At 72.1% G+C, this 55,199-nt stretch carries 54 protein-coding genes and 1 tRNA gene (1 of these 55 cut by a window edge); 25 read left to right on the top strand and 30 right to left on the bottom strand.

What is annotated here, in order from left to right; genetic code table 11:
• A protein-coding gene (locus ACIRPX_RS08625) for an LCP family protein (protein ID WP_404190175.1) crosses the window boundary here: on the top strand, positions 1–1,290 show its 3' portion. The gene continues 330 nt to the left of window position 1, outside the view; only the last 1,290 of its 1,620 coding nucleotides appear in the window; the start codon falls outside the window, past its left edge; its stop codon occupies positions 1,288–1,290.
• A gap of 39 nt (positions 1,291–1,329) precedes the next feature.
• On the opposite strand, the gene ACIRPX_RS08620 is transcribed toward ACIRPX_RS08625, so the two are convergent.
• The gene (locus tag ACIRPX_RS08620; RefSeq protein ID WP_404190172.1) at positions 1,330–2,358 is read right to left on the bottom strand and encodes a glycosyltransferase family 2 protein; all 1,029 of its coding nucleotides are present in this window, start codon (positions 2,356–2,358) and stop codon (positions 1,330–1,332) included.
• A gap of 72 nt (positions 2,359–2,430) precedes the next feature.
• On the opposite strand from ACIRPX_RS08620, the gene ACIRPX_RS08615 reads away from it, so the two are divergent.
• Positions 2,431–3,966 carry an LCP family protein gene (locus ACIRPX_RS08615; RefSeq protein ID WP_404190169.1) on the top strand — a complete coding sequence of 512 codons (1,536 nt, stop codon included), beginning with the start codon at positions 2,431–2,433 and terminating at the stop codon, positions 3,964–3,966.
• Between the two features lie 36 nt (positions 3,967–4,002).
• Here ACIRPX_RS08615 and ACIRPX_RS08610 read toward each other — a convergent pair whose 3' ends face one another.
• A complete protein-coding gene (locus tag ACIRPX_RS08610; RefSeq protein WP_404190166.1) occupies positions 4,003–4,560 on the bottom strand; it encodes an acyl-CoA thioesterase in 558 nt (185 codons plus the stop codon).
• Positions 4,561–4,679: 119 nt separating this feature from the next.
• Here ACIRPX_RS08610 and ACIRPX_RS08605 point away from each other — a divergent pair, with 119 nt between their 5' ends.
• Both ACIRPX_RS08605 and ACIRPX_RS08600 read left to right on the top strand, forming a co-directional pair.
• Positions 4,680–5,948 (top strand): LCP family protein, encoded by a 1,269-nt coding sequence (locus ACIRPX_RS08605; protein WP_404190163.1) that lies wholly within the window; start codon positions 4,680–4,682, stop codon positions 5,946–5,948.
• Positions 5,941–6,576 carry an HAD family hydrolase gene (locus ACIRPX_RS08600; protein ID WP_404190160.1) on the top strand — a complete coding sequence of 212 codons (636 nt, stop codon included), beginning with the start codon at positions 5,941–5,943 and terminating at the stop codon, positions 6,574–6,576. The genes ACIRPX_RS08605 and ACIRPX_RS08600 overlap by 8 nt, the downstream gene beginning before the upstream one ends.
• A gap of 33 nt (positions 6,577–6,609) precedes the next feature.
• On the opposite strand, the gene ACIRPX_RS08595 is transcribed toward ACIRPX_RS08600, so the two are convergent.
• Entirely contained in the window at positions 6,610–6,975 is a 366-nt protein-coding gene (locus ACIRPX_RS08595; RefSeq protein WP_404190157.1) for a four-helix bundle copper-binding protein, read from the bottom strand.
• Positions 6,976–7,167: 192 nt separating this feature from the next.
• Positions 7,168–8,325 (bottom strand): acyl-CoA dehydrogenase, encoded by a 1,158-nt coding sequence (locus ACIRPX_RS08590; RefSeq protein ID WP_404190154.1) that lies wholly within the window; start codon positions 8,323–8,325, stop codon positions 7,168–7,170.
• Between the two features lie 201 nt (positions 8,326–8,526).
• On the opposite strand from ACIRPX_RS08590, the gene ACIRPX_RS08585 reads away from it, so the two are divergent.
• Positions 8,527–9,870, top strand: coding sequence for a UDP-glucose dehydrogenase family protein (locus tag ACIRPX_RS08585; protein WP_404190151.1), 1,344 nt, complete (start codon positions 8,527–8,529; stop codon positions 9,868–9,870).
• Between the two features lie 100 nt (positions 9,871–9,970).
• Here the strand turns inward: ACIRPX_RS08585 and ACIRPX_RS08580 are convergent, their stop codons facing one another.
• Positions 9,971–10,471 (bottom strand): CGNR zinc finger domain-containing protein, encoded by a 501-nt coding sequence (locus tag ACIRPX_RS08580; protein ID WP_404190149.1) that lies wholly within the window; start codon positions 10,469–10,471, stop codon positions 9,971–9,973.
• 111 nt (positions 10,472–10,582) lie between these two features.
• Here ACIRPX_RS08580 and ACIRPX_RS08575 point away from each other — a divergent pair, with 111 nt between their 5' ends.
• Together ACIRPX_RS08575 and ACIRPX_RS08570 are read left to right on the top strand one after the other, a co-directional pair.
• A complete protein-coding gene (locus ACIRPX_RS08575) occupies positions 10,583–10,942 on the top strand; it encodes a VOC family protein (protein WP_404190146.1) in 360 nt (119 codons plus the stop codon).
• Positions 10,943–10,955: 13 nt separating this feature from the next.
• The gene (locus ACIRPX_RS08570; protein WP_404190143.1) at positions 10,956–11,345 is read left to right on the top strand and encodes a VOC family protein; all 390 of its coding nucleotides are present in this window, start codon (positions 10,956–10,958) and stop codon (positions 11,343–11,345) included.
• Between the two features lie 20 nt (positions 11,346–11,365).
• On the opposite strand, the gene ACIRPX_RS08565 is transcribed toward ACIRPX_RS08570, so the two are convergent.
• The 4 genes from ACIRPX_RS08565 to ACIRPX_RS08550 all read right to left on the bottom strand — a co-directional run bounded on the left by ACIRPX_RS08565 (position 11,366) and on the right by ACIRPX_RS08550 (position 15,707).
• Positions 11,366–12,475, bottom strand: a complete 1,110-nt coding sequence (locus ACIRPX_RS08565; RefSeq protein ID WP_404190140.1) for a dipeptidase — start codon at positions 12,473–12,475, stop codon at positions 11,366–11,368.
• A gap of 130 nt (positions 12,476–12,605) precedes the next feature.
• Positions 12,606–13,781, bottom strand: a complete 1,176-nt coding sequence (locus ACIRPX_RS08560; protein WP_404190137.1) for a dipeptidase — start codon at positions 13,779–13,781, stop codon at positions 12,606–12,608.
• 95 nt (positions 13,782–13,876) lie between these two features.
• A complete protein-coding gene (purE, locus tag ACIRPX_RS08555) occupies positions 13,877–14,401 on the bottom strand; it encodes a 5-(carboxyamino)imidazole ribonucleotide mutase (protein ID WP_404190135.1) in 525 nt (174 codons plus the stop codon).
• Between the two features lie 166 nt (positions 14,402–14,567).
• On the bottom strand, positions 14,568–15,707 hold the full coding sequence (locus ACIRPX_RS08550; protein WP_404190132.1) for a 5-(carboxyamino)imidazole ribonucleotide synthase: 1,140 nt from the start codon (positions 15,705–15,707) through the stop codon (positions 14,568–14,570).
• A 215-nt stretch (positions 15,708–15,922) separates the two neighbouring features.
• Between ACIRPX_RS08550 and ACIRPX_RS08545 the strand changes: the two genes are divergently transcribed.
• Complete coding sequence (locus ACIRPX_RS08545; RefSeq protein WP_404190130.1) at positions 15,923–16,465, top strand: GtrA family protein; 543 nt, start codon at positions 15,923–15,925, stop codon at positions 16,463–16,465.
• 68 nt (positions 16,466–16,533) lie between these two features.
• Here ACIRPX_RS08545 and ACIRPX_RS08540 read toward each other — a convergent pair whose 3' ends face one another.
• Together ACIRPX_RS08540 and ACIRPX_RS08535 are read right to left on the bottom strand one after the other, a co-directional pair.
• Positions 16,534–17,808, bottom strand: a complete 1,275-nt coding sequence (locus ACIRPX_RS08540) for an ATP-binding protein (RefSeq protein ID WP_404190127.1) — start codon at positions 17,806–17,808, stop codon at positions 16,534–16,536.
• A 35-nt stretch (positions 17,809–17,843) separates the two neighbouring features.
• Positions 17,844–18,521, bottom strand: coding sequence for a response regulator transcription factor (locus ACIRPX_RS08535; RefSeq protein WP_384267095.1), 678 nt, complete (start codon positions 18,519–18,521; stop codon positions 17,844–17,846).
• 295 nt (positions 18,522–18,816) lie between these two features.
• Between ACIRPX_RS08535 and ACIRPX_RS08530 the strand changes: the two genes are divergently transcribed.
• Entirely contained in the window at positions 18,817–20,313 is a 1,497-nt protein-coding gene (locus ACIRPX_RS08530) for an oligopeptide:H+ symporter (RefSeq protein ID WP_404190123.1), read from the top strand.
• Between the two features lie 60 nt (positions 20,314–20,373).
• On the opposite strand, the gene ACIRPX_RS08525 is transcribed toward ACIRPX_RS08530, so the two are convergent.
• The 7 genes from ACIRPX_RS08525 to ACIRPX_RS08495 form a co-directional block, all read right to left on the bottom strand.
• On the bottom strand, positions 20,374–21,684 hold the full coding sequence (locus tag ACIRPX_RS08525; RefSeq protein ID WP_404190121.1) for a hypothetical protein: 1,311 nt from the start codon (positions 21,682–21,684) through the stop codon (positions 20,374–20,376).
• On the bottom strand, positions 21,681–22,751 hold the full coding sequence (locus ACIRPX_RS08520) for a hypothetical protein (protein WP_404190118.1): 1,071 nt from the start codon (positions 22,749–22,751) through the stop codon (positions 21,681–21,683). Before ACIRPX_RS08520 ends, ACIRPX_RS08525 begins: the two co-directional genes overlap by 4 nt.
• On the bottom strand, positions 22,748–23,575 hold the full coding sequence (locus ACIRPX_RS08515) for a hypothetical protein (protein WP_404190116.1): 828 nt from the start codon (positions 23,573–23,575) through the stop codon (positions 22,748–22,750). The genes ACIRPX_RS08520 and ACIRPX_RS08515 overlap by 4 nt, the downstream gene beginning before the upstream one ends.
• A gap of 29 nt (positions 23,576–23,604) precedes the next feature.
• Positions 23,605–24,291, bottom strand: coding sequence for an LPXTG cell wall anchor domain-containing protein (locus ACIRPX_RS08510; protein WP_404190113.1), 687 nt, complete (start codon positions 24,289–24,291; stop codon positions 23,605–23,607).
• 155 nt (positions 24,292–24,446) lie between these two features.
• Complete coding sequence (gene serS / locus ACIRPX_RS08505; RefSeq protein WP_404190110.1) at positions 24,447–25,733, bottom strand: serine--tRNA ligase; 1,287 nt, start codon at positions 25,731–25,733, stop codon at positions 24,447–24,449.
• A 331-nt stretch (positions 25,734–26,064) separates the two neighbouring features.
• The gene (locus ACIRPX_RS08500; protein ID WP_404190107.1) at positions 26,065–26,589 is read right to left on the bottom strand and encodes an ATP-binding protein; all 525 of its coding nucleotides are present in this window, start codon (positions 26,587–26,589) and stop codon (positions 26,065–26,067) included.
• A gap of 216 nt (positions 26,590–26,805) precedes the next feature.
• Positions 26,806–27,183: an STAS domain-containing protein gene (locus ACIRPX_RS08495; RefSeq protein ID WP_384263904.1), complete on the bottom strand. Its 378-nt coding sequence runs from the start codon at positions 27,181–27,183 to the stop codon at positions 26,806–26,808.
• A gap of 234 nt (positions 27,184–27,417) precedes the next feature.
• On the opposite strand from ACIRPX_RS08495, the gene ACIRPX_RS08490 reads away from it, so the two are divergent.
• Together ACIRPX_RS08490 and ACIRPX_RS08485 are read left to right on the top strand one after the other, a co-directional pair.
• Positions 27,418–28,338 (top strand): RNA polymerase sigma factor SigF, encoded by a 921-nt coding sequence (locus ACIRPX_RS08490; protein WP_404190104.1) that lies wholly within the window; start codon positions 27,418–27,420, stop codon positions 28,336–28,338.
• 191 nt (positions 28,339–28,529) lie between these two features.
• Positions 28,530–30,065: an RICIN domain-containing protein gene (locus ACIRPX_RS08485; RefSeq protein ID WP_404190101.1), complete on the top strand. Its 1,536-nt coding sequence runs from the start codon at positions 28,530–28,532 to the stop codon at positions 30,063–30,065.
• A 31-nt stretch (positions 30,066–30,096) separates the two neighbouring features.
• Here ACIRPX_RS08485 and hutI read toward each other — a convergent pair whose 3' ends face one another.
• From hutI to hutU, 4 genes are all read right to left on the bottom strand, one after another.
• Positions 30,097–31,272 carry an imidazolonepropionase gene (hutI, locus tag ACIRPX_RS08480; protein ID WP_404190098.1) on the bottom strand — a complete coding sequence of 392 codons (1,176 nt, stop codon included), beginning with the start codon at positions 31,270–31,272 and terminating at the stop codon, positions 30,097–30,099.
• Positions 31,273–31,298: 26 nt separating this feature from the next.
• Positions 31,299–32,645, bottom strand: a complete 1,347-nt coding sequence (locus ACIRPX_RS08475) for a formimidoylglutamate deiminase (RefSeq protein ID WP_404190095.1) — start codon at positions 32,643–32,645, stop codon at positions 31,299–31,301.
• Entirely contained in the window at positions 32,642–33,856 is a 1,215-nt protein-coding gene (locus ACIRPX_RS08470; RefSeq protein WP_404190277.1) for an allantoate amidohydrolase, read from the bottom strand. Before ACIRPX_RS08470 ends, ACIRPX_RS08475 begins: the two co-directional genes overlap by 4 nt.
• Positions 33,857–33,936: 80 nt before the next feature.
• Positions 33,937–35,601: a urocanate hydratase gene (gene hutU / locus ACIRPX_RS08465; RefSeq protein ID WP_404190093.1), complete on the bottom strand. Its 1,665-nt coding sequence runs from the start codon at positions 35,599–35,601 to the stop codon at positions 33,937–33,939.
• 196 nt (positions 35,602–35,797) lie between these two features.
• On the opposite strand from hutU, the gene ACIRPX_RS08460 reads away from it, so the two are divergent.
• The 5 genes from ACIRPX_RS08460 to ACIRPX_RS08440 all read left to right on the top strand — a co-directional run bounded on the left by ACIRPX_RS08460 (position 35,798) and on the right by ACIRPX_RS08440 (position 39,497).
• Entirely contained in the window at positions 35,798–37,198 is a 1,401-nt protein-coding gene (locus ACIRPX_RS08460) for a diaminopimelate decarboxylase (protein WP_404190274.1), read from the top strand.
• Positions 37,199–37,368: 170 nt separating this feature from the next.
• Positions 37,369–37,776 carry a hypothetical protein gene (locus ACIRPX_RS08455; protein WP_404190091.1) on the top strand — a complete coding sequence of 136 codons (408 nt, stop codon included), beginning with the start codon at positions 37,369–37,371 and terminating at the stop codon, positions 37,774–37,776.
• Positions 37,773–38,588, top strand: coding sequence for a transcriptional regulator (locus tag ACIRPX_RS08450; RefSeq protein WP_404190088.1), 816 nt, complete (start codon positions 37,773–37,775; stop codon positions 38,586–38,588). Before ACIRPX_RS08455 ends, ACIRPX_RS08450 begins: the two co-directional genes overlap by 4 nt.
• 13 nt (positions 38,589–38,601) lie before the next feature.
• Positions 38,602–39,102, top strand: a complete 501-nt coding sequence (locus tag ACIRPX_RS08445) for a roadblock/LC7 domain-containing protein (RefSeq protein WP_404190085.1) — start codon at positions 38,602–38,604, stop codon at positions 39,100–39,102.
• Positions 39,103–39,122: 20 nt separating this feature from the next.
• Positions 39,123–39,497 (top strand): hypothetical protein, encoded by a 375-nt coding sequence (locus ACIRPX_RS08440; RefSeq protein ID WP_404190082.1) that lies wholly within the window; start codon positions 39,123–39,125, stop codon positions 39,495–39,497.
• Positions 39,498–39,499: 2 nt separating this feature from the next.
• Here the strand turns inward: ACIRPX_RS08440 and ACIRPX_RS08435 are convergent, their stop codons facing one another.
• The 3 genes from ACIRPX_RS08435 to ACIRPX_RS08425 form a co-directional block, all read right to left on the bottom strand.
• Complete coding sequence (locus ACIRPX_RS08435; protein WP_404190080.1) at positions 39,500–40,084, bottom strand: hypothetical protein; 585 nt, start codon at positions 40,082–40,084, stop codon at positions 39,500–39,502.
• 104 nt (positions 40,085–40,188) lie between these two features.
• Positions 40,189–41,049, bottom strand: a complete 861-nt coding sequence (locus ACIRPX_RS08430) for a MurR/RpiR family transcriptional regulator (protein WP_404190078.1) — start codon at positions 41,047–41,049, stop codon at positions 40,189–40,191.
• Entirely contained in the window at positions 41,046–42,572 is a 1,527-nt protein-coding gene (locus tag ACIRPX_RS08425; protein ID WP_404190075.1) for an aromatic amino acid ammonia-lyase, read from the bottom strand. The genes ACIRPX_RS08430 and ACIRPX_RS08425 overlap by 4 nt, the downstream gene beginning before the upstream one ends.
• 141 nt (positions 42,573–42,713) lie before the next feature.
• On the opposite strand from ACIRPX_RS08425, the gene ACIRPX_RS08420 reads away from it, so the two are divergent.
• The 5 genes from ACIRPX_RS08420 to ACIRPX_RS08400 all read left to right on the top strand — a co-directional run bounded on the left by ACIRPX_RS08420 (position 42,714) and on the right by ACIRPX_RS08400 (position 46,564).
• Positions 42,714–43,748 carry an ABC transporter ATP-binding protein gene (locus tag ACIRPX_RS08420; RefSeq protein WP_404190072.1) on the top strand — a complete coding sequence of 345 codons (1,035 nt, stop codon included), beginning with the start codon at positions 42,714–42,716 and terminating at the stop codon, positions 43,746–43,748.
• Entirely contained in the window at positions 43,745–44,386 is a 642-nt protein-coding gene (locus ACIRPX_RS08415) for an ABC transporter permease (RefSeq protein WP_404190070.1), read from the top strand. Before ACIRPX_RS08420 ends, ACIRPX_RS08415 begins: the two co-directional genes overlap by 4 nt.
• Position 44,387: 1 nt before the next feature.
• Entirely contained in the window at positions 44,388–45,086 is a 699-nt protein-coding gene (locus ACIRPX_RS08410) for an ABC transporter permease (protein ID WP_404190067.1), read from the top strand.
• A gap of 11 nt (positions 45,087–45,097) precedes the next feature.
• The gene (locus ACIRPX_RS08405; protein WP_404190064.1) at positions 45,098–46,027 is read left to right on the top strand and encodes an ABC transporter substrate-binding protein; all 930 of its coding nucleotides are present in this window, start codon (positions 45,098–45,100) and stop codon (positions 46,025–46,027) included.
• Between the two features lie 111 nt (positions 46,028–46,138).
• Positions 46,139–46,564, top strand: a complete 426-nt coding sequence (locus tag ACIRPX_RS08400; RefSeq protein WP_404190271.1) for a hypothetical protein — start codon at positions 46,139–46,141, stop codon at positions 46,562–46,564.
• 326 nt (positions 46,565–46,890) lie between these two features.
• On the opposite strand, the gene ACIRPX_RS08395 is transcribed toward ACIRPX_RS08400, so the two are convergent.
• Positions 46,891–48,276: a cystathionine beta-synthase gene (locus tag ACIRPX_RS08395; protein WP_404190062.1), complete on the bottom strand. Its 1,386-nt coding sequence runs from the start codon at positions 48,274–48,276 to the stop codon at positions 46,891–46,893.
• A gap of 149 nt (positions 48,277–48,425) precedes the next feature.
• On the opposite strand from ACIRPX_RS08395, the gene ACIRPX_RS08390 reads away from it, so the two are divergent.
• From ACIRPX_RS08390 to ACIRPX_RS08380, 3 genes are all read left to right on the top strand, one after another.
• Positions 48,426–49,478, top strand: coding sequence for an SGNH/GDSL hydrolase family protein (locus ACIRPX_RS08390; RefSeq protein ID WP_404190059.1), 1,053 nt, complete (start codon positions 48,426–48,428; stop codon positions 49,476–49,478).
• Between the two features lie 124 nt (positions 49,479–49,602).
• A complete protein-coding gene (locus ACIRPX_RS08385) occupies positions 49,603–50,823 on the top strand; it encodes an acetyl-CoA C-acetyltransferase (RefSeq protein ID WP_404190056.1) in 1,221 nt (406 codons plus the stop codon).
• Positions 50,824–51,094: 271 nt separating this feature from the next.
• Positions 51,095–51,868: a hypothetical protein gene (locus ACIRPX_RS08380; RefSeq protein ID WP_404190054.1), complete on the top strand. Its 774-nt coding sequence runs from the start codon at positions 51,095–51,097 to the stop codon at positions 51,866–51,868.
• A 22-nt stretch (positions 51,869–51,890) separates the two neighbouring features.
• Here ACIRPX_RS08380 and ACIRPX_RS08375 read toward each other — a convergent pair whose 3' ends face one another.
• A complete protein-coding gene (locus tag ACIRPX_RS08375) occupies positions 51,891–52,202 on the bottom strand; it encodes a hypothetical protein (RefSeq protein WP_404190051.1) in 312 nt (103 codons plus the stop codon).
• A gap of 102 nt (positions 52,203–52,304) precedes the next feature.
• Here ACIRPX_RS08375 and ACIRPX_RS08370 point away from each other — a divergent pair, with 102 nt between their 5' ends.
• The gene (locus tag ACIRPX_RS08370; protein WP_384263702.1) at positions 52,305–52,535 is read left to right on the top strand and encodes a DUF4287 domain-containing protein; all 231 of its coding nucleotides are present in this window, start codon (positions 52,305–52,307) and stop codon (positions 52,533–52,535) included.
• An 86-nt stretch (positions 52,536–52,621) separates the two neighbouring features.
• Here the strand turns inward: ACIRPX_RS08370 and ACIRPX_RS08365 are convergent, their stop codons facing one another.
• From ACIRPX_RS08365 to ACIRPX_RS08355, 3 genes are all read right to left on the bottom strand, one after another.
• On the bottom strand, positions 52,622–53,530 hold the full coding sequence (locus ACIRPX_RS08365) for a Bax inhibitor-1/YccA family protein (protein ID WP_404190048.1): 909 nt from the start codon (positions 53,528–53,530) through the stop codon (positions 52,622–52,624).
• A gap of 194 nt (positions 53,531–53,724) precedes the next feature.
• A complete protein-coding gene (locus tag ACIRPX_RS08360) occupies positions 53,725–54,900 on the bottom strand; it encodes a 4-hydroxybenzoate 3-monooxygenase (RefSeq protein ID WP_404190045.1) in 1,176 nt (391 codons plus the stop codon).
• 146 nt (positions 54,901–55,046) lie between these two features.
• A tRNA-Leu gene (locus ACIRPX_RS08355) sits at positions 55,047–55,130 on the bottom strand.
• Positions 55,131–55,199 lie beyond the last annotated feature (69 nt).

Genomic DNA, 55,199 nt, shown 5'->3' with positions numbered 1-55,199 from the left:
ATCGGCTCCGACGCCCGCGACTCCAAGGAGAACCAGAAGCTCGGCGGCGCCAAGGACACCTTCAACACCGCGCCGCGCGCCGACGTCCAGATGCTGCTGCACCTCTCGGCGGACCGCACCAACATGTCGGTCGTGAGCATGCCGCGCGACACCCTGGTCGACATCCCCAGGTGCACCGACCCCGCCACCGGCAAGGTCTACGGGGCGCTCACCTCGACGATCACCAACGACTCCCTCGGCCGCGGCGGCCCCGGCTGCACGGTGGCGACCTGGGAGAAGCTGACGCACATCCACATCGACCACTTCATGATGATCGACTTCGCGGGCGTGGTGTCCATGGCGGACGCCATCGGCGGCGTACCGGTCTGCGTGGACGCCAACATCCACTCCAGGTCCGCCGACGGCCACGGCTCGGGCCTGAAGCTGAGGAAGGGCACCACGTACGTCAAGGGCGTGCAGGCCCTTCAGTGGCTGCGCACGCGGTACGGCTTCGAGGACAACACGGACATCGCCCGGGCCAAGGCCCAGCACCAGTACATGAACGCCATGGTCCGCCGGCTGCGCGAGAACGCCACGCTCGCCAGTCCGAACAGGCTGCGCCGTCTCGCCGAGACGGCCACCGGCGCGCTGACCGTCGACGACGGTCTGGGCAGCGTGGCGAAGTTGTACGACCTGAGCCGGGAGCTGAGGAAGGTCCCCACCGCGCGCATCACCATGACGACGATGCCCTGGCAGTACTCCGCCACCAGCAGCGGCCGCGTGGTGCCCAGGCCCGGTGACGCGGACCAGCTGTTCCGGCTGGTGCGTGAGGACATCGCGCTGGACGGCAAGGACAAGAAGAAGTCCGCCGCCTCCGCGGCGTCCACGGACCCGGCCGCCGCGGACGACCGGATCGCCGTACGGGTGCAGAACGGCACCCGGTCGAGCACGCGGGCCGCGGCGACCGGGCGGGCGCACGCGGTCGCCGAGCTGCTCGTCGGCAAGGGGTTCACCGAGGCGCGGGCCGACTCCTCGGCGGTCCCCGGCGAGGAGAAGACGGTGATCCGCTACCCGAGCGCCGGCCTGGAGGGCGACGCCCAGCGGGTGGCGAAGGCGCTCGGGGTCCCGGAGTCGGCGGTGGAGAAGTCCGCGGACGCCGACGGGGTGACGCTGGTCGTCGGCGCCGACTGGCGCTCCGGTACGGCCTACACGGCCGCGAAGGACGAGGACAGGACCCCCGACTCCGCGCAGGCCATCAACGGCTCGGACGAGAAGCAGTGCATGCACGTCAACCCGGGCTACACCTGGTAGTCCGGGTCGACGCAGAAGGCACCCCACCGCCCCCGGTGCTCAGTTGGAGGTGAGCACCGCGGGGCGGCGGGAGGCGATGACCTTCTTCGCCAGGGCCCTGGGGCTGGTCAGGAAGCCCCAGCCCCAGGACATGTGCATGGTCGCGAGCGCCACCGGGATCTGCAGGCGTGCCTTCAGCGGCAGGCCCCTGCCCGCCGGGAGGGAGCCGAGGGCGATCGCCGCGAGGTAGCCGCCGGGGATCACGAAGCCCCACGGGGTCAGCGCCGCGCCCGCCACGAGACCGGCCGCGATGGCGCAGACCGCCGTCGGCGGCGCGAGGTAGCGCAGGTTGATGGAGCCCTCGTGGTAGCGGGCGACGACGTGCCGCCAGCGGCCGTAGTCCTTGTACTGCCTGGCCAGTGCCTTCACGCTGGGCCGCGGCCGGTAGGAGACCTTCAGCTCCGGCGAGAACCAGATCAGCCCGCCCGCCTCGCGTATGCGGAAGTTCAGCTCCCAGTCCTGGGCGCGGATGAACTCCTCGTTGTAGCCGCCCTGTTGCTCCAGCGCCTCGCGCCGGAACACCCCCAGGTAGACCGTCTCGGCCGCGCATGCGGCGCCGCCCGTGTGGAAGACGGCGTTGCCGACCCCGATCTTCGAGGTCATGGCGGCGGCGACGGCGTGCTCCCAGTCACTCTCGCCCTCGGCGTGCATGATGCCGCCGACGTTCTGCGCGCCGGTCTCCTCCAGGAGCCGTACGGCGGTGGCGATGTAGTCGGGCGAGAGCATGCCGTGGCCGTCGACGCGGACGACGACCGGGTGGCGGGATGCCTTGATCGCGGCGTTCAGGGCGGCTGGGGTGCGCCCGGTCGGGTTCGGGACGGTGTGGACGCGCGGGTCGTCGCGGACGAGTTCGGCGGCGATCTCGTCCGTACGGTCCGTGGACGGACCGAGGGCGATCACGACCTCCATCTCGCCGGCGTACTCCTGCGCGAGGATCGCTTGGACTGCTCCGCGCAGATGCCGCTCCTCGTCGAGGACGGGCATGATCACAGAAACGGCGGGGAGCTGCACGTCGGGATTGGCGTTCATCGCCCGTTACGTTACCGCGAACGGGGGACACCTTTGCGCCCCGCCGGGGCGGTGGCCCGGGCCGCAGATCGTATGGGCCTACGGTGCTCACGATCCCACGTACGGCCGACGCCGGAGGTGTCCCCCTTGCCCACGCAGCCTCGGTCCGCCGCGCCCGCCCGTCCGCAGCGCCGCACCCAGCCGCCCCGTACGCCCCCTCAGCGCGGGCCCCGGCCCGCCGTACGGCGGAAGAAGCCGCGCTGGGCCATGCGCGCGGCCACGACCCTGTCCGTCGTGGTGCTCGCCTCGGCCGGGATCGGGCACGCGGTCGTCACCAGCCTCGACGCGGACATCGCGCGCGTCGACCCGTTCAAGGACATGAAGAACCGCCCGCAGGCCGGGCACGGCATGAACGTCCTGCTGGTCGGGACGGACGGCCGCGACCGGATCAGCGACGAGGAGCGGCGCCGGTACCACCTGGGCGGTGCCCCCTGCCACTGCACCGACACGATCATGATCGTGCACATCTCGGAGGACCGGGAGCGGGCGAGCGTGGTGAGCCTGCCGCGCGACTCGTACGCCGTGACACCCGCCCGCGTCGACGCGGGGACCGGCAGGCGGATCCCCGCCCACCCGATCAAGATCAACGCGGCGTACGCGGAGGGCGGCCCGAACCTCACCGTCCGGATCGTCGAGGACATGACGCATGTGAAGATCGACCACTATCTGGAGGTCGACTTCACCAGCTTCATGCGGACCGTGGACGTGCTCGGCGGGGTGCAGATCTGCACGGCCACCCCCCTGAAGGACTCCTACACCGGACTCGACCTGCCCGCCGGAACGCACCGGCTCACGGGCGGCCAGGCCCTGCAGTACGTCCGCGCCCGCCATGTCGACGGGGCCTCCGACCTCGGCCGGATGAAGCGCCAGCAGCGCTTCCTGGCGGCGCTGGTGGACCGGGCCACCTCCTCCGGCATCCTGCTGAACCCGATGAAGTTCCGGGACGTGACGCGGGCGGTGCTGGGGTCGGTGCGCGCGGACAAGGGCTTCGGCACCGACGAACTGCTGGACCTCGGGCGGGCGATGCGGAACTTCTCCCCCTCGTCCTCCGAGTTCGCGACCGTGCCCATCGGGCAGATGAAGTTCGTCGTGAAGGGCGTCGGCGAGACGCTGAAGTGGGACACCGCCAAGGCGGACCGCCTCTTCAGGTCCCTGCGCGACGACAAGCCCCTGGCGGCGGGCCCGGCCCGGCCCGCGGCCGTGGCGGTCGAGGTGGCTCCGCAGCAGATCCGGGTCCAGGTGGAGAACGGCACGGCCACCGACGGGCTGGGCAAGCGCGTCGACGCGGCGCTGGCGGCGGCGGGCTTCCGGACGACCCGGGCACCGGTGAACGCGGAGGACCGCACCCTGAGGCGGACGGTCGTCGCCTACGACCCCGGCTGGGACCGCTCCGCGAAGTCGCTGGCGGCCGCGCTGCCCGGCAGCGAGCTCAAAGCGGTCAAGGGGCTCGGCCCGACGCTGAAGGTGATCGCCGGGTCCGACTTCAAGCAGGTCCGCACGGTGCGCGCGGAGGACGGGTACCTCGGGGAGTCCGGGGTGGTGACGGGAGACCAGGTGGCGTGCCCGTGACGGAGCCGGGCGGCGGCCCGCGGCGCCGTGCCCGCCTCAGTCGTCGAGGCCCTCGGCCGCGCGCTTCTCCCGCAGCTCCATGATCGCGCGCCGCCTCGCCAGCCGGTGGGTGCGGCGGATCTGGGCCTCCTGGCAGCGGCGCCGGTCCTTCTCCGTCTCCGGGCGCACCGGCGGTACCGGGCGCGGTGTGCCGTCGGCGTCCACGGCGGCGAAGACCAGATAGGCGGAGCCGACCTGGGTGGGCGGGGTGGACTCGTTCCAGCGCTCCGCGAGGACCCGTACGCCGACCTCCATCGAGGTGCGGCCGGTCCAGTTGACCTGGGCCTTGACATGGACGAGGTCCCCGACCCGGACGGGCTCCAGGAAGGCCATCTCGTCCATGGAGGCGGTGACGGCGGGGCCGCCGCTGTGCCGGCCGGCCACCGCGCCCGCCGCGTCGTCCACCAGCTTCATGATCACGCCGCCGTGCACCGTGCCCAGAAGGTTCGTGTCGTTGTGGGTCATGATGTGGCTGAGCGTGGTCCGGGACGCCGACGTGGGCTTGCCCGGGATCTCCGGAGTGTCCGCTTCCACGGCGGGGGCCTGGTCTGTCATGGCCTCCACCTTATGCCGAGGTGACACCTGCGGACTTTGTGTTGGGTTCGCAACAGCCGTGCCCTGATTTTCCTACGACCCTTGTAAAGGACCAGCCCACTCCCGGCACACTTGGGCGCATGAACGATTGGCCCGAGGCATGGTCAGACGACAACCGCAACCGGTACGGGCGCGGCAGCGCGAGCGCACAGCCTGACGGTGCGCGGGCGATGCGGCAGGTCCGCCGGCCCGCCTCGGGCGCGTACGGGGACCCCGGTCCCTCCGCACCGCCCTACGGCGGGCGGGTGCCCCAGCAGCCGGGGTACGTCGACGGCAACGGACACGACGGCTACGACGACGGCTACAACACCGGCCGCGTCTACGGCGGCGGTCCGGGCGGCCCCGGCGACCAGGGCGGCGTTCGGCCGCGGCCGAACTGGCGGCGCCGTATCAAGTGGACCGCGATCACCCTGGTCACGGTGCTGGTGGTGACGTCGGTCGCCACGTACTTCTGGGCCGACTCCAAGCTGAACCGCGACGTCGACCTCTCCAAGGTGATCGACCGGCCGTCGGCCGGCGCCGGCACCAACTACCTGATCGTCGGCTCGGACAGCCGCGAAGGTCTGTCCAGCGAGCAGAAGAAGCAGCTGCACACCGGTTCCGCGGAGGGCAAGCGGACCGACTCGATGATGATCCTGCACGTCGGCGCCAACGGCGACACCCTGATCTCGCTGCCGCGCGACTCGAACGTGACGATCCCCTCGTACAAGGGGTCGACCTCCGGCAAGACCTACCCGAACACGGGCCGGCAGACGAAGCTGAACGCCGCGTACGCGGAGGACGGCCCGACCCTGCTCGTGCGCACCATCGAGTACAACATGGGCCTGCACATCGACCACTACGTGGAGATCGGCTTCGCGGGCTTCGCCAACATCGTGGACGCGGTCGGCGGCGTGACCATCGACATCGACAAGGGCTTCAAGGACAAGTACTCGGGCGCCGACTTCAAGGCGGGCAAGCAGACGCTCAACGGCGACGAGGCCCTGGCCTTCGTCCGCACCCGGCACGCCTTCGCCGCCTCCGACCTGCAGCGCACCAAGAACCAGCAGAAGTTCCTCTCCGCGCTGGCGCACCAGGTGGCGACCCCCTCGACGGTCCTGAACCCGTTCAAGCTCTACCCGACGCTGGGCGCGGGCCTGGACTCCCTCACCGTCGACAAGGACATGGGCCTGTGGGACCTGGCCTCGATGTTCTGGGCCATGAAGGGCGTCAGCGGCGGCGACGGCACGTCGATGAACATGCCGATCTCCGGGTCCACCGGCGGCAACCTCCTCTGGGACAAGGCGAAGGTCAAGACGCTGGTGAACGAGCTGAACAACGACCAGAAGGTCACGGTCTCGAGTGAGTGACGGCAGCAACGGCCGCAGACCGCCCTTCGGGGCGGTTCTGTGCGATGTGGACAACGTGATCCGGTCCTACGACTCCTCCCGCCTCCAGGCGCTGGAGCGCGTCGCGGGCATCGCCGAGGGCACCACGCAGAAGGTGGCGTTCGCACCGCAGACGGTGGAGCCGCTGCTGCTGGGTGAGATCACCTCGCAGGAGTGGGCCGAGGCCATCGCGGAGGGTCTCGCCGGGCTGGTGGCGGAATCGCAGGTGGCGTACGAACTGGCGCTCGCCCTGATCGAGTCGCCCTTCCGTGCGGACGAGGAGGTCGTGGCGCTGCTGCGCCGCGCCCGCGTCCGGGTGCCGCTGGTCCTCGTCTCCAACGCGGCCCTGGAGCTGGAGTCCGACCTGCACTCCATGGGGCTGAGCGACCTCGCCGACCACGTCGTCAACAGCGCCCGCGTGGGTCTCGCCAAGCCGGACCCGCGCATCTACCGCCTGGCCGCGGAGCTGGCGGGCACGCCCCCCGAGCGCTGTCTGTTCGTCGACGACGGCGAGGAGAACGTCATGGCGGCGGCCGCCCTCGGCATGCGGGCCGTGCACTTCCGCGAACCGGCCGACCTGAAACGGGCGCTGGAGCCGCTGTTCGCGTGAGGAGCCGGTTCACGGACGTGCGGTCGGCGAGGCTCACATCGTGGCGCCCGCCATCGCGCGGCACATCCCGGCGCAGCGGCGACACGCCTCGGCACAGCGCATCATCTGCGGGTCGTCCGGCATGGTCGTACACGCCTCGGCACACATGTCGCACGCCTTGGCGCACAGCGCGCACATCTCGGCGGACATCGGCGAGCGGCGCATCATCATGTCCGCGCACATCCGGGTCGTCTCGGAGCAGTCGATGAGCGCGCGCATGATCTGCATCTGAGCCTGACCGCCCATGCTCTGCATGCAGGAGCTCATGGTCTCCTCGCACATGCTGTGGCACGTCATGCAGGCCTCGACGCAGTCCTGCATCTCCTTGCTCATGGCGCTCATGGGTCCGGTCTGGGTCATGGCTCCTCCAGGGAGGAAGGGGGCCCGGGGCGGGTCCCGTGCCCTTCCGTCCTACGCCCGCCCGAGACCGGGCGCCATCGGGCGGACCCGAACAATCCGCTACGAATTGCCCGTCACCGAAGCGACAAAAGCCCCCGGAATCACTCCGGGGGCCGGGCTGTCGCCGGGGCCGGCCGGCTCCGGGGCCGCGGGTTACGGCAGGTTGCGCGCCATGACGATGCGCTGGACCTGGTTGGTGCCCTCGTAGATTTGGGTGATCTTGGCGTCGCGCATCATGCGCTCGACCGGGTAGTCACGGGTGTAGCCGTAGCCGCCGAGGAGCTGCACGGCGTCCGTGGTGACCTCCATCGCCACGTCCGAGGCGAAGCACTTGGCGGCCGCGCCCTGGAAGGTGAGGTCCTTGTCGCCGCGCTCGGAGGCGGCCGCGGCCTGGTAGGTCAGGGCGCGGGCGGCCGAGATCTTCATGGCCATGTCGGCGAGCATGAACTGGATGCCCTGGAAGTCGGCGATCGGCTTGCCGAACTGCTTGCGCTCCTGGACGTAGCCCTTGGCGTAGTCCAGGGCGCCCTGGGCGACGCCGAGGGCCTGGGCGGCGATGGTGATGCGGGTGTGGTCCAGCGTCTTCATCGCCGTGGCGAAGCCCGTGCCCTCCTCGCCGATCATGCGGTCGGCCGGGATGCGGACGTTGTCGAAGTAGACCTCGCGGGTCGGGGAGCCCTTGATGCCGAGCTTCTTCTCCGGGGCGCCGAAGGAGACGCCCTCGTCGGACTTCTCGACGACGAAGGCCGAGATGCCCCTGGAGCGCTTGGCGGGGTCGGTCACCGCCATGACCGTGTAGTAGTCGGAGACGCCCGCGTTGGTGATCCAGCGCTTCACGCCGTTGAGGATCCAGTGGTCGCCGTCGCGCACGGCCTTGGTCTTCATGCCGGCCGCGTCCGAGCCGGCGTCCGGCTCGGACAGGCAGTAGGAGAACATGCCCTCACCCTTGGCGAGCGGGGTCATGTACTTCTTCTTCAGGTCCTCGGAGCCGGAGAGGATGACCGGCAGCGAGCCCAGCTTGTTCACGGCCGGGATCAGGGACGAGGAGACGCACACGCGCGCCACCTCCTCGATCACGATCACGGTGGCGAGGGCGTCGGCGCCCGCGCCGCCGTACTCCTCGGGCACGTGCACGGCGTGCAGGTCGCCGGCGACCAGCGCTTCCAGCGCCTCCTGCGGGAAGCGGGCCTCCTCGTCCACCGCGGCCGCGAACGGCGCGATCTTCGCCTCGGCCAGTGAACGGATCGCGTCGCGGAGCATGTCGTGCTCCTCGGACGGGCGGTACAGGTCGAAGTCAGCCGATCCGGCCAAGGTCTCTCACGCTCCAAGGACGCTTGATGACGAACGGTGGTGATGGCGCTCATTACTGTTAAGTAACTCAAATTTTAGAGGGCGGCTCACGGGAGTGATACGTGAGCTTGGCGACAACGGGAAAAGTGCCCGCCGAAAGGCCGCGGCACGCCCCGGATATGCTCGGGCACCGCAGCGAACGCCGTCCCCACTGGAGCATCCATGAGCCTCAAGATCACCGTGATCGGCACCGGCTATCTCGGCGCCACGCACGCCGCGGCCATGGCCGAGCTGGGCTTCGAGGTGCTCGCCCTGGACATCGTGCGGGAGAAGATCGAGAAGCTCGAGCGGGCCGAGGCCCCGATGTTCGAACCCGGCCTCGAGGACCTGCTGCGCAGGCACGTCGCCGGCTTCGAGGGCTCCAGCGGGCGGCTGCGGTTCACCCAGGACTGGGCGGAGGTCGGCGCCTTCGGCGACGTGCACTTCGTCTGCGTGAACACCCCGCAGAAGCACGGCGAGTACGCCTGCGACATGTCCTACGTGGACGCCGCGATCGCCTCGCTCGCCCCGCATCTGGCCGGCCCGGCCCTGGTCGTCGGCAAGTCCACCGTGCCGGTCGGCTCCGCGGACCGGCTCGCCGGCTACCTCGCCGAGCACGCGCCGGCCGGGCAGGACGCCGAACTGGCCTGGAACCCGGAGTTCCTGCGCGAGGGCTTCGCCGTCGACGACACGCTGCACCCGGACCGGATCGTGGCCGGCGTGCGCAGCGAGCGGGCGGAGAAGCTGCTGCGGGAGGTGTACGCGAGGCCGCTGTCCGAGGGGACGCCGTTCGTCGTCACCGACTTCCCCACCGCCGAGCTGGTGAAGACCTCGGCGAACTCCTTCCTCGCCACCAAGATCTCCTTCATCAACGCGATGGCGGAGATGTGCGAGGCCTCCGGCGGCGACGTGGCCAAGCTCGCCGAGGCGATCGGCCACGACGACCGGATCGGGCGGAAGTTCCTGCGGGCCGGCATCGGCTTCGGCGGCGGCTGCCTGCCCAAGGACATCCGGGCGTTCATGGCACGCGCGGGCGAGCTCGGCGCCGACCAGGCGCTGACCTTCCTGCGCGAGATCGACTCGATCAACATGCGCCAGCGCGGGCAGATGGTGGAGCTGGCCCGGCAGGTGCTGGGCGGCGGCCCCTTCCTGGGCAAGCGGGTCGCGGTGCTCGGCGCCACCTTCAAGCCGGACTCCGACGACGTACGCGACTCCCCCGCGCTGAACGTCGCCGGGCAGATCCACCTCCAGGGCGGCCAGGTGACCGTCTACGACCCCAAGGGCATGGACAACGCCCGTCGGCTCTTCCCGACGCTCGGCTACGCCGGCTCCGCCATGGAGGCGGTGCGCGGCGCCGACGTCGTGCTGCACCTGACGGAGTGGCGGGAGTTCCGCGAGCTGGACCCGGCGGAGCTCGGCGCGGTCGCGGCGGACCGGGTGATCCTGGACGGGCGCAACGCCCTCGACCCGGAGCTGTGGCGCAAGGCCGGCTGGACGTACCGCGCGATGGGCCGCCCCACGGCCTGACCCCCCGTACGAAGGACGACGCCGGTTCGGCCGAGGCTCAGTCGGCCGAACCGGCGTCTCGCTGCATTCTGCACCACCGGCCTGTGAGCCTGCGGGGGAACTACTTCGCCCGGTAGCGGCGCATCTTCGCGCGCGCCCCGCACACCTGCATCGAGCACCAGCGGCCGCGGCCGGCCGGGCTGCGGTCGTAGTACGCCCAGTGGCAGGTGACGGCCTCGCACGCCTTCAGCCGGGCCCAGGTGGCCTCGACGAGCGCGCCGGCCACGGCGGCCGCGACGCGGGAGAGCAGGGGGCCGCCGTCCGCGGGGGCCAGGGCGGCCGCGCCGTCCCGCTCGTCGACCGTCACCACCAGGGGCGCCCGGGCCAGCAGCTCCCCCAGCGGGGTCACCGCGCGGTGCGGCGGGTGTCCGGCGTGGGCGAGCAGGGCCGCCCGCAGCGACTCGCGCAGTTCGCGGGCCTGCTCCACCTCGTCCGGGGCGAGACCGAACGGCGCCCGCCCCTCCGCCGTCTCCAGCGCGTCGGTGCCCGACTCCAGGTCCACCGTGTTCACCAGGAACTCGATCAGAGCCAGCCCCCCGGGGGCGGCCGATCTCTCATTCATGGTTGCGACGTTACCCCCCATGCGGGAGCATGCAGTAACCGTTACCGGCTACCCGCTTCTATGGGTAACCGGAGACCGGGCAACCCGACTTCGAGGACTCGAGGAGGAGTCATGGCTCTCGCCGAGCTGGGCGTCGTCGTACTGGACTGTCCCGACCCGGGCGCGCTGGCCGCCTTCTACGCCGAGGTGCTGGGCGGCACCGTGGAGGGCGAAGGAGAGTGGGTGGACCTCAAGGTGCCCGGCGGGCAGGCGCTGGCCTTCCAGGCCGCCGACGGGTTCGAGGCGCCGCGCTGGCCCGCGCCCGACCGCTCCCAGCAGTTCCATCTGGACCTGACCGTGAAGGACCTGGACGCGGCCGAGGCGGGCGTGCTGGCGCTCGGCGCGAAGCCGCTGGACGCCGCCGACCGCTCGCGCACCTGGCGGGTCTACGCGGATCCGGCCGGGCACCCGTTCTGTCTCTGCGCCTGCTGAAGCGGAGGATCCCATGCCTGTGGCCCGTTTCCGCTCCGTCGTCCTGGACTGCCCCGACCCGCGCGCACTCGCCGGGTTCTACGCCGCGGTCGCGGGCGGTACGCCCGAGGAGCACGACGCCGACTGGGTCGTGCTGCACGTCCCGCACGGCCCGCAGCTCGCCTTCCAGCGCGCGGAGGGCCTCACGCCGCCCGAGTGGCCGCGCGCGGACCGCAACTCCCAGCAGTTCCACCTCGACTTCGACGCCGGGTCGACCTGGGCGGAGCTGGACGCGGCACACGAGAGGGTGCTGGCGCTCGGGGCCCGGACGCTGGACCTGGAGGACCGGGAGAAGAAGGACTTCGTGGTGTACGCCGACCCGGCCGGGCATCCTTTCTGCCTCTGCCGGATCGACCGTCCCTAGCGCCGCGGACCGGGGCCGGGTCAGCCGTCGAGGTCCGCGATCTTCGCGGTCGACGGCTCCCGGCGCCGCTGCGCCGCACGTGCGGTGAAGTCGGCGCTGCGCAGCACGCGCTGGACGTTGCCCCAGGTCAGCAGGGCGATGTCGGACTCCGGCCAGCCACGGCGCAGCAGCTCGGCGATGAGGTGGGGATAGCGCGAGGGCTCACCGAGGTCCTGGGGGTGCGCGGTGCCGGCGTCGTACGTGCCGGACAGGCCGACGCACTCCGCGCCCGCCACCTCGCGCACATGGTCGAGGTGGTCGGCCACGGCCCGGACCGACGGGCCCGTCTGCTCCGGCGTGAGCGGCACCATGCACAGGCCCTTGGCGGCGCCCAGCCCGGCGAGCAGCTCGTCGGGAAGGTTCGCCGGGTGGGGGCGCAGGGCGCGGGCGGCGGAGCGGGTGAACAGCACGGGCGCCCGGGAGACCCGCAGCACGCGCCGGACGGTGTCCGCGGAGGCGCCGGAGAGGTCGGCGAGGACACCGAGCCGGTTCATCTCGCGCACCACCTCCTCGCCGAACCGGGTGAGGCCGGTCTCGCCCGCCCAGGACACCCCGGACAGGGTGAGCACGCGCAGGCCCAGCGCGTGCAGGGCGCGCAGGATGCCGAGGGAGTCGCCGAGCGCGGCGGCCCCGGCGGGACCGTGCAGCACGGCGATCCGGCCGCACAGGCGCGCGTCGGTGGCCTGCCCCGCGGTGTGCACCAGGCGCAGGCCCTCGGGGTGGGTCCGCACGACGGTGGTCACCAGGTCCAGCTGCTCCAGGGTCGCGCCGACGGCCCGGTCCCCGACGATGCCCTCGGGCAGGTGCAGCGACCAGAACAGGGCGCCCACATGGCCCTGGCGCAACCGCGGCACGTCCGTGTCGACGGAGCTCTCGCCGAGCTCCAGGTCGAACCAGGGCAGGCGCCTGAGGGCCCACGGCAGTCCGCTGTAGCCGTCGGCGACGGGGTACGCGGCGAGGATCGCGCGGGCCCGCTCCAGATCGGCGCCGTCCGCCTCGGAGACGGACACCTGGGGGTCGTGCTCCTCGAAGGGATCCGGCGGTGCGTCGAATCCGCTGGTGCCGTGCAGTTCGTCCTGAAGATCTGCCATGGCGCGCTCCGTACGTGGTGTTCGTCCCGCAGGGGGGTACGGCCACCGTCGCACGGGAGCGCGCCGGGCTTCCTGATGAGCGGAGCCGTTCGGGGGTACGGGGGCGCAACAGCCCCCTACCCGGCGGAGCTCAGCCGTCCAGGGACTCGATCGTCGCGTTCGACGGCGCCCGGGTCGCCCTCAGGTCGCGGGCCACGTCCTCGGCCGCGCCCAGCACCCGCACCGAGTTCTGCCAGGTCACCTTGGCCAGGTCGGCCTTCGACCAGCCGCGCTCCAGCAGCTCGGCGATCAGGTTCGGATAGCCGGAGACGTCGTCGAGGCCGTCGGGCGTGAACGCCGTGCCGTCGTAGTCGCCGCCGATGCCGAGGTGGTCGACGCCGGCGACCTCGCGCATGTGGTCCAGGTGGTCGGCGACGGTGGAGACCGTGGCGACCGGGCGCGGGGTGCGCTCCTCGAAGGCGCGGTGGAGCTTCATCGCCTCCTCGCCGGTGTCCAGGTGGTGGAAGCCGTGGGCGCGCAGGTTCTCGTCGGCCGCGGCCGTCCAGTCCACGGCGGCCTGGAGCACGAACTTCGGCACGAAGGTCACCATCGCGACGCCGCCGTTGCCGGGCAGGCGCTCCAGGACGTCGTCCGGGATGTTGCGGGGGTGGTCGCAGACGGCGCGGGCGGAGGAGTGGGAGAAGATCACCGGCGCGGACGAGGCGTCCAGCGCGTCGCGCATCGTCGTCGCCGCCACGTGCGAGAGGTCGACGAGCATGCCGAGGCGGTTCATCTCCCGCACGACCTCGCGGCCGAAGGCGGACAGGCCGCCGACGTTCGGCTCGTCGGTCGCCGAGTCCGCCCAGGGGTTGTTGTCGTTGTGGGTGAGCGTCATGTAGCGGACGCCCAGCTCGTACAGACCGCGCAGCGTGCCGAGCGAGCAGCCGATGGAGTGGCCGCCCTCCGCGCCCATGAGGGAGGCGATACGGCCCTGACCGCGCGCCGCCTCCATGTCAGCGGCCGTCAGCGCGGGCGCCAGGTCCGCCGGGTAGCGCGCCAGCAACTGCCGTACGCAGTCGATCTGTTCGAGCGTCGCGGGCACCGCGTCCGGCAGGTCGGAGCGGACGTAGACCGACCAGTACTGCGCGCCGACGCCGCCCTCGCGCAGGCGCGGGATGTCGGTGTGCAGATGGGCGTTCTGGGCCGTGGCGATGTCACGGGCGTCGAGGTCGTAGCCGACCTTGCGCAGCGCCCAGGGCAGATCGTTGTGACCGTCGACGACCGGGAACGCGCGCAGCAGGTCCCGGGCGGCGTCGATGGAGGTCATGGACATCACCTATTTCTCACGAAGGCCCCGGCGCTCGACCGGAGAGGGCTGGGGACAGGGGCTTGGGCATGCCTGTGGGCGTCGTACGTACGCAGTCAGTTCCCGAAGCCGAAGCCGTTGCCCGCGCCCTCGACCTTGGTGCGCAGGCGTTTGCCCTTCTCGGTGGCCTGGTCGTTCAGCTCCTGCTGGAACTCGCGCATCCGGGCGAGCAGGTCCTCGTCGTGCGCGGCGAGGATGCGGGCCGCGAGCAGGCCGGCGTTGCGGGCGCCGGCGACGGAGACGGTCGCGACGGGCACGCCGGCCGGCATCTGCACGATCGACAGGAGGGAGTCCATGCCGTCCAGGTACTTCAGCGGCACCGGGACGCCGATCACCGGCAGCGGGGTCACGGAGGCCAGCATGCCCGGCAGGTGGGCGGCGCCGCCCGCCCCCGCGATGATCACCTTCAGGCCCCGCTCGGCGGCCTGCTCACCGTAGGAGATCATCTCGCGCGGCATGCGGTGCGCGGAGACGACGTCGACCTCGTAGTCGATCTCGAACTCGTCGAGGGCCTGGGCGGCGGCCTCCATGACGGGCCAGTCGGAGTCCGACCCCATGACGATGCCAACAGCGGGGCTCATCTCATTCTCCTTGCGTACCTTCTCGGTCTCGGCCGAGCGGGGGGTCGATGGGGTCACATGCGTGAAGCGGGCATTCCCGTACCGAGCGCGCGTCCACGCGCGGATCGCCGACCGGCACCGGGACGGCGCGAGCCGTGACAGGGCCCTCCCGGAGGGAGGGCCGAGGTCATTCGGTGATCGTGCCTCTCAGGTAGCCGGCCGCGTGCCGTGCGCGCTCGAGGACGTCGTCCAGGTCCTCGCCGTAGGTGTTGACGTGGCCCACCTTGCGGCCCGGCTTCACGTCCTTGCCGTACATGTGGATCTTCAGCTGGGGGTCGCGGGCCATGCAGTGCAGGTACGCGGAGTACATGTCCGGGTAGTCGCCGCCGAGGACGTTGACCATGACGGTCCACTTCGCGCGCGGACGCGGGTCGCCGAGCGGGAGGTCGAGGACCGCGCGCACATGGTTGGCGAACTGCGAGGTGATCGCGCCGTCCTGGCTCCAGTGGCCGGAGTTGTGCGGGCGCATGGCCAGCTCGTTGACGAGGACGCGGCCGTCACGGGTCTGGAACAGCTCGACGGCGAGGTGGCCGACGACACCGAGTTCCTTGGCGATGGTCAGCGCCATCTCCTCGGCCTCCAGGGCGAGCGCCCGGTCCAGTCCGGGGGCGGGCGCGACGACCGTGTCGCAGACGCCGCCGACCTGCTGGGACTCCACGACCGGGTAGGCGACGGCCTGGCCGTGCGGGGACCGTACGACGTTCGCCGCCAGCTCGCGGACGTAGTCGACCTTCTCCTCGGCGAGCACCGGGACGCCGGCGCGGAACGGGTCCGCGGCCTCCTCTGCGGAGTCGACGACCCACACGCCCTTGCCGTCGTAGCCGCCGCGGACCGTCTTGAGCACGACGGGGAAGCCGTCGCCCTCGGCCGCGAACGCGGCGACGTCGTCCGGGTCGCTCACGATCCGGTGCCGCGGGCAGGGAATGCCCAGGGCGTCGAGCCTCGCGCGCATCACCCCCTTGTCCTGGGCGTGCACGAGCGCGTCCGGGCCGGGGCGCACGGGGATGCCGTCCGCCTCCAGGGCCCGCAGATGCTCGGTGGGTACGTGTTCGTGATCGAAGGTGATCACGTCGCAGCCCTTCGCGAACTCACGCAGCGTGTCGAGATCGCGGTGGTCGCCGACGACGACATCACCGACGACCTGCGCCGCGGAATCCTGAGGGGTGTCACTGAGGAGCTTGAACCTGATGCCTAGCGGGATGCCTGCCTCGTGTGTCATACGAGCGAGCTGGCCTCCGCCGACCATGCCGACTACCGGGAACGTCACGCACCTAGAGTATCGGCCGCGTCGGCGCGACCTGTTTCCGGCCGTTTTCCGGCGCTCTTACCAGGCTCTTCCCGGACGTTTCCTCTCTTCCCGCCCTCTTTCCGACCTGTTTCCGACCTGTGAGCACATCCACAGGAGTTTATGAAGGGGGGTGGTTAGCATGGCTGGGTTGACGAAAACGACCACGCGCCGACCGGACGGGGGCCTTCAGGACCATGGGACAGGGTTCCTCAGGGCTGCGCAGGCTCGCACACGAGATCGCCAAATTCGGTGCGGTGGGTGCGCTCGGCACGGTCGTGAACTTCGGCGTCTCCAACCTGCTGTGGCATCTGACCAGCCTGCAGGCGGTGCGCGCCAACGTGATCGCCACGGTCGTCGCGATCGGCGTCAACTATCTGGGCTTCCGCTACTTCACCTACCGCGACCGCGACAAGAGCGCGCGGACCAGGGAACTCACGCTGTTCCTGGCCTTCAGCACGGTCGGCCTGGTGATCGAGAACGGCGTTCTGTACGCCGCGATCTACGGCTTCGGCTGGGACAGCTCGCTGCAGCGCAACATCTTCAAGGTCGTCGGCATCGGACTGGGCACGCTGTTCCGGTTCTGGTCCTACCGCAGCTGGGTCTTCCGGGCCCTGCCGGCCCGCGAGGCCGTCGCGGACGCGGAGGCGTTCCTGGAGGAGGCCGACACCGCGGCGGCCACCGCCGCCGAGCCCGGGGCCGAGATCACCCGCCCCAAGACACGCCAGCACGTCGGCTGAGGGCCGGGGGCCGCCCGCGACGGCTCGGCCCGCGGGATCGGTTCAAGGGGGGCGCCCTGCCCCCTGTCTCACCTGACCGTCGGCTCCGTGTCCGTGGCGGGGCGCTTCAGCGGGGGTGTGCGGGAGAGGAACAGGCCGAAGACCGGGGGCTGGGTCTGGAGCATCTCCAACCGGCCGCCGTCCGCCTCCGCGAGGTCCCGCGCCACGGCGAGTCCGATGCCCGTCGAGTTGCGCCCGCTGATCGTGCGCTCGAAGATCCGCGCGCCCAGGTCGGCCGGGACGCCGGGCCCCTCGTCGGTGACCTCGACGACCGCCTGGTTGCCGGTGACGCGGGTGCGCAGCGCCACCGTGCCGCCACCGTGCATGAGGGAGTTCTCGATCAGCGCCGCCAGCACCTGGGCGACGGCGCCCGGTGTGCCGACCGCCTGAAGGTGCCGCTTGCCCGAGCTGACGATCGCCCGGCCCGCGCTGCGGTACGCGGGGCGCCACTCGGCGAGCTGCTGCTGGATGACCTCGTCGAGGTCGAAGGAGACGGCGTTGCCGGTACGCGGGTCGCGGGAGTTGGTCAGCAGCCGCTCCACCACGTCCGTCAGCCGCTCCACCTGGGTGAGGGCGACATTGGCCTCCTCCTTCACCGTGTCCGGGTCGTCGGTGAGGGTGATCTCCTCCAGCCGCATCGACAGGGCGGTCAGCGGCGTGCGCAGCTGGTGGGAGGCGTCGGCGGCCAGGCGCCGCTCGGCGGTGAGCATCCGGGCGATGCGCTCGGCGGAGCCGTCCAGCACGTCCGCCACCCGGTCCAGCTCCGGGACGCCGTAGCGCTTGTGCCGCGGGCGCGGGTCGCCGGAGCCGAGGCGCTCCGCGGTCTCGGCGAGGTCGGTGAGCGGGGAGGCGAGCCGGTTGGCCTGGCGGATGGCCAGCAGGACGGCGGCCACCACCGCGAGCAGCGCCACCAGGGCGATGATCAGCAGGGTGCGCCCCACCTCACGGCTGACGGTCGAGCGCGGCTCCTCGACGACGACCCGCTCGCCCTCCTCCCCCGTGGCCCGGCCGCGGATGACCTCGCCGCGGGGCTGGTCGCCGACCTCGATGGGCGCCTGCCCGGGGATCTCGACGACGGCGTAGCGGTCGCCGGTGACCTGGCTCTTCAGGACGTCCGCGCTGACCGTCCCCGCCCCGATGAGTCGGCTGTCCACGATGCTGGCCAGCCGCTGCGCCTCGGAACTGACCCGCTCCTGGGCGCTGTTGCTGATCGTCCGGGTCTCGACGATGACCAGGGACACGCCGAACACGGCGATCACGACGAGGACCACGGCGAGCGTGGACTGGATCAGGCGGCGGCGCATGTCCTCTGTACCTGGGTCGGTCTACGGGTGGGGGCTCAGCTCTTCTCGAAGCGGAAGCCCACGCCACGCACGGTGGCGATGTAGCGGGGGTTGGCGGCGTCGTCGCCCAGCTTCTTGCGCAGCCAGGAGATGTGCATGTCGAGCGTCTTCGTCGACGACCACCAGGTGGTGTCCCAGACCTCGCGCATCAGCTGGTCCCGGGTGACGACCCGGCCCGCGTCCCGCACCAGGACCCGCAGCAGGTCGAACTCCTTGGCGGTGAGCTGGAGTTCCTCCTCTCCCATCCACGCCCGGTGCGACTCCACGTCGATCCGCACGCCGTGCGTCGCGGGCGGCTGCGCCGGCTCCGCGGCGCCGCGCCGCAGCAGGGCCCGGACGCGGGCGAGCAGTTCGGCGAGCCGGAAGGGCTTGGTGACGTAGTCGTCGGCGCCGGCGTCGAGGCCGACGACGGTGTCCACCTCGTCGGCGCGCGCGGTCAGGATGAGGATCGGCACGGTGTGGCCCTCGGCACGCAGCCGGCGGGCGACCTCCAGACCGTCCATGCCGGGCAGCCCGAGGTCCAGCACGACCAGGTCGACGCCGCCCTGCATTCCGGCGTCGAGCGCGGTGGGTCCGTCCTCGCGCACCTCGACCTCGTACCCTTCCCTGCGCAGGGCGCGGGCCAGCGGCTCCGAGATGGACGCGTCGTCCTCGGCGAGCAGTACACGGGTCATGAGGTGATGGTAGTCCGCTCCTGACAGGTGCTGTGGTGTGATCGGCACGGGTGATTCTTACCTTTGGCCGCGCGGGGTCGAACCTGCGTTTGGTGGTGCCAGCGTTGTGAAGACCTTGGAATAGGGGCGTACGGTTCCTTGATCGCCTGTGATCCGTGTCTCAAGTCCTTCCATATCCGGCAGTGTCCTGCCGTATGGTGAATCCACGCCTGTAGCACTTCGGGGACCTTTGGCGAGCATTTGACGCTGAAGGTCTCTTTTGTGTGCGGTAGACCCCCACCAGCAAGGAACAACCATGGCGTCCAGCTTGACGAAGGACTCGGTACGCCCGGGCACCCCCGGCTCCGAGAAGTCCTTCTTCGGCCACCCCCGCGGTCTGGCCACCCTCTTCATGACCGAGATGTGGGAGCGATTCTCCTACTACGGCATGAAGGCACTGCTCCCGCTGTACCTGGTGGCACCGGGCGGCCTGCACCTCAACGCGGCCGCCGCGACAGCGATCTACTCGGTGTACCTCTCGCTCGTGTACCTGCTGGCCCTCCCGGGCGGCTGGTTCGCCGACCGTGTCCTCGGCCCCCGCAGGACCGTGGCGGTCGCCGGCGCGGTCATCATGCTCGGCCATCTCACCCTGGCCCTGCCGAACTCCGGCACCTTCTACGCGGGCCTCGGCCTCGTCGCCGTCGGTTCCGGTCTGCTGAAGGCCAACATCTCCACGATGGTCGGCCACCTCTACGACGGCCCGGAGGACCCGCGCCGCGACGGCGGCTTCACGCTGTTCTACATCGGCATCAACCTGGGCGCCTTCGCCGCTCCGCTGGTGATCGGCACCGTCGGCGAGAACGTCAACTGGCACCTGGGCTTCGCGCTCGCCGCGCTCGGCATGGCGCTGGGTCTGGCCCAGTTCCTGCTCGGCACCCGCCACCTGGACGCGCGCTCGGACATCGTCCCCACGCCGCTCTCGGAGGCCGAGAAGAAGGCCACGCTGACCAAGGCCGCCCTGTGGGCGGGCGTCGCGGCCGTCTTCTACGCCGTCGTCGGCGTCTCCGGCGTCTACACGCTGAACTGGCTGCTGGTGCCGATCACCGTCGCCGGTCTGCTCATCCCGGTCGTCGTGATCTCCCGCATCAAGCGGGACAAGGAGCTGACCCGCCCCGAGCAGTCGAAGATGTCCGCGTACATCTGGTTCTTCGTGGCCGCCGCCGTGTTCTGGATGATCTACGACCAGGGCGGCTCGACCGTGTCGCTGTTCGCCGAGTCCTCGGCGAAGAACACGGTCTTCGGCTGGGGGTTCCCGGTCTCCTGGTACCAGTCCGTCAACCCGGTCATGATCATGGCGCTCGCGCCGGTCTTCGCCTGGGCGTGGCTGGCGCTGGCCCGTCGCGGCAAGGAGCCGAGCACCGCGGTGAAGTTCACCGGCGGTCTGGTGCTGATCGGCGCCTCCTTCTTCCTCTTCCTCGCCCCGCTCTCGATCGCCGACGGCGGTCACAAGGCGGCCGCGCTGTGGCTGGTGGGCATCTACTTCGTCCAGACGGTCGGCGAGCTGATGCTCTCCCCGGTCGGCCTCTCGGTCACCACGAAGATGGCGCCCGCGAAGTACGCCTCCCAGATGATGGGTGTCTGGTTCCTGGCCGTCACCGCCGGTGACGCCACGACCGGCCTGCTCTCCATCGCCGGCGTCGACCTCAACAAGACGGGCATCGTGACCCTGCAGGCCGTGCTCGCGGTGTTCGCCGGTGTGGCCGTGTGGATGTACCGCAAGAAGGTCAAGGAGCTCATGGGCGACGTCAACTGACGCTCCGTGCCGTACGGCGGAGGGCCGCCGCGTTCCCCGGGACGCGGCGGCCCTTCGCTGTCACCGCGCCCGGCGTCCCGGCATGAACGTGAAGACCGCCGCGCCCAGCAGCACCGCCGTACCGGCGACCAGGCCGAGCGCCTTCAGGGCGCCGTGGTCGCCGGAGCCGGTCTCCGCCAGGCCCCCGCCCGACGACGAGGACGAGGTGCCGCCCGACGTGGACGACGAGCCGCCCGACGCACCACTGGCCTGGGCCGAGGTGTCCAGGGTCAGCGAGACCTCCGACGTGTCCGGCGTGCAGGTGGTGGTGGTGCCCAGGGCGTCGATGGTCAGGACGCCCGGGGACAGGGTCGAGGTGCCGTCGGCGCCCGGTTTGTAGGTGCCGGTCAGGTCGGGGATCTCGATCGGGTCGCCCGACTTGATGTCCTGGGCGTTCGTCGGGCCCTCGACGTGCACGGTGCCCTTGTCCGCGCCGCCCAGCACGACCTCCATGGACGGCTTCACCGAGCCCTTGGGGATGTCGGCCGGGCTGTCCATCACCGACTTCTTGAACTGCACGGTGAGGGCGAAACTCCCGCCGTTCTTCGTGGCGTTGATCTGGATGGGCGAGGTCGCCTTCTTCTCTCCGATGGGCGACTGGCAGGTGTAGGGGATGTCGACCTCCTTGCCCGTGAAGTCGGTCTGGTCGCTGCCGGTGCCGTCACCGGCGGACGTCGACGGGTCCGGGGTGCCGGAGGCCGAGGCGGAGGGAGACGCCGACTGCGAGGCCGAGTCCGTCGGGTCCGGCGTCGTGCTGGACGAGCCTCCGCCGCCCGGCGTCACCTCGATCGTCGCCGCCTTCTGCACGGTCTGCGTCGGCGTGCACCTCGTGTCCGTCGACATGGCGTTGACGGTGTACGCGTCCGGGGTCAGCGTCACCTCGCCCGGCGTCGTCAGCTTCAGGGTCCCCTTCATGTCGGACAGCACCATGGCCGCACCCTTGGGGATGGCCGGGTTCTCCCGCGTCCCCTGCATCGCGATCGACGCGGCCTGCGCACCGGCCGCCTTGAGCGTCCCGGACGGCTGGACCGAGTCGGCGGGCAGGTCGATGATGTCCGGGTTCTTCGAGGCGGCCTGCACGAACTTCCATACGACCGTCACCGTGTCGCCCACCTTCGCCGTGGCCGGCGCGGTGACCTCCACCTTCGTGGTGCCGTCGACGGGATCGATGCCCGCGGGCGGCACGCAGTGCGTCGCGAACGACACCTCGGCGGCCTGCGCGGACCCGGCGGCCAGACCCAGCAGGGCCCCGGCGCCGCCGAGCACCAGCGCGACGCCCGCCGCGCCGAGCCTCCGCGTGCCGACCGGTGTGACTCTCCTTCGCTTTCTCACGTGGGTCCCTTCGGGGTGGGAGTCGTAGGACTCGTCGGGCTGTCGTCGTGCGGTGCGGAGAGCCGACCGGCCGTGCCCGGATCGGAGTCCGGGGTGAACCACGGCAGGGTCGAGTGCGAGGGGGGCCGCCGGGCCGGCCGGGGGGTGACCTTCGGTAGGCGCAGGGTGAGTTCGGGCATCCGCAGACCGCGGTGCCTCAGGCCGCCCGCGCGCCGCGGCCGTACCCGGTCCACGATCGCCATCCCGGCGCGGAACACCGCGGCCGGCACGACCAGGCAGACCAGGATCCAGAACAGGGTCACGCCCCAGGGCCGGCCCACGCCCCAGGGCTGCTCGGCGAGGACCTTCCCGGTGTACTTCAGCGACACGTCGTAGTCGCCGTGCGCGCCCGCCGTCAGCTCGACGGGCAGCTTGATCCGCGCCTTCTTCCCGGGCTGGATGGTGCCGCGCCACTGCTGGTCGTCCCACTGCGGGGCGAACACGCCGTGGGAGGTGCCGACCTGGAAGACGGGGTTCTTGACCGCGGTCGTGCCCACGTTGCCGACGGTGAAGACCAGCGTGCGCGAGGGCGGCGCGCCGAACCAGGTGAGCAGCCCGCTCGACCCGTCGAGCCGGGTGTCCGTGAGGACCGACAGGCGTCCCCCGGAGGTGTCGGCGGGCAGCGGTTCGACGGCGTGCCCGGCCACCTGGAAGATCGCGTCGGCGTCGGCCCTGGCGCCGGTGACGGTGGCCACGTGCACCACGCACGGGCAGGGCACCGGCGGCTCGGCGACCGGCAGCTTCTTGCTGAAGGAGCCCTTGGCGTCGGTGGTGACGGCCCTGCCGTCCGCGTTGGCACAGGAGTTGGTGCCACCGATCACGCCGCGCGCGGGCACCGACTGCCCGCAGACCAGCATCATCAGCAGCGTGTGCGGCCGCCAGCCGGTGCCGCTGACGGTGATCGAACCGCCCGTCCCCGCCTGGGACGTGGAGAGCTTCACGCTCGGCCCGTCCGCCGTCGCCGGCCCCGTCGTCACGGCCAGCAGGAGCAGGGCGAGCACGGCCGCCGTCCACACCTTGCGGTTCACGTCACCGCTCCCGTCGACTCGACTTCCGTACGCGGGGATCCGGGCGGCCCGCCGTCGGCCGTGCGGCGCCCGCGGCGTCGCAGGAGAAGCAGGACGGCCCCGGCTGCCGCCACCGCCGCCGTCGCGGCCACCGCGCCCCAGGGCACGAACCGCGCCGGCACACCGGCCGTGTCGTGCGCGCCGCCCGGTGCCGTGACGGTCAGGCGTACGTCGACGGCGTCCAGGGCGGGCCGGCCGGGCCAGGGCTCGGTCAGGCGCACGCGGCGGCCGGGCGCGAGATGTACCGGCAGGGTGCGCGGGGCGCGGTCCAGGACCGGTCCGAACAGGCCGTCCGCGTGCACGGCCAGGCGCGGTACGAGGGTGGTCGTACCGCGGTTGACCAGCTCGTAGGAGATACCGTCGCGGCGCACCGCGACGTGCTCGACGGTCAGCGCGGACAGGGCCGGTCCGCCCACCCGCAGGCGGACCGGCACGGTGTGCGTGCGGCCGTCGCCGTCACGGGCGACGATCGAGCCGGTGCGGTCGGCGCCCGCGGCGAGCGTGAACGGGACGTCGGCACGGGTGCGGGCGGGCACCCGCACGCGGCTGCGGGCGAAGGTGACCGGAACACCCCTGCCGCTCAGCCGTACCGTGACCGCCCGACCGCCGCGGTTGGTCACGGACACCGTGTCCTGCAGCACCGCGCCGGGCGCGCCCTCGGCGTAGACGGACGGGCGTCCGCCGCCGGACGGCGCGAGGGACCAGCCTCCGTCGGCCCGGGCCGACGGCGCGGCGGCCGGCACCAGCAGCAGGGAGGCGAACAGGACACGGGCGGCGGGCGACATCCGGCGGCTCCAGCGGTCGTGGCAGTGGTTCAGCGGCGGGCCTGCTGGTTCCTGCGCGTGATCCACAGTGCGCCCGCGGCGCCCACGAGGAGCACGGTGCCGCCGAGCGTGCCGAGCGCGACGGCCGAGTCGTCGGGGCCGGTCTGCGGGAGGGAGGAGCCCGACTCGCTGCCGCTCTGGCTGGTCCCGCCGGAGGAGCCGCCGCTCGCCGCCGTCACGTCCAGCGTCAGCGCCGGGCCGGGGTTGTTGGACGGCGTGCAGGTGGTCGTGGTGCCCAGCGCCTTGATGGTGAGCACGCCCGGTGTGAAGGTGACGCTGCCGGTCTTCCTCGGCGTGTACGTACCGGTCAAGTCATTGATCTTGATGGGGGTGTTGGCCGGAATGGCGGCCTGGTTGGCGGGCCCGGAGACGTTCACCGTGCCGCTGTCCGCGCCGCCGACCTTGATGACGGCGCTCGGGTTCATCGCGCCCTTGCCCAGCTCGACCGGGCTGGAGGAGACGCCCTTCTGCCAGGACATGGTGAGCTTGTAGGCGCCGCCGCTCCTGACACCCTTGATGTCGATGGGCGAGACCGCGCTCTTGTTCCCGATCGGTGTCTTGCACTGGTAGTCGACGTCGACGACCTTGGCCTCGGCTGCGGGGGCGGCGAGCAGCAGCGCCGAGCCGGCCAGGGCCGCGGCGGACGCGAGCGCGGCGGTTCGTTTCCGGTACGACACGATTCCGCTCCCTCTGCGAGTTCCTGACGGCATATCAGATTCGGCCGTCAAGGTACGCCCGGGGTCTTGAGGAGGGAAGAGACGGTGCGCGCCGGAGTTGTGGGGATCCGGCGCGCACACGTGGGGTGCCGGGTGGAGAGGTGGCCCCCGGTCACTCAGGGGCGGGCCGGGCGGGCGGTACGGGCGGTGCCCAGCACCTCCGGCAGCCCCCACCGCCGCAGCACCTCCGGCACCTGCACCGTGCCGTCGGCCCGCTGGTGCTGCTCCAGGATCGCGGGCAGCAGACGGCTGGTGGCCAGGCCCGAGGCGTTGAGCGTGTGCACGTAGGCCGGTTTTCCGCCGTTCCGCGGGCGGTAGCGGACGGCGCCGCGCCGGGCCTGGTAGGCGCGGGCGTTCGACACCGAGCTGACCTCGGTGTAGCCGCCGAGGCTGGGCAGCCAGACCTCGACGTCGTACGTCTTGGCCTGGGCGGGGCTGGTGTCCTCGGCCGCGAGCTGGGTGACCCGGTGGTGCAGGCCGAGGCCGGCGACCAGCTCCTCGGCGCGGGCGAGCAGTTCGAGCTGGGCGGCCGCCGAGTCCTCGGGGCGCGCGTACTGGAACAGCTCGACCTTGTTGAACTGGTGGCCGCGCAGCGTCCCGCGCTCGGCGGTGCGGTGGCCGCCGCTCTCCTTGCGGTAACAGGGCGTGTAGGCCACGTACTTGAGCGGCAGCTCGTGTTCGTCGAGCGTCTCGCCGCGGTGCAGGCTCGCCAGCGCGGTCTCGGCGGTGGGCAGCAGGAAGTGGCCGTCCACGTGGAAGACCTCGTCGGCGAACTTCGGGAACTGGCCCGCCGTGTAGCCCGCCTCGTGGGTCAGCAGGTGCGGCGGGAGCACGAACTCGTAGCCCGCCCGGCGGTGCGTGTCCAGGAAGTGGTTGAGCAGCGCCCACTCCAGGGCGGCGCCCTCGCCCCGGTAGATCCAGTAGCCGTTGCCCGCGAGTGCCGCGCCACGCCTGTGGTCGACGAGGCGGAGGTCCTGGGCGAGCCGCACATGGTCCTTGGGCGCGAACCCGAGGACGGGCGGCGCGCCCGTGGTCCGCACGACCCGGTTGTTCTCCTTGCCGCCCGCGGCGACGTCGTCGTCCGGGAGGTTGGGCAGGCCGTCGAGGAAGTCCTGGTGCGGCCCGGCCAGCCGGCCGAGCCGTGCCTCGGCCTCGGCCAGCCGGCCCGCCAGGGCCTTTGCCCGCGCGTGCAGCTCCCCGGCCGCCTCGCCGGCCCGCCGCCGTACGGCGATGTCGGCCGAGATGCGCCGCCGCTCGCCGCGCAGCCGCTCCACGGCCGTACGGGCCTCGCGGAACTCGGCGTCCAGGGCGAGGAAGGCCGGGATGTCCGCGTCGACCGCACGCTTGCGCAGCCCTTCGCGGACCTGGTCGGGATGGCGTCGGATGAGGGTGACGTCGAGCATGTGGCGTGCTCCGTCCGGTCGTCCGGAGCGGTACGCACCGCCCCGGGGTGATTCCCTCGGGGCGTGGGCGAGAGGGTGCTCGCGGTGCCACCACGCCTTCACCGCCGCACGCGGGCGAAGCACGCCCGCGAGGCGGTCTCGTTCGGGCCCGGTGACGGGGGCCGGCCGGCGGGGCATTGCCTCCCCGCACTCGGGAGGGGATTGGCACCGGGACGCGAGGCCGCCGTCACAGCGGGGGGCGGCTCTCTCGGCTCGCGTGGATCCGGGCTACTTGTCTCCGTCAGCGCGTTGCCGACGAGGGTAGGCAGCCGCGCGCGGGCCGGCCAGCGATTTACGCGGGCGCGCCCAGCTCCGCCCACACGGTCTTGCCGGAGACCCCCGGCGACCGCACGACGCCCCAGTCCAGGCAGAGCCGCTGCACGATGAACATGCCGTGCCCGCCGGGACGGCCCGCGCGGTGGGGGGTGCGCGGCGCCGGCTGGCCCGTCCCCTTGTCCGAGACCTCCAGGCGGATGACCTTCTTGTCGCAGGTGATCCAGAGCTCGTCCGGACCCTCGGCGTGCAGACAGGCGTTGGTGACCAGCTCGGAGACGACGAGCAGCACGTCCTCGGCGGCGGCCCGCCGGTCGGCCGTGTCGGCGGGCAGCCAGCCCCACGCGTGCAGCGCCTGGCGGGTGAAGTCGCGGGCGAGCGGCACGACACCGCTCTCGCCGTCGAAGCTCAGCCTGCGGACCTGGCCGCCCCCGGGCGACCCGGGCACGGCCGACGATGCGGACGCGTCACCTTCGGACGCCCCGGAAGCGCCACTGGTCTCCGGGCCGCGGTCGCCCGGCGAGCAAGGCCGGGTGGTGCTCATCAGCGCTTCACCTCACCGATTCACCGTTCACGATTCAAGAGTCAGTACGTAGATCGACGGTGGATCCGTCGCTGTGCCGCCGACTTGTTCAGAATGTCTCCTGCCCGACCGGACCGGCGGAACACCCCCTTGTTCGGCACCGGGGGCTGGACGCCCGGAAAGTGCCGGTCATGCAGGGGCGGCCCGGCCGGAACACGGGCGCGGGCCGCCGAAGGCTCAGCCGGCCGTGTCGGCCAGGGCCGCCTCGAGCGTGTCATGAACACTGAAAACCGCTTCCGCCCCGGTGATCTCGAAGACGCGCGCCACCACGGGCTGCATGCCCGCCAGGTGCACCCCACCCCCTGCGGCCTCCGCCTTGAGGCGGGCGCCGAGCAGTACGTTGAGCCCCGTGGAGTCGCAGAACTCCAGCCGCGAGCAGTCCACGACCAGCCGGCTGAATCCCTTGGCGAGGCATTCCTCGAGTGGCTCGCGCAACAGATCGGCGGTGTGGTGATCCAACTCACCCGCCGGAGTCACGACGGCACTGGGGCCTTCTTCCCTGACCTCCACCAGTAGCCGGCCAGACTGTGCGCTGCCGACCGTCCCGCGGTCCATGCCGTCTTTCTCCCGACGTCGTGGCTGCTGACTCACGCCCTCGAACACTACGCCTTCCTCACAGTCTCCGACACCCGAACATCCGCCCACAAACGGACATACCCGCACATAACGCACTTGCGGTGAATGGAGGAAAGCAGGTAGGGCTAGAGATACGTAACCGACACGGCCGGCTTTGGAGGCGCCGCACACCGCAGTGCACGCACTGGCTTCGGCAGCCATATGCCGAGAACGATGGAGGACATCATGTCACCCCGGCTCGACGCATCGCACACCCAGGAGGCGACGTCGGCTTCCGCTCCGGAACTTCTGGATCCCATCGAGGACAGCGAGGCAGACGCGCTGGCCGGGCTGGTCGGACTTCCGGAGATCCCTCCGTACGACGAAGTGGGACCGGTAGACGCCCGAGCACTGTCCAAGACCCTCTTCGAGCGGCTGGAGTCCCTCGAGGAAGGCACGCACGAGTACTCGTACGTCCGCAACACGCTCGTCGAGCTGAACCTCGCGCTGGTCAAGTTCGCGGCTTCCCGCTTCCGCTCGCGCAGCGAGCCCATGGAGGACATCGTCCAGGTCGGGACCATCGGTCTGATCAAGGCGATCGACCGCTTCGAGCTGGCCCGGGGTGTCGAGTTCCCCACGTTCGCGATGCCGACCATCATCGGCGAGATCAAGCGCTTCTTCCGGGACACCTCGTGGTCCGTGCGCGTACCGCGCCGGCTCCAGGAGCTCCGGCTCGACCTGGCCAAGGCCGGTGACGAGCTGGCCCAGAAGCTCGACCGGGCCCCGACCGTGGCCGAGCTCGCCGAGCGCCTCGAACTCACCAAGGACGAGGTCGTCGAGGGCATGGCGGCCTCGAACGCGTACACCGCCTCCTCGCTGGACGCCCAGCCGGAGGAGGACGACGCCGAGGGCGCGCTCGCGGACCGGATCGGCTACGAGGACCACGGGCTCGAGGGCATCGAGTACGTCGAGTCGCTGAAGCCGCTGATCGCCGAACTCCCGCAGCGGGACCGCAAGATCCTCTCCCTGCGCTTCGTCGCGGGCATGACCCAGTCGGAGATAGGGGACGAGCTCGGCATCTCGCAGATGCATGTGTCGCGGCTGCTGTCGCGGACGCTGGTGCGATTGCGCAAGGGCCTGACGGTCGAGGAATGACACCCGCCGTGTGAGACGCCTCCGCCGAGCGCGGTGCGCCCCGGGAACACCGGGCGCACCGCGCTCAGGCGTTTCTTTGGTTACCGTAAGAAACACCTTTCCCCAAGGGTTCCCATCCATCACTATGGGCCCCCATACCCGCCGGTAGGCCAGATGCCCGGCGGGCGGCAAGGGGGCGAGGAGGCGGGTGGATGGCTCGGGCCGACGGGACCGACAAAGGTGTCGAGACCGGGGGCGGGGTTCATGCGGGCGCGTCCGACGCGCGGCTGACCGAACTGCTGCGCACCAGCACCCCCACCGTCTATCCGGCCCTGCAGGAGCTGCGCTCACGCCACCAGCCGGCGGTACTCGACTACGCCCGGCTGTGCGCCGCGAGCGAGTCCGCCGCCCGTCAGCTGGCCGCGCAGGCCTTCACCCTGGCGGCCCGTCAGACCGCACGCGGCACCGGGGGACTGGTCCCGCTGCGGCTGCAACTCCTGCTGCTGACCGGGAAGGTGGCCGCGTCCTGGGCCGCCGACGAGCGGGCCGCGGGCCTCGATCCCGGCCTGCTGCTCGTGCTCAGCGCCTCCGGGCCCGAGGGCCCCGTGCCGCCCATGCTGACCGCCTTCCAGGCGCTGTCCTCCCGCGCCCAGGGCCTCGTCTGGTACGGCATCGTGGACCGGGAGACGCCCGAGCGCACGGCCGTCCTGCTGGGACTGACCCCCGTGGACGTCGCCTACGAGACCGCCACCGCCCTCCAGTCCATGGGCCAGCTCTGTCTGCGCTCCCGCCTGTCCGCCTCGGACGACCCGCGCTGCGGCAACTTCGGCCGGCTCATCGAGGAGTCGGTGCGGCCCGACTCGCCCCGCGACAGCGCCGACCTGCACGCCCACATGGCGCACTGCCCGCACTGCACGGCGGCCTACGAGGAGCTGTCGGCGCTGCGGGACCGCCCGCGCACCGCGCTGGCCGAAGGGCTGCTGCCGTGGGCGGGCACGGCGTACGTCACCAGCGACGCACCGCGTCCCCACGCCCTCGCGGACACGGCGAACTGGCCGCCCTCCCGGCGCTTCCTGCTGGTCGCCCTCGCCCTCGGCGTGGCACTCACCCCGCTGCTCGTCTTCCTCCTCACCCGCAGCGACGCGCCGTCCGCCCCCTCCCGGCAGTCGGTGGGCGCGGTGCGCACACCGACGAGCGCGCCGCAGGTCACGGTCACGGCGACGGTCTCGCCCTCGCCGTCGCCGTCCGTGTCGCGGACGCACAAGTCCCCGTCCCCGACGCACCGTTCCAGCTCCCGGCCGCCTTCCACGTCACCCCGCCCCTCCCCCTCCCCCACGCACGCCCCGAACGGCACCCCGGCCCAGGTCGTGAACGTCGCCACCGGCTTCTGCCTGGACATCCGCGACGACGACCTGGAGAACGGCACCGACGTGGTGACGGCCCCCTGCTCCGGCTCCCGCACCCAGCGCTGGCGCGTCGACACCTCCCGCGGGGTGGTGCAGTCCTCCGCCGATCCCGGCTTCTGCCTCGACAGCCGCGGCGACGTCGCACGGGGCGTGGGCATCTGGGACTGCGACTCCGTGAACGGCGACCACGGCCAGAACCTGCGCTTCACCGTCGACGACGACGGCGTGATCCGGCCCGCGATCGCCATCGAGACCGCGGTGACGCCCTACGACGGCGACGGGGTGGTGCTGCGGCCGCTGGACGGCGGCGCCGCGCAGAGGTGGCGGGCCGGGGCCCGCTGAGGCCGGGGCCGCCGGACGGCGGGCCGCCGGGTCAGCGCACCTGCACGCCCCGCCGCCACACCCCGCCGACCAGCGGCACGCCCGGCCGGTAGGCGAGGTGCACATGACTCGGGGCGTCGAGGACCATCAGGTCGGCGTAGGCGCCGGGGGTCAGCCGGCCGACGTCGTCGCGGCGCAGGGCGCGGGCGCCGCCCGCCGTGGCCGCCCAGACGGCCTCGTCGGGGGTCATGCCCATGTCCCGTACGGCGAGCGCGATGCAGAACGGGACGGACGAGGTGAAGGACGAGCCGGGGTTGCAGTCGGTGGACAGGGCGACCGTGACACCGGCGTCGAGCAGACGGCGGGCGTCCGGCCACTCGGCGCGGGTGGAGAACTCGGCGCCGGGCAGCAGGGTGGCGACCGTGTCGCCGCCGGCGAGGGCGTCCACGTCCGCGTCGCTGAGGTGGGTGCAGTGGTCGGCGCTGGCGGCGTCCAGCTCCACGGCCAGCTGCACTCCGGGGCCGTAGGAGAGCTGGTTGGCGTGGATGCGCGGGTGCAGGCCCCTGGCCCTGCCCGCGGTGAGGATCGCCCGGGCCTGGTCGCCGTCGAAGGCGCCCTTCTCGCAGAACACGTCGATCCAGCGGGCGTGCGGCGCGCAGGCGTCGAGCATCTCGCCGGTGACCAGGGCGACGTACCCGGCCGGGTCGTCGGCGAAGTCGGGCGGGACGATGTGGGCGCCGAGGTAGGTGACCTCGTCGGTGTGCGCGGCGGCGATGCGCAGCGCGCGGGCCTCGTCCGCCACGGTGAGTCCGTAGCCGGACTTGGTCTCGAAGGTGGTCGTGCCCTGGCGCAGCGCCTCGTCGAGATAGCGGGTGAGGTTGGCGGCCAGTTCCTCGTCGCTCGCGGCGCGGGTGGCCGCGACGGTGGTGCGGATGCCGCCCGCGCTGTACGCCCGCCCGGACATCCGGGCGTTGAACTCCTGGGTGCGGTCGCCCGCGAAGACCAGGTGCGAGTGGGAGTCGACGAAGCCCGGCAGGACGGCCCGGCCGCCGGCGTCGACCCGGTTGTCGGTGGCGGGTGCTTTGCTTGATTCACCGGTCCACGCGATGCGGTCGCCGTCGACGACGACGGCCGCGTCCTGGATCAGGCCCAGGGGGGAGCCGGAACCGAGGGAGGGGTCGTTGGTGACCAGCGTGGCGATGTTGGTGATGACGGTGCTGCTGCTCATGGCGTCCTCGGAGATGACGGTGGGTTTCAGGCACGCAGGGCTTCGACGGCGCCGGCCAGCGCCGCGGGCACGTCCGGTACGAGGACGTGAGCACCGTCCCGCACGACGTGACGTCCCGCCACGACCGTATGGCGTACGTCCGCCGCGGAGGCGGCGAATACGGCCGTCTCCGCGCCGAGTCGCGGCGGCGGGCCGACGGTTCTGACCGAGTCGAGCGCGATGGTGGTGAAGTCGGCGAGCGCGCCCGCTTCCAGACGGCCGGCGTCCTGCCAGCCCAGGGCCGCATGACCGTCGGCCGAGGCCGCGCGCAGCAGGGCGGCGGCGGTCCAGTGGCCCCGGCTGCGGGTGCGCAGGCGCTCGTCGAGCTCCATCGCGCGCGCCTCCTCCAGCAGGTCGATGACGGCGTGGCTGTCGGAGCCGAGGCAGAGCGGCGAGCCGGCCCTCTGCAGGGCGACGGCGGGCCCGATGCCGTCGGCCAGGTCCCGCTCGGTCGTCGGGCACATGCAGGTGCCGGTGCCAAAGCCGCCGATGAGCGCGATGTCCTCGTCCGTCAGATGGGTGTTGTGCACGCCGGTGGTGCGCGGCCCGAGCACACCGTGGTCGGCGAGCAGCCGGGTCGGCGTGCAGCCGTGGGCGGCCTGGCAGGCGTCGTTCTCGGCGGTCTGCTCGGACAGGTGCACGTGGAGCGGCGCGCGCCGCTCCTGCGCCCAGCGCGCCACGGTCGCCAGCTGCCCGGCGGGCACGGCCCGTACCGAGTGGACGGCCGCCCCGATCCGCGCGTGGTCCCGCTCCTTGAGCAGGGAACATCGTTCGGCCCAGGCCTCCGCGCTGCCGTCGGAGAAGCGGAGCTGGTGGGTGTCGGGCGCCTCGCCGAAGCCGGAGGAGAGGTAGGCGGTGTCGAGGAGGGTGATGCGGATGCCGGCGTCGGCGGCGGCCGCCACCAGCGCCTCGCCCATCGCGTTGGGGTCGCCGTAGGGGGTGCCGCCGGGCGCGTGGTGGAGGTAGTGGAACTCTCCGACGGCGGTGACTCCCGCCAGCGCCATCTCCGCGTACACGGCGCGGGCGAGGGCGTGGTAGTTCTCGGGGGTCAGCTTGTCGGCGACGGAGTACATCACCTCGCGCCAGGTCCAGAAGGTGCCGGAGCCGACCTGGACGGTCGAGCGCAGGGCGCGGTGGAAGGCGTGCGAGTGGGCGTTCGCCAGTCCGGGGAGCGTCAGGCCGCGCAGGATCTCGGCGCCGGGGGGCGGGGTGGGCACGTCGGTGCGGACGGCCGCGATCCGGCCGTCCGCCACCTCGACGGCGGCCCCCGGCTCGACGTGGGTGCCGAGCCAGGCGTGCTCCAGCCAGTACGTCCGCGTAGGGGGTGCGGTCACCTGCAGGCCAGCCCTTCCAGTACGTCGGCGAGTGCGAGCACCCCGGCCACGCAGTCGTCCTCGGCCGCGAACTCGGCCGGGGAGTGCGAGACGCCCGTGGGGTTGCGCACGAACAGCATGGCGGTCGGAATGCTCCCGGAGAGGATTCCGGCGTCGTGTCCGGCACCGGTCCCCAGGACCGGGACGGTGAGGTGGCCGTCCCGCTCCCCGTCCTTGCCGAGGATGCGGGCGAGTTCGTCGCGCAGGGCGTGGTCGAACTCCACGACGGGCGTGAAGGACTCGCGGACGACGTCGAGGTCGGTGCCGTGGGCGGCGGCGTACGCGCGGGCGGCCCGTTCGACGCCGCCGACGACGGTGTCGAGCGTGCCCTGGTCGGCCGCGCGGGAGTCGAGCCAGCCGCGGACCAGGGAGGGGATGGCGTTGACGCCGTTCGGCTCGACGGCGATCTTGCCGAAGGTGGCCACGGCACCGGCGAGTTCGGCCTCGCGCCGGGCGGCGAGCACGGTCTCGGCGTACGACAGCATGGGGTCGCGGCGGTCGGCGAGCCGGGTCGTGCCGGCGTGGTTGGCCTCGCCCCGGAAGTCGAACCGCCAGCGCCCGTGCGGCCAGATGGCACTGGCGATGCCGACCCGGTCGCCGGACAGGTCCAGCGCCCGGCCCTGCTCCACGTGCAGCTCGACGAAGGCACCGATCCGGGCGAGCCGCCCGGGGTCGGCGCCGATGGCGTCGGGGTCGTACCCGGCGGCCTCCATGGCCCGGGGCAGGCTGATCCCGTCGCCGTCGGTCAGCCGGTGCGCGTCGTCCACGGTGAGCTGCCCGGCGGTGAGCCGCGAGCCCACGCAGGCGAGCCCGAACCGGGCGCCCTCCTCGTCCCCGAAGTTCACGATGGCGAGGGGCTTGCCGAACCGGACGCCCCTGCCGCGGAGTTCGTCGAGCGCGGCGAAGGAGGACACGACTCCGAGCGGGCCGTCGAAGGCACCGCCGTCGGGCACCGAGTCGAGATGCGAGCCGGTGACGACGGCGTCCCCGGCGTCCGGGTCGCCGAGCCAGGCCCACTGGTTCCCGTTCCGGTCGACCTCGTAGGCCAGGCCGCGCCCCTCGGCCTGCTCCCTGAACCACACCCGGCACTCGGCGTCGGCCCCGGTCCAGGCGTAGCGCCGGTACCCCTGGGAGTCGGCGTGCCGCCCGACGGGCAGCAGCTCGCGCCACATGGAGTGGAACGAGCCACCGGCCGAAGACGCGGCCTCGGCCTGCAGCGGACCGCCGCCGCCCGGTTCGCCGGAATGCTGCGTCACGCGCCGTCACCCTCGCGCATGGGCACCCGCACACCCCGTTCGGCGGCCACCGACTCCGCGATGTCGTACCCGGCGTCCACGTGCCGGATGACACCCATCCCGGGGTCGTTCGTCAGCACGCGCCGGATCTTCTCGCCGCCCAGCTTCGTGCCGTCGGCCACCGTGACCTGACCGGCGTGGATGGACCGTCCCATGCCCACACCGCCGCCGTGGTGGATGGACACCCAGGAGGCGCCCGAGGCCACGTTCACCATGGCGTTCAGCAGCGGCCAGTCGGCGATGGCGTCCGACCCGTCGAGCATGGCCTCGGTCTCGCGGTAGGGGGACGCGACGGATCCGCAGTCGAGGTGGTCGCGGCCGATGGCCAGCGGGGCCGCCAGCTCGCCGGAGGCCACCATGTCGTTGAAGCGCTCACCGGCCTTGTCCCGCTCGCCGTAGCCGAGCCAGCAGATGCGCGCGGGCAGGCCCTGGAAGTGGACCCGCTCCCCCGCCATCTTGATCCAGCGGGCGAGGGACTCGTTCTCCGGGAACAGGTCGAGGATCGCCTTGTCCGTCTTGGCGATGTCGGACGCCTCACCCGACAGCGCGGCCCAGCGGAAGGGGCCCTTGCCCTCGCAGAACAGCGGCCGGATGTAGGCGGGGACGAAGCCCGGGAAGGCGAACGCCCGCTCGTACCCGGCGAGTTGGGCCTCGCCGCGGATCGAGTTGCCGTAGTCGAAGACCTCCGCGCCCGCGTCCATGAAGCCGACCATCGCCTCGACGTGCTTCGCCATCGACTCACGGGCGCGCGTCGTGAAGCCGGCCGGGTCCTTGGCCGCGGCGGACGCCATGTCGTCGAAGTCGATGCCGAGCGGCAGGTACGCCAGCGGGTCGTGGGCGGAGGTCTGGTCTGTGACGATGTCGACGGGCGCGCCCTCGGCGAGCATGCGCGGCAGCAGCTCGGCGGCGTTGCCCAGCAGGCCGATGGAGAGCGGGCGGCGGGCGTCCCGGGCCTCGACCGCGAGCTGGAGTGCGTGCTCCAGGCTGTCGGCCTTCACGTCCAGGTACCGGTGCTCGATACGGCGCTCGATCGCGCGCGGGTCGCAGTCGACGCAGAGGGCGACGCCGTCGTTCATGGTGACCGCGAGCGGCTGGGCGCCGCCCATGCCGCCGAGTCCGGCGGTCAGGGTGATCGTGCCCGCGAGGGTGCCGCCGAACTTCTTCGCGGCGACGGCGGCGAAGGTCTCGTAGGTGCCCTGGAGGATGCCCTGGGTGCCGATGTAGATCCAGGAACCGGCCGTCATCTGGCCGTACATGGTCAGGCCGAGGGCCTCCAGGCGGCGGAACTCCTCCCAGTTGGCCCAGTCGCCGACGAGGTTGGAGTTGGCGAGCAGGACGCGCGGGGCCCACTCGTGGGTCTGCATGACGCCGACGGGGCGGCCGGACTGGACGAGCATCGTCTCGTCCTGCTTGAGGGTCCGCAGCGTGCGCACCATCGCGTCGAAGGAGCGCCAGTCGCGGGCCGCCTTGCCCGTGCCGCCGTAGACGACGAGCTTGTCGGGGTGCTCGGCGACCTCCGGGTCGAGGTTGTTCTGCAGCATCCGGAGGGCGGCTTCCTGCTGCCATCCCAGGGCGCTCAGTTCCGTACCGCGCGGCGCTCGTACGGGGCGGGGTCCTGACATGGTCTGCCTCCTAGCGGATTGTTGCTGCCGTTATTCACATCTTGACTTCCTGAATAGAACTAGTCAATACATCCGTCGGCCAGCGCCCGCGGGCCATGGATGTTTGGCTGGACGCACAAGGACACGCCGGACGCACGCACCGGACGGTGCCGTCGGCGCCGGCGACGAGCTCGCGGGGGACGCGGTGGGCAGCGGCATGGACAGGCGGACGGACGGCGGCGACCGGGCGGAGCGGCGCGACGAGGCGGTGCGGGCCGCCGTGGAACAGGGGCTGCTGGGGCCCGGCACCCCCATCGTGGGGCTGCTCGACGTCATCGGCATCCGGGAGGCGGCGGCCGAGCTGCGGTCGGCGTTCGACGCGGTGGTGGCGCCCGGCACGCCGGTGCTGCACGCCTTCGCGGTGAAGGCGACCCCGCTGGTGCCGGTGCTGCGGCTGCTGCACGAGGAGGGCATCGGCGCGGAGGTGGCGAGCCCCGGCGAGCTGGCGCTGGCGCGCGCGGCGGGGACACCGCCGGCCCGGACGGTGCTCGACTCCCCCGCGAAGACCCCGGCCGAGCTGCGCGAGGCGCTGGCCCTCGGGATCGCGGTCAACGCGGACAACCCGCAGGAGCTGGAGCGCATCGACGCCCTGATGCTCCCCCCTAGCCCGAAAGGCATGGGAGGTACCCCCATCGCGACCAGCCGCTCCCCCCTGGGAATCCGGGTGAACCCGCAGGTCGGCGGCGGTTCGATCGAGGCCACCTCGACCGCGACGGCGACCTCGAAGTTCGGCGTGGCCCTGCGCGACGAAGGGGCGCGGGAGTGGGTCGTGCGGGCGTACGCCGACCGCCCGTGGCTGACCCGGCTGCATGCGCACACCGGCTCGCAGGGCGTCCCGCTGTCGCTGATGGCGCAGGGTGTGGCCGAGACGTACGCGCTCGCCGAGGAGATCAACCGGCGGATCGGCCGCCGGCAGATCGACACGCTCGACATCGGCGGCGGGCTGCCGGTGAACTTCGGCTCGGACGAGACGGCACCGACCTACGCCCAGTACGCGCGCCTGCTGGGCGAAGCGGTGCCGGGCCTGTTCGGCGGACGGTACGGGCTGGTCACCGAGTTCGGGCGGTCGCTGCTGGCCAAGCAGGGGACGGTGGTGGCCCGGGTGGAGTACGCCAAGAGTGCGGGCGGGCGGCCCGTCGCGGTCACGCACGCGGGCGTGCAGGTGGCGACGCGGACGGTGTACGCGCCGGGGGCGTGGCCGCTGCGGATCGCCGCGTACGACGGCAAGGGGCGCCCCAAGGACGGCCCCGGGGCCGTGCAGGACGTCGCCGGGCCCGCCTGCTTCTCGGGCGACCTGCTGGCCGAAGGGCGCACCCTGCCCCTGCTGGAACAGGGGGACTACGCCGCGGCGCTGGACACGGGGGCGTACTACTTCGCGCACCACTACGCCTACAACTCCCTGGCCAGGCCCGGGATCTACGGCTTCGCCCCGGACGGCGGCGGAGGCGTCGCCTTCGCGACCGTACGGGAGCCGCAGAGTCTCGACGCGATCGTGGCCGAATCCGGAGGGGCGCACGCGAGCGCGCTCACCACCCTCCGCGCACCTGGACGCCGTTGACACACGCCCGGCAGGCCTGATGGTCAACTGCTGCGAAATCCAGGCAAGTTGACCCACCTTAGTACCCCGCCGCAAGTTCCATCGGAAAATGCCAGATCCCTCACCCGTCGCGCACACGTTGCGTAGTTTCGGCGTCACTCAGCCGTACCGCAGGCGGGAGGGGAGCCACGGTGCCCGGAATCGACGAGTGTCTGCTCGAAGCCATGAGGCTGCCCGGTGCCCGGGGGGCAGCACTGATCGACTGGACGAGCGGGCTGGCCCTGGGCACCGTCGGGGAGTCCCCGGGCGGCGACCAGGAGACGGCCGCGGTGGAGGCCGCCGAGATCGCCCGGCTGGCCGCCGAGCAGCACGCGTTCGCGCCGGACGACGACCTGGAGGCCGGCGTGGCCGCGGACGTGGACCCGCCGGTCGAGGACCTGATCGTCAGCAACCGGGACAGCTACCACGTGCTGCGGTTCGTGGGGGCCTCCTTCGACGGCAGTGTCTTCCTGCACCTGTGGCTGGCCCGCACGGAGGGCAACCTGGCGCTGGCCCGCATCCGGCTGGGCGAGATGGCGGAACGGCTGGTGCTGGCATGACCACCGCCCGGACGGCCGAGCCCCCGCGCCTGCCCGTGCGCGACCGGGCGACCGCCCACACCCGCGCCTGGAGCGGCGTCTCGCCGATGCTGGGCCGGCTCGCCACCGAGCAGGCCACCGGCGTGCTGTTCCGCGAGCACGGCACGCTCCACCTCGCCGAGGGCCTGGTCGTGCACGCCGAGAGCCCGTTCGCGCCCGGCCTGGACGTCCTCCTCACGGCCCGCGGCACCCTCTCCGCCCAGGACTGGCAGCGGGCGCTGAACGAGACGGCCGAGGACCAGGACACCGGCCGCCTCCTGGTCGACGGCGGCCTCCTCGCACCCGGCACGCTGGAGCTGTGCCGGCTGGCGGCCCTGTACGACGCCGCGTACTTCGCCCTCGCCGCCAGCAGCGCACCCGGCCGCTTCCGCTACGGCACCGCGCACCCCGGCCGCCCCGAGCGCCCCGTGCCGGTGGCCGCCCTGGAGCGCGAGACGCTGCGCCGCCGCGACCTTCTGCACCGCATCTGGCCCGACGCGGAGCCGGACACCGCCCCCCTGCTCCGTGCGGACCCGGTGGCGGCCCCCGCCCTCACCCGCCGCCAGCGGACGGTGCTGAACCAGGTGGACGGCGCCCGCACCGCGTCGGACATCGCACGCAGGGTGGGCCGCCTGGCGTTCCACACGCTGGTGGACGTCCGCCGGCTGACGGCGGCGGGCTTCGTGGAGATGCGCCGCGAGCCGCCACCACCACCGCCCGACATGGCTCAGCTGTCGACCGATCCCCACATCACGCTGCTGAAGAGGCTCAGGGATGCGCTGGAGGCCCTTTGAGAGGAGACCCCGGATGTCTGCCGACCCCCACATGCTCGACGAGCTGCGCCGTCTGAGAGCCCGCGTCCCCCAGCTCACGGGCGCGCTCGCGACCGGCCTCGACGGGCGCGTGCTGGCCCAGGACACCCCCGGCGTCGACCCGGACGGCCTCGCCACGCTCATCGAGACCGCCTACGGGGCGGCGGTGAAGCTGGCGGACGCCACGGGACAGGGCGAGTTCCGCGAACTGCTCGTGCGGGGCGTGTACGGCTACGTGGCGACCTACGCGGCCGGCGACGGGGCCGTACTGACCCTGCTCGCCCAGGACCGGGTGAACGTCGGCCGGCTGCTGCTGGAGGGCCGGCGGGCGGCCGCCCGGATCGGCGAACTCCTCGACGGCCCCGGCGCACTCCCGACCCGGCCGAAGCAGGCCAAGCCCGCCAAACCGCCGGCCAAGACGGCCGCCACCCGGACCAGAACGACCCGCGCGCCACGTACGACGACCAGTAACGCGCGCACTGCCACCGATAGTTGAGAGGAACCGAGGAACCAGTCATGGCCAACACCGAAACCTGCCTCAAAGAAGCCCTCGCCGCCATCGAGGGCGCGACCGGCGTCGCGCTCGTCGACTACACCAGCGGCATGGCGCTGGGCACGATGGGGGGCAGCAAGGCCTTCGACCTGAACGTCGCCGCCGCCGGCAACACCGACGTCGTCCGCGCCAAGATGCGCACGATGGAGCACCTTGGGCTGAAGGGCCAGATCGAGGACATCCTGATCACACTGAGCGACCAGTACCACCTCATCCGCCTGATCAGCGGGCGCGGCGGCAACGGCCTGTTCCTGTACCTGGTGCTCGACGCCAAGCGCTCCAACCTGGCGATGGCCCGCCACCAGCTGAAGGCGATCGAGGCCGACCTGGAGGTCTGAGTTCACACGAGCGCCGCGGTGCGGCGCCGCGCCCCGCCCGGGGCCGCGTCGCCCGCCGCGATGCCCGTGCTGCGATACGCCCTGACCGCCTTGCCGGCCGGGCGGCCGCCGTTCGCGCCGAGCCAGTCGACCCGCACCCACAGCAGCGCCTGCCCGTCCCGCTCGCGCCGCCCGAGCCAGGCGGCCTTCAGCCGCAGTCCGGTGCCGGCACCGGCGAGCAGCATGCCGCCCGCGGCCGGCACGGCGAAGGCGCTCAGCAGCGCCACCGCGAACGCCGCCACGAGCCACCAGCGGTGTCCCCTGCGCCAGTTGCGCACGCTGACCGCGCGGTCCTGGAGCACGTCGTGCTTGCCCGCGCGAGCGGCCGACCGGACCAGCGCGGTGTAGCGCCTGCGGCGCCCGTACGACACCGCGGCCGCCCCCAGGACGAACAGCGCGGCCCCGGCCATGACCCCGATCCGGCGCCCGGTGATCCCCGGCACCAGCACCCCGACGCCGGCCGCGAACACCCCGGCCCACCACAGCGGCGCCGCTCCGGCCCGTACCACGACGGCCACCCGGGCCAGTCCCTGCGCTCCACGTGCCACGTTCGGCCTCCGTCCCCTAGCTGCGCGGCATCCGCGGGACGCACGCTAGCGAGCGAAGGTGAGACCAGTCTGAGAGCGCACCGGGTGCGGCGGCCGTCCGGGTGTCACTCCACGAACAGCCCCCGCGCCGCCGCCCGCGCGTCGAACTCCTCCAGGCGGGCCTGCGCCTGAGGCAGGTCGTCGCACATGGCCTCCAGCAGGACCCGGCCCAGCAGCATGGGCGCGCAGGCCGTGTCGAAGGCGAGCCCCGTGCCGACGGCGGCGGGCAGGAGCAGGTCGGAGACCTTGGCGACCGGGGCGAAGGCGGAGTCGGCGACGGTCACCACCGTCAGCCCGGCCTCCTTGGCGAAGGCGAGGGTGTCCACGACCTCGCGCGGATGCCGGGGCAGCGCGAAGCACAGCAGGGCGCTCGCCCCGGCCCGTACGGCGGCCTCGATGCGGTCCTGGATCATCGTGCCGCCCTCGTTGAGCAGCCGGACGTCCGGGTGGACCTTGCCCGCGAAGTACGAGAAGCCGTAGGCCTGCGAGGCGGCGGCACGCAGGCCGAGCACGGGCAGCGGCCGGGAGGCGGCCAGCAGCCGGCCCGCCTTGCGCACCGGACGCGGGTCGGCCAGCAGCTCCGCGAGGTGGCGCAGGTTCTCGATCTCGGCCTCGACGGCCTGCTGGTACTCGTTGTACGAGCCCGTGCCGGACGCCTGCTCGGCGGGCGCGACCTCGCGCAGATGCCTGCGCAGCGCCGGGTAGCCGTCGAAGCCGAGGGCCACGGCGAAGCGGGTCACGGACGGCTGGCTGACCCCGGCCAGCTCGGCCAGTTCCACGCTGGACAGGAAGGGCACGTCGGCGGCCCGGCGCACCATGCTGTGCGCGATGCGCCGCTGGGTCGGCGTCAGCCGGTGCCCCTCGAAGAGCGCCTGCAGCCGGCCCGCCGGACTGTCCACCACGCTCACATCCCTCTCCGCGCTCATGACCCGCTCCCCCTCCAGATGTCCGTGAACCGGTCCAGCAGTGCGGCCGCCGCCGTCACGTCGTCCGTGAGCGGCCGGTCGGCCTGGTCCCGCGAGAGCACCGACTCGGCGAGCCCCAGCGCACGGCCCACCGGCAGGTCCGGCTCGGGCCGCAGGCCGCGCTGGGCCAGCGCCCGTACGGCGGCGACGAGTTCGCAGCCGACGACGAGACGGTACGCACGGCAGGCCCGCAGGGTCTGCCGTGCCGCGAGCGAGGCGAAGCTGGCCTGTTCCTCGACGCCCCGGGAGAGTACAGCGTGGCCGAGCGAGGCGGGAGCGGAGAAGGCGCGCAGGTCGCCGAGGGCCGCCCCGGCGGCGTACTCGAGGATCATCACGCCGGAGGCGGCGGGCTCCTCGTTGGCGAGGAAGGGCCGCAGCCGGGTGAAGCCGGGCTCGTTGAGCGTGGACAGGCGTGACGTCGACAGCCGGGCCACCTGGGTCAGGGCGAGCCTGAAGTGGTCCAGGGCGAGGGCGAGCTGGGCCTGGTAGAAGCCGCCGTGGTGGTAGGCCGCCATGTCCTCGGCGGAGATCAGCGGGTTCTCGGCGGCCGCGTTGATCTCGATCCGGACGACCTCCTCCAGGCCGTCCGCCGCGTCCAGCGCCGGCCCGTGTATCTGCGGCAGGCAGCGGAAGCCGTACGGGTCCTGGATCCGGCCGAGCGGCGGGGTGGGCCGGTCGGCCGCGCCGATCAGCTCACGCATCCGGCGGGCGACGTCGGTGGAGCCCCGGTGCGGCCGGGCGGCGTGCACGGGGGCGGCGTACGCCTCGTGCGAGCCGTCGACGGCCAGCAGCGAGAGCGCGGCGACGACCTGGGTGGCCTCCACCAGCCCGCGCAGCTCGTCGAGGGCCAGCGCGGACTGACCGAGGGTCAGGGCGTTGCTGCTGATGAAGGCCAGCGCGTCGTTGTTGTCGAGCTGCTGCGGCTTGGGCGCGCCCGGCCCCCGCCACGGGGCCTCGCCGGCCAGCGCCAGGGCGGCCTGCGCGAGGGCGGCGATGTCGCCGGTGCCGACCGAGCCGAACTCGTTCACCACCGGGTGGGCGCCGCTCTCCAGCGCCTCGCACAGTGCGGTGACGACCGTGGGCCGCAGTCCGGCGCCGCCCGCGAGGAGCTGGTTGGCGCGGACGGCGAGCATCGCCCGCACCTCCCGCGCGGGCAGTTCGTCGCCGATCGCGCCGGCGTGGCTGCGCAGCAGCCGGAGCCCGTGCTCGGCGGCCGTGTCGGTGGGCACGTCCTCGTTCCGGTTGGCGCCCACGCCGGTGGAGCGGCCGTAGACGCGTCCGGTCGCGGCGATCTGCCGGGCGGCGTCCCAGGACACCGTCACCCGCCTCATCGCGTCGGTGCCGGGCACCGGCCGCGCGTTTCCTTCGGCGAGGCGCACGACATCGGCGATGCCGAGCCCGATCCCGTCGAGGACCACCAGGCCGGTGTGGCCCAGGGATCCCCGGGACACGGCATCCGGAGTGTCCACGATCCGAGACGACATAACCCTCAAACCCCAATCAATATGGACATCCGATCTTGCCCTGCGGTCATCCGTTACCTCGGATTAACTCCGAACCGTTGACAACCTATTCAGATACCAAGAACTCTGCATGACGTTATACAGCCGGGCAAGGGACAACTCATGATCCAGTTCGATGCGGTCCACAAGCGCTTCCCCAACGGCACGACAGCAGTCCACGATCTCACCCTGGAGATGCCCGAAGGGGGCGTGACCGTCCTGGTCGGATCCTCCGGTTGCGGCAAGACGACCACGCTGCGGATGATCAACCGGATGATCGAGCCGACCTCCGGCACCATCCGGGTCGGCGGCCGGGACGTGACCCGGCAGGACGCCGCGGAGCTGCGCCGCTCCATCGGGTACGTCATCCAGCAGGCGGGCCTGTTCCCGCACCGCACGGTGCTGGACAACATCGCCACCGTGCCGCTCCTGCTCGGCCGGAGCCGGAAGGCGGCCCGCGCCCGGGCCGCGGAGCTGCTGGAGACCGTCGGCCTCGCCGCCGACGCGGGCCGGCGGTACCCGCACCAGCTCTCCGGCGGCCAGCAGCAGCGCGTGGGCGTGGCCCGCGCCCTGGCCGCCGACCCGCCGGTGCTCCTGATGGACGAGCCCTTCGGCGCGGTCGACCCGGTGGTGCGCACCCAGCTCCAGGACGAACTGCTCCGCCTGCAGAAGGAGTTGAGCAAGACCATCGTCTTCGTCACGCACGACATCGACGAGGCCGTGCGGCTCGGCGACCAGATCGCCGTGTTCCGCACGGGCGGCCACCTGGTGCAGTGCGCCACGCCCGCCGAGCTCCTCGCCCGCCCCGCCGACGACTTCGTGGCCGACTTCCTCGGCGCCGAGCGCGGTCTGAAACTGCTGTCGCTGACGGCCCTCGCGGACGTGCCGCAGGGCCCGGCCCCCGAGGACGGCCCCTGGAGGCTGGTGCTCGACGGGGCCCGCAGGCCCCGGCACTGGAAGTCCGCCGACGCCGAGATCCCCGTGCGCCCGCTGACCGACGGCGACTCCCTGCTGTCGGCGCTGAACGAGTCCGTCGCCTCCCCCACCGGCATGATCGCGCGCGTCGACGCGGCCGGCGTCCTCACCGGCGTCTCCTCACGCGACGCCATCCACGCTCACGCCGGCCGGGCGCACACCGAAGCGCGGGTGGCGGCATGAGCGTCGACTGGTCGTGGCTGGGCGACCACACCGACGAGCTCACCAGCCTGACGATCTCGCATCTGCAGGCCGCCCTCACCGCCGTCCTGTTCGGCGTGCTGATCTCCCTCCCGCTCGCCGTCGTCGCCCACCGGATCCGCCCGCTGCGCGGCTTCCTGCTCGGCTTCTCCAACGTCCTGTTCACGATCCCCTCGATCGCGATCTTCGTGCTCCTGCTGCCGGTCAGCGGACTGACCCGGACCACCACGGTCATCGGCCTGACGGTCTACACCCTGGTCGTGCTGCTGCGGAACACGGTCGAGGGCCTTGACTCGGTGCCCGCGAAGACCAAGGAGGCGGCCAAGGCCATGGGCACGCGCCCGCTGCGCACGCTCCTGACCGTGGAGTTCCCGCTCGCCCTGCCCGTGATCATGGCGGGCGTCCGCATCGCCACGGTCATGTCGATCTCCCTGGTCTCGGTCGCCACCTACATCGGCGACGGCGGCCTCGGCCAGCTCTTCACCGACGGCTTCCAGCGCGACTTCCCGACCCCGGTGATCGCGGGCGTGGTCCTGACGATCCTGCTCGCGGTCGTGGCGGACGCCCTGCTGGTCGCCCTCCAGTACGTGCTGACCCCCTGGCGCAGGAGGCGAGCCTGAGATGTACGAACTCCTCAAGAACCTCGGCACCTGGCTGACCAGCGGTGCCACGTGGACCGGCTCCGACGGCATCGCCCACCGCCTCGCCGAGCACCTGCAGTACTCGCTCCTCGCGACCCTCATCGCGGCCGCGATCGGCCTCCCGGTCGGGCTGCTGATCGGCCACACCGGCAAGGGCGCCTTCGTCGCGATCAACCTCTCGTCCTTCGGCCGCGCGCTGCCCACCGTCGGCCTGGTCGTCCTGGTCTTCCTGGCCGGCGGCCTGTCGATGCTGCCGGTGTACGTGGCCCTGGTCGCCCTCGCCGTCCCGGCCATCGTCACCAACACCTACGCCGGGATGACGGCCGTCGACCCGGACGTACGGGACGCGGCCCGCGGCCAGGGCATGCGCGGCCACCAGGTCCTCCTCCAGGTCGAACTGCCGCTCGCGCTCCCGCTGATCATGACCGGCCTGCGCCTGGCGCTGATCCAGGTCGTCGCCACCGCCACGATCGCCGCGTACGTCTCCTTCGGGGGGCTGGGCCGCTACGTCTTCGACGGCCTCGCCCAGCGCGACCTGGTGCAGGTGCTCGGCGGAGCGGTGCTGGTCGCCGCGGTCGCCGTCGCCCTGGACCTGGCCCTCTCCGGCCTCCAGCGCCTCCTCTTCCTCCCCCGCTCTCGACGTCGCTCGAGCGGGGGGACCCCCACCCGCACCGCCTAGGGACCCAGACCATGAACCGACGCACCCTCCTCGGCGGCCTGTTCGCGGCCGCCTCCGTCCCCGCCCTCTCCGCCTGCGCGAGCGGCGTCACCTCCCTCGACGGCCAGGGCTCCGCCTCCGGCGGCGGCTCCAGCAAGGGCGGGGTCACCATCGGCACCGCCAACTTCACCGAGAACCAGGTGCTCGGCCACCTCTACGCGGCCGTGCTGAGGCAGGCCGGTGTGAAGGTCACCGTCCGCCCCAACCTCGGCACCCGCGAGATCGTGATCCCCGCGCTCAGGAGCGGTGACATCGACCTCCTGCCCGAGTACCAGGGCGCCCTCCTCAACTACCTCGACCCGAAGGCCACCGCCTCGGAGGAGGGCACGATGCAGAACGCCCTCACCCTGGCGCTGCCCGGGGGCCTGCAGATCCTGCCGTACGGCACCGCCGAGGACTCCGACGCCTTCGTGGTCACCCGCGAGACGGCGAAGAAGTACGGACTGACGTCGCTGGCCGACCTGAGGAAGCAGAACGGCCGGCTGGTCCTCGGCGCCGCCCCCGAGGTCAAGAAGCGCCGGGTGGGCGCGGTCGGCCTCAAGGACGTCTACGGCGTCGAGTTCAAGGAGTTCAAGTCGCTCGACTCCGACGGCCCGCTGGTCAAGGGCGCCCTGCGGAAGGGCGACGTGGACGTGGCGAACCTCTTCACCACCGACACCGACATCGAGGCCGGCGACTGGGTGGTGCTGACCGACCCCGAGAACCTCATCCCCAGCCAGCACATCGTCCCGCTGATCGCCGACCGCAAGGCCGACGACACCGTCCGCAAGGCGCTCGCCCGCCTCGGCAACGTCCTGACCACGGCGCAGCTCACCGAGCTCAACCGCCTCGTCGACAAGGACAAGAAGGACCCCGAGGAGGTCGCGGACGCGTACGCGAAGCAGCACGGGCTGGCCGGGTGACGGGCGGGGCGCCCCGCCCCCGCGGGACGCCCCGAACAGGGGGGCTAACCCCAGTGCGATCGGCCTCCCACCTCCTTACCGTTGTGTTCCATGACGGGAATGGAGACCGGTATGGACGCGCGGGACGCCGAGCTCAAGAAGGAACTGAACGCCACCCTGCAGGCGCGCAGGGAACTCGGCGAGGAGTACGAGTCTGCACTGGTCGACTCGTTCCTGGAGAAGGTCGACCAGCGCATCGACGGCGCGGTCGAGCGCCGGGTGCGCAGGCAGCTGGCCGAGCAGCAGATGGTGGTGGCCCGCGGCTCGAAGGCGCCCAGGCCCACCGACACCTGGGGCGAGCGCTTCGGCTTCGGTCTGGTCTCGCTGGTGCTGGCGATCCCGCTCTCCGCGATCGGCGGCTCGCTCGGCCATCTGCCCGGTCTCTTCGCCACCTGGGCGGGGATCGTCGGCGTCAACTTCGTCCAGGCGGCCCGCGGCAACCCCGAGCTCTTCGGCCGCCGCCGGCGGGACAAGGACGGGGACCGCTGGGAGGAATGAGAAGGATGTGCGCGGGGACCGCCGCACCCCCGCGAACGGGGGGCGGGACGACGGCGGTCCCCGCGAGGGACGCTGACCGGTCAGGCCGGTGTTCGCGTCCAGGCGTCCATGGAGGTCCGGGAGCCGCTCCGGAGGTCCTTGGACGTTCGGTGCCGGCCCGGGCGGGGAGCCGCTCCCGCCCTGCCGACATCCCCTAATCTGCCGGACGCGTGTTAAGCGTGTGCTGCGTGGACGTGACGCGCTCGTACCACTTCCGCGAAGCCCGCGAACGTGGCCGACGGCCGCGAACGCGCCGCGGACACCGGCGGTTCACCCGGGGTTCGCGGTTACTTCCCCTTGGCCAGGAAGGCGAGCAGGTCCTGCCGGCCGATCACGCCGGTCGGCTTGCCCTCGACGAGGACGATCGCCGCGTCCGCGCGGCCCAGCACGGACATCAGGTCCGCGACCGGCTCGCCGGAGCCGACCTGCGGCAGCGGGGCGGACATGTGCTTCTCCAGCGGGTCCTCCAGGGAGGCCCGCTTGGTGAACAGGGCGTCGAGCAGCTCCCGCTCCACCACGGAGCCCACCACCTCGGCGGCCATCACGTCCGGGTGCCCGGCCCCCGGCTTCACGATCGGCATCTGCGAGACGCCGTACTCGCGCAGCACCTCGATGGCCTCCCCGACGGTCTCGTCCGGGTGCATGTGGACGAGGGACGGGATGGCGCCGTGCTCCTTGTCGTCGAGGACGTCGCCGACGCGGGCGCTCGGGCCCGTGTCCTCCAGGAAGCCGTAGTCGGCCATCCACTCGTCGTTGAAGATCTTGCTGAGGTATCCGCGGCCGCTGTCGGGCAGCAGCACCACCACGACGTCGTCCTCGCCGAGCCGGGAGGCGACCTCCAGGGCCGCGACGACCGCCATCCCGCAGGAGCCGCCGACCAGCAGGCCCTCCTCCTTGGCCAGCCGGCGGGTCATCTGGAAGGAGTCCTTGTCGGACACGGCGACGATCTCGTCGGCCACGGTCCGGTCGTAGGCGGTCGGCCAGAAGTCCTCACCGACGCCCTCGACGAGATACGGCCGCCCGGAGCCGCCGGAGTACACGGACCCCTCGGGGTCGGCGCCGACGACCTGGACCCTGCCGTCGCTGACGTCCTTCAGGTAGCGGCCGGTGCCGGAGATGGTTCCGCCGGTGCCCACGCCCGCCACGAAGTGGGTGATCCTCCCCTCCGTCTGCTTCCACAGCTCGGGGCCCGTGGAGTGGTAGTGGGAGAGCGGGTTGTTGGGGTTGGAGTACTGGTCCGGCTTCCAGGCACCGGGCGTCTCGCGCACCAGCCGGTCGGAGACGTTGTAGTAGGAGTCCGGGTGCTCGGGGTCCACGGCGGTCGGGCAGACGACCACCTCGGCGCCGTAGGCCCGCAGCACGTTGATCTTGTCGGTGCTCACCTTGTCGGGGCACACGAAGATGCACTTGTACCCCTTCTGCTGCGCGACGATGGCGAGCCCGACGCCGGTGTTGCCGCTGGTGGGCTCGACGATGGTGCCGCCCGGCTTCAGCTCCCCGCTCTTCTCGGCCGCCTCGATCATGCGCAGGGCGATGCGGTCCTTCACCGAGCCGCCCGGATTGAAGTACTCGACCTTGGCCAGGACGGTGGCCCTGATGCCCTTGGTCACGCTGTTGAGCCGCACCAGCGGGGTGTTGCCGACGAGGCTGATCATCGAGTCGTGGAATTGCACCGTTGTCTCCGGATGCTTGCAAAAGATGTGGCTGTGATGGTGCCGCCAGCCTACGGCTCGCGGGAGCCCGGCACGCGCCGTTGAGATTGGCGAACGGTCGGTACGGGGCAAGGAGTGGATGTACGGCTAAGAGGAGGTGGCGGCGGCGTATGACGAGCATGTCGAGGGCGAGGGTGGCCCGGCGGATCGCGGCCGGTGCGGCATTCGGCGGCGGCGGGATCGGGCTGGCCGGCGCGGCGGCGGTCGGGCTGCTGCTGGCGGAGGTCCACCTGGCCAGGCGGCAGGTGGGCAACGGCAGCAGCGGGCGCGTCCCGGTGGCGGACGGCCTGTACGGCACCACGTACACCGTGCCCGACGATCCGCCCCTGCGCCTGACGATGCTCGGTGACTCCACGGCAGCGGGCCAGGGCGTCCACCGGGCGGGCCAGACCCCGGGCGCCCTGCTCGCCTCGGGCCTCGCGGCGGTCGCCGAGCGCCCGGTGGAGCTGCACAACGTGGCCCTGCCGGGAGCCATGTCCGACGACCTGGACCGCCAGGTGGCCCTGGTCCTGGCGAACCCCGCCCGCACCCCCGACGTGTGCGTGATCATGATCGGCGCGAACGACGTCACCCACCGCATGCCGCCGACCCGTTCCGTGCGCCATCTCTCGGCGGCGGTACGCCGGCTGCGCACGGCCGGTACGGAGGTGGTGGTCGGCACCTGCCCCGACCTCGGCACCATCGAACCGGTCCAGCAGCCGCTGCGCTGGCTGGCCCGCCGGTCCTCCCGGCAGCTCGCCGCGGCCCAGACGATCGGGACCGTCGAGCAGGGCGGCCGTACGGTGTCGCTGGGCGACCTGCTCGGCCCCGAGTTCGAGGCCAACCCCCGGGAGCTCTTCGGCCCCGACAACTACCACCCCTCGGCCGAGGGGTACGCCACGGCCGCCATGGCCGTCCTCCCGACGGTCTGCGCGGCCCTCGGCCTCTGGCCGGACGAGGAGGAGCGCCCCGACGTCTCCCGGCGCGAGGGCTTCCTCCCGGTCGCCCGGGCGGCGGCGGAGGCCGCCTCCGAGGCGGGCACCGAGGTCACCGCGGCGATGCCCACGGGGCCGCGCGGTCCCTGGGCGCTGCTCAAGCGCCGGCGCAGGCGCCGGGTGCAGGAGCCGGAGACGGCACCGTCCCGCACCAGGCTGTCCGGCGGCACCGCGTCCAAGGGAGCATGAGCAAAGCAAGCGCTTAGTAAATTGCGGCCAGGGTCACACCGCTCTACCCGTGACCCCGGCCATACGTACGGGTAACTTCCCAAGCAGCCCTGCCCATCCCCACACGTACGCCAATGGAGCCGTGATGCCCGAAGCCGTGATCGTCTCGACCGCCCGCTCCCCCATCGGCCGCGCCTTCAAGGGCTCCCTCAAGGATCTGCGCCCCGACGACCTCGCCGCCACGATCATCCAGGCCGCCCTCGCCAAGGTCCCCGAGCTGAACCCCGAGGACATCGAGGACCTGATGCTCGGCTGCGGCCTGCCCGGCGGCGAGCAGGGCAACAACCTCGGCCGCATCGTGGCCGTGCAGATGGGAATGGACCACCTCCCGGGCTGCACCATCACCCGGTACTGCTCCTCCTCGCTGCAGACCTCCCGGATGGCCCTGCACGCCATCAAGGCCGGCGAGGGCGACGTCTTCATCTCGGCCGGCGTCGAGATGGTCTCCCGGTTCGTGAAGGGGAACTCCGACAGCCTCCCCGACACGCACAACCCCCTCTTCGCCGAGGCCGAGGCCCGCACCGCCGAGGTCGCCGCCCAGGAGGGCACCGGCTGGCACGACCCGCGCGAGGACGGCCTGGTCCCCGACCCCTACATCGCGATGGGCCAGACCGCCGAGAACCTGGCCCGCCTCAAGGGCGTCACCCGCCAGGACATGGACGAGTTCGGCGTCCGCTCGCAGAACCTCGCGGAGGAGGCCATCAAGAACGGCTTCTGGGAGCGCGAGATCACCCCGGTGACGCTGCCCGACGGCACGGTCGTCGCCAAGGACGACGGACCGCGGGCCGGCGTCACGATGGAGGGCGTCGCGGGCCTCAAGCCGGTCTTCCGCCCCGACGGCCTGGTCACCGCCGGCAACTGCTGCCCGCTCAACGACGGCGCGGCGGCCGTGGTCGTCATGAGCGACACCAAGGCCCGCGAGCTCGGGCTCACCCCGCTCGCCCGCATCGTGTCCACCGGCGTCTCGGGCCTGTCCCCCGAGATCATGGGCCTCGGCCCGGTCGAGGCGAGCAAGCAGGCCCTGAGCCGCGCCGGCCTGACCATCGGCGACATCGACCTGGTCGAGATCAACGAGGCCTTCGCCGCCCAGGTGATCCCCTCCTACCGCGACCTCGGCATCCCGCTGGAGAAGCTGAACGTCAACGGCGGCGCCATCGCCGTCGGCCACCCCTTCGGCATGACCGGTGCCCGCATCACCGGCACGCTGATCAACTCCCTCCAGTTCCACGACAAGCAGTTCGGTCTGGAGACGATGTGCGTCGGCGGCGGCCAGGGCATGGCGATGATCGTCGAGCGTCTGAGCTGACCTCTCGGTAACCGCCATAGCACACACCGTGATTCGATGGCCCGGAGTCCGGGAATCCCCCGGCCTCCGGGCCGTTTTGTGATCCAATCTCCCCCAGGATGTGACCTATCTCCCTAGCGGAGGAGATCTACGCAGGTCAGCGCCGTTACGTCGGTAAACGCCGGGCCCAAAGTCCCGCCCGTTTCGTGACGTTACGCACTGACAGCTGGTTAGTCCGCCCTTCAAGCTGATGTAGGAAGTCGGGGGTCGACTTTGAACCGGGAGTACGTCAGTGAGCGCCATGCCGATCGCCTTGCTGGTCATCACGGCCGCCACCGGCGCCGTGGGTGTCGCCGTCCTGCGCACGCTCATGGTGCTGCGTCGTGAGGTCGCGGTACTGCACACCCAGCTCGCCGAGCACCACCCCGCGCGCGGCCTCGTACCGGCCGCCCGCTCCTCCGAGGCCGACGAGATACGCGCCGCGGTCGCCGCGGCCCTCGCCGAGGAGCGTGAGCGCGAGCTCGCCGAGGCGCGTGCCTTCTGGGCCGCGCAGGAGGCCCGTGACGCCTCCGACGCGCCGTCGTTGCTGGGCCTGCCCGACAGTGAGCTGTTCCTGCCCCGCCAGGCCGATTTCGTGGGTCTGGAGCCGGTGAGCGAGCCGACCGCGGACGCGGACGAGTTCACGGGGGACTCCCCCGAACTGGCCGCGGCCCGCCGCCGCCACCCCTCCCACCCGGACTTCGTCCCGGTGCAGTCACCGGTCGTGAACGACCACGAGCGCACGGTGGCCACCCTGGAGGAGCTGGCCTCCTCGCGCGTCGAACTGGCCGACGTCCGCCCGGGCCCGCTGGGCACCCTCGACGTCTACGTCTTCGCCGACGGCACCACGCTGTGCATGACCCCGGGCCACCGCGAAACGGCCGAGCGCCTCGCGGCGGCCCTGCACTCCGGCGAGACCCCCGTCCTCCTGGGCGGCTCGGGCATCTCCGGCGCGTACACGCTGACGTTCGAGTGCGGCGAGGAGAACGTCTACATCCTGGCCGACCGGGTCATCGCGTCCCTGTAGAGCGCGGGAACCGCCGACGGCCTCAGACACCCGCCCGGGACTGCGCCTCCCCCACGAGCCGCACCGCTTCGTCGACCTGGCCCTCGTCGCCCAGCACGAGCGCCAGGTCATGAACGGCGACGGTGATTTGATCAGCCGCGGCGAACATCCCCGCGTCGGGCATCACCCGGGGCTCCGCCCCGGGCTCCTCCAGGGCCTGCGCCCGCCGGGCCAACTCCCGCGCCAGCGACAGCGCTTCCGCGGCGGCCCCGCGCTGCAGCCGGCTCTGCGGCGCCGCCCTGAGACGGTCGGCGAAATGATCCACGGCACGAGTCAGAGGCGTCGTATCAACCACGGAGCGAGCCTACGCGCCGCCGCACTGTTGCCAACAGGCGAACGCTCAGGCACGGTGACCTGAAGGACCGGCTTACATCCCCATTTTCGTCCGGAGGCGCCGATGTCCCAAGTCTTCTCCGAGGAGACCCATCGCAACCTGCTCGCCCGCATCCCCCACTGCACCGGCCGCGAAGTCACCGACTGGCTTCGCGCCGTCGAAGACGGCCCGGCTCTCTTCAACTTCGAGGAGAAGGTCAGCTGGCTCCGCCACGAGCACAATCTCGCGTACGGCCACGCCAAGGCGATTGTTCACGAGTACGACCTGAGGAGGGCCGCGCGCAAACTGCTCTAGGCGCGCAACTGGACGACGACAAAGGGCCCCGGGAGGAACCCGGGGCCCTTCGCTGTGGGCGGCGGCCGGCGTACGGCCGCCGACCGCTAGTCGTTGCTGTTGAGGATCGCGATGATCCGCAGGAACTCCATGTAGATCCACACCAGCGTCAGCGTCAGGCCGAAGGCCGCCAGCCACGCCTCGTCCTTCGGCGCGCCGTAGGCGATGCCGTCCTCGACCTGCTTGAAGTCCAGGGCGAGGAAGCACGCGCCGAGCAGAATGCCGACGACGCCGAAGAAGATGCCGAGCGGGCCGCTGCGGAAGCCGAGGCCGTCACCGCCGCCGAAGACGGCGAACAGCAGGTTCACCATCATCAGCAGCACGAAGCCGAGCGCGGCCGCCATGACGAAGCCGTAGAAGCGGCGGTTGACGCGGATCCAGCCGGCCTTGTAGGCGACCAGCACCCCGGCGAAGACCGCCATCGTGCCGATCACCGCCTGCATGGCCGCACCGCTCGCGATGCGGTTGTCGACGATGCTGGAGACCACGCCGAGGAAGACACCCTCGAACGCGGCGTACGACAGGATCAGCGCGGGGGTGGCCTTGCGCTTGAAGGACTGGACGAACGCCAGGACCATGCCGATCAGCGCGGCGCCGATGCCGATGCCGTAGGACCGGCTGATGTGGGCGTCGTCGACCGGCAGCAGCGCCCAGGCGAGCGCGGCCGTCACGATCAGGGTGCCGAGCGTCGACGCCGTGCGCAGCACGACGTCGTCGATGGTCATCCGGCCGGCGGTGGTGACCGGGGCCTGGGGCGGGGCGCCCTGCAGCCCCTGCTGGGCGTACGGGTTCTGCGCGTACGGGTTCTGGGCGTAGGGGTTGCCGGCCGGCTGGGCGTACGGGTTGCCCTGCGTGCCGACAGCCTGTCCCCCGGCCTGCGGCGCGGCGTTGAAGCCCGCGTAGCCGTTGTCGCGGCTGAACCCCCGTCGCGAGAAGACCGGGTTTCTGCTCCTCATTGCACTCCTCCATGGCCGCACCACGCGGCCTTGGCATCAAGGGTAATAGGTAGGCAAAGGATTGACCCTAGTGCTTGGGGAGGATCTTTCCCTCGTCGTGCTGCGCAACACGCTAGCCGGATCCGTGATTCCCCTCACCGCGGGGGGCCAGTCATGACCAATCTGCGACATGGCCGGAACCTGCCGGAGATCACTCAGCCCAGCGGGAAGCCCGTGTAGCCCTCGGCGAGGTCGGCCTCGGCGGCCCGCGAGGACGCGATGCGCTCCAGCCGGGCGAGCTGCAGCCGGTCCTCGAAGGGCGTGGCGTCGGGGGCCCGGTGCAGCATGGTCGTCATCTCGTACGAGAACCGCTCGGCCTGCCAGACGCGGCTCAGGCAGGTCTGCGAGTAGGCGTCCAGGAGTTGTGCCGAGCCGGTCTCCTTCCGGTGGGTCAGCGCCCGCGCGAAGGTGACGACGTCCCCGACGGCGAGGTTCAGGCCCTTCGCGCCGGTGGGCGGCACGATGTGCGCGGCGTCGCCGGCCAGGAAGAGCCGCCCGTGCCGCATGGGCTCGTGGACGTAGGAGCGCATGGGTGTCACCGACTTCTGGGTGATCGGGCCGCGCTCCAGCCGCCAGCCGTCCCCGGTCTCCAGGCGGCGCTCCAGCTCCTGCCAGATCTCCTCGTCGCTCCACGCCTCGGCGTCGGTGCCCTCGGGCACCTGGAGGTACAGGCGGGAGACGGACGGGGAGCGCATGGACAGCAGGGCGAAGCCGCGGTCGTGGCGGGCGTAGACGAGCTCGTCGTGCGAGGGCGGGACGTCGGCGAGGACGCCGAGCCAGGAGAAGGGGTAGGTCCGCTCGAAGACGCGGGTCAGCTCCTCGGGGATCGCCTTGCGGGCGACGCCCCGGAAGCCGTCGCACCCGACCACGTAGTCGCACTCCAGGACGGACTCGGCGCCCTCGTGCCGGAACCGGACCCGCGGGCTGTCGCCCGCCGCGCCCTCGATCGCGAGCGCCTCCGCCTCGAACAGCAGCGGGCCGCCCTCCTTCAGCTGGAGCGCGATCAGGTCCTTGCACACCTCCGTCTGGGCGTACACCGTCACCGACCGGCCGCCGGTGAGGGCGGGGAAGTCGACGCGCCGGCGCTTCTTCGCGTACCGCAGCTCGATGCCGTCGTGCCGCAGGCCCTCCCGGTCCATGCGGTCCCCGGCCCCGGCCGCGCGCAGCACGTCCGCCGTGCCCTGCTCCAGGATTCCGGCCCGCTGGCGCCGCTCGACGTAGGCCCGGTCGCGGCTCTCCAGCACGACGGAGTCGATGCCGGCGTCGTGCAGCAGCCGGGCGAGCAGAAGTCCGGCCGGACCGGCTCCGATGATGCCGACGGTGGTACGCATCGGTCGTTCCCTTCGGGTGGGGCGCCTTCGCCTGGTGAAATTTACTTCACCAACTTCTGATGCGAGTCTCCGGCCGCGCCCGCCCGCTGTCAACGTCCGGACGGTGAAGTCTTCAATGAAGGATGCACGGAAACGAGGAGTGGAAGTGCCCGGAGCCGGACTTGAACCGGCACGCCCGCGAAGGGGCAGCGAGGTTTAAGCTCGCCGTGTCTGCATTCCACCATCCGGGCAGGCCATGGGCTCCGCTTCGAGCGCTCCGAGCCTATCGGGATACATCCCTCGAACAGCGGAGCGGCGGA

Origin of the sequence: Streptomyces sp. NPDC101225, assembly GCF_044767585.1 — a bacterium.
Classification (GTDB): Bacteria; Actinomycetota; Actinomycetes; order Streptomycetales; family Streptomycetaceae; genus Streptomyces.
The sequence above is the reverse complement of the archived record's forward strand: the minus strand, read 5'-3'. Positions and strand labels throughout refer to the sequence as shown.

Bases quoted from the DNA above. Each gene is read 5' to 3' on its own strand.
- ACIRPX_RS08620 (WP_404190172.1), bottom strand. From the start codon at position 2,358: ATGAACGCCAATCCCGACGTGCAGCTCCCCGCCGTTTCTGTGATCATG.
- ACIRPX_RS08615 (WP_404190169.1), top strand. From the start codon at position 2,431: ATGGGCCTACGGTGCTCACGATCCCACGTACGGCCGACGCCGGAGGTG.
- ACIRPX_RS08610 (WP_404190166.1), bottom strand. From the start codon at position 4,560: ATGACAGACCAGGCCCCCGCCGTGGAAGCGGACACTCCGGAGATCCCG.
- ACIRPX_RS08605 (WP_404190163.1), top strand. From the start codon at position 4,680: ATGAACGATTGGCCCGAGGCATGGTCAGACGACAACCGCAACCGGTAC.
- ACIRPX_RS08595 (WP_404190157.1), bottom strand. From the start codon at position 6,975: ATGACCCAGACCGGACCCATGAGCGCCATGAGCAAGGAGATGCAGGAC.
- ACIRPX_RS08585 (WP_404190151.1), top strand. From the start codon at position 8,527: ATGAGCCTCAAGATCACCGTGATCGGCACCGGCTATCTCGGCGCCACG.
- ACIRPX_RS08580 (WP_404190149.1), bottom strand. From the start codon at position 10,471: ATGAATGAGAGATCGGCCGCCCCCGGGGGGCTGGCTCTGATCGAGTTC.
- ACIRPX_RS08575 (WP_404190146.1), top strand. From the start codon at position 10,583: ATGGCTCTCGCCGAGCTGGGCGTCGTCGTACTGGACTGTCCCGACCCG.
- ACIRPX_RS08570 (WP_404190143.1), top strand. From the start codon at position 10,956: ATGCCTGTGGCCCGTTTCCGCTCCGTCGTCCTGGACTGCCCCGACCCG.
- ACIRPX_RS08565 (WP_404190140.1), bottom strand. From the start codon at position 12,475: ATGGCAGATCTTCAGGACGAACTGCACGGCACCAGCGGATTCGACGCA.
- ACIRPX_RS08560 (WP_404190137.1), bottom strand. From the start codon at position 13,781: ATGACCTCCATCGACGCCGCCCGGGACCTGCTGCGCGCGTTCCCGGTC.
- purE (WP_404190135.1), bottom strand. From the start codon at position 14,401: ATGAGCCCCGCTGTTGGCATCGTCATGGGGTCGGACTCCGACTGGCCC.
- ACIRPX_RS08545 (WP_404190130.1), top strand. From the start codon at position 15,923: ATGGGACAGGGTTCCTCAGGGCTGCGCAGGCTCGCACACGAGATCGCC.
- ACIRPX_RS08540 (WP_404190127.1), bottom strand. From the start codon at position 17,808: ATGCGCCGCCGCCTGATCCAGTCCACGCTCGCCGTGGTCCTCGTCGTG.
- ACIRPX_RS08535 (WP_384267095.1), bottom strand. From the start codon at position 18,521: ATGACCCGTGTACTGCTCGCCGAGGACGACGCGTCCATCTCGGAGCCG.
- ACIRPX_RS08530 (WP_404190123.1), top strand. From the start codon at position 18,817: ATGGCGTCCAGCTTGACGAAGGACTCGGTACGCCCGGGCACCCCCGGC.
- ACIRPX_RS08515 (WP_404190116.1), bottom strand. From the start codon at position 23,575: ATGTCGCCCGCCGCCCGTGTCCTGTTCGCCTCCCTGCTGCTGGTGCCG.
- serS (WP_404190110.1), bottom strand. From the start codon at position 25,733: ATGCTCGACGTCACCCTCATCCGACGCCATCCCGACCAGGTCCGCGAA.
- ACIRPX_RS08500 (WP_404190107.1), bottom strand. From the start codon at position 26,589: ATGAGCACCACCCGGCCTTGCTCGCCGGGCGACCGCGGCCCGGAGACC.
- ACIRPX_RS08495 (WP_384263904.1), bottom strand. From the start codon at position 27,183: ATGGACCGCGGGACGGTCGGCAGCGCACAGTCTGGCCGGCTACTGGTG.
- ACIRPX_RS08490 (WP_404190104.1), top strand. From the start codon at position 27,418: ATGGAGGACATCATGTCACCCCGGCTCGACGCATCGCACACCCAGGAG.
- ACIRPX_RS08485 (WP_404190101.1), top strand. From the start codon at position 28,530: ATGGCTCGGGCCGACGGGACCGACAAAGGTGTCGAGACCGGGGGCGGG.
- hutI (WP_404190098.1), bottom strand. From the start codon at position 31,272: ATGAGCAGCAGCACCGTCATCACCAACATCGCCACGCTGGTCACCAAC.
- ACIRPX_RS08470 (WP_404190277.1), bottom strand. From the start codon at position 33,856: ATGTGGCGCGAGCTGCTGCCCGTCGGGCGGCACGCCGACTCCCAGGGG.
- hutU (WP_404190093.1), bottom strand. From the start codon at position 35,601: ATGTCAGGACCCCGCCCCGTACGAGCGCCGCGCGGTACGGAACTGAGC.
- ACIRPX_RS08460 (WP_404190274.1), top strand. From the start codon at position 35,798: ATGGACAGGCGGACGGACGGCGGCGACCGGGCGGAGCGGCGCGACGAG.
- ACIRPX_RS08450 (WP_404190088.1), top strand. From the start codon at position 37,773: ATGACCACCGCCCGGACGGCCGAGCCCCCGCGCCTGCCCGTGCGCGAC.
- ACIRPX_RS08445 (WP_404190085.1), top strand. From the start codon at position 38,602: ATGTCTGCCGACCCCCACATGCTCGACGAGCTGCGCCGTCTGAGAGCC.
- ACIRPX_RS08440 (WP_404190082.1), top strand. From the start codon at position 39,123: ATGGCCAACACCGAAACCTGCCTCAAAGAAGCCCTCGCCGCCATCGAG.
- ACIRPX_RS08430 (WP_404190078.1), bottom strand. From the start codon at position 41,049: ATGAGCGCGGAGAGGGATGTGAGCGTGGTGGACAGTCCGGCGGGCCGG.
- ACIRPX_RS08425 (WP_404190075.1), bottom strand. From the start codon at position 42,572: ATGTCGTCTCGGATCGTGGACACTCCGGATGCCGTGTCCCGGGGATCC.
- ACIRPX_RS08420 (WP_404190072.1), top strand. From the start codon at position 42,714: ATGATCCAGTTCGATGCGGTCCACAAGCGCTTCCCCAACGGCACGACA.
- ACIRPX_RS08415 (WP_404190070.1), top strand. From the start codon at position 43,745: ATGAGCGTCGACTGGTCGTGGCTGGGCGACCACACCGACGAGCTCACC.
- ACIRPX_RS08410 (WP_404190067.1), top strand. From the start codon at position 44,388: ATGTACGAACTCCTCAAGAACCTCGGCACCTGGCTGACCAGCGGTGCC.
- ACIRPX_RS08405 (WP_404190064.1), top strand. From the start codon at position 45,098: ATGAACCGACGCACCCTCCTCGGCGGCCTGTTCGCGGCCGCCTCCGTC.
- ACIRPX_RS08400 (WP_404190271.1), top strand. From the start codon at position 46,139: ATGGACGCGCGGGACGCCGAGCTCAAGAAGGAACTGAACGCCACCCTG.
- ACIRPX_RS08390 (WP_404190059.1), top strand. From the start codon at position 48,426: ATGACGAGCATGTCGAGGGCGAGGGTGGCCCGGCGGATCGCGGCCGGT.
- ACIRPX_RS08385 (WP_404190056.1), top strand. From the start codon at position 49,603: ATGCCCGAAGCCGTGATCGTCTCGACCGCCCGCTCCCCCATCGGCCGC.
- ACIRPX_RS08370 (WP_384263702.1), top strand. From the start codon at position 52,305: ATGTCCCAAGTCTTCTCCGAGGAGACCCATCGCAACCTGCTCGCCCGC.
- ACIRPX_RS08365 (WP_404190048.1), bottom strand. From the start codon at position 53,530: ATGAGGAGCAGAAACCCGGTCTTCTCGCGACGGGGGTTCAGCCGCGAC.
- ACIRPX_RS08360 (WP_404190045.1), bottom strand. From the start codon at position 54,900: ATGCGTACCACCGTCGGCATCATCGGAGCCGGTCCGGCCGGACTTCTG.